Genomic DNA, 57,671 nt, shown 5'->3' on the forward strand with positions numbered 1-57,671 from the left:
GCGCTGCTGACCAGCGATGACGCCTTAACTGATGATGTACTGAGCGCCGAATTTATTGTGCGCAATGAGCATGGTTTACATGCCCGCCCGGGCACCATGCTGGTGAATACGATTAAACAATTTAACAGTGAAATTACCGTGACAAATCTTGATGGAACCGGCAAGCCGGCGAATGGACGCAGTCTGATGAAAGTTGTGGCGTTAGGCGTGAAGAAAGGACATCACCTGCGCTTTACTGCACAGGGTGAAGATGCTGAACAGGCGCTGAAGGCGATTGGCGAAGCCATCGCGGCAGGTCTTGGGGAGGGCGTGTAATGAGCAGACGTGTTGCTACTATCACCCTTAACCCGGCCTACGACCTGGTGGGTTTCTGCCCAGAAATTGAACGCGGTGAAGTGAACCTGGTTAAAACCACCGGTCTGCATGCGGCAGGGAAAGGGATCAACGTCGCTAAGGTTTTGAAGGATTTAGGTATCGATGTCACTGTGGGCGGCTTCCTGGGTAAAGACAACCAGGATGGTTTTCAGCAGTTGTTCAGCGAGCTGGGCATTGCCAACCGTTTTCAGGTCGTGCAGGGCCGTACCCGTATTAACGTCAAGCTGACCGAAAAAGACGGTGAAGTATCTGACTTCAATTTCTCTGGTTTTGAAGTCACCCCGGCTGACTGGGAACGCTTTGTAAATGATTCGCTGAGCTGGCTGGGCCAGTTCGACATGGTGTGCGTCAGCGGCAGTTTGCCAACCGGCGTGAGCCCGGAAGCCTTCACCGACTGGATGACGCGCCTGCGTAGTCAGTGTCCTTGCATTATCTTTGATAGTAGTCGTGAAGCGTTGGTAGCAGGTCTGAAAGCGGCACCATGGCTGGTGAAGCCAAACCGTCGTGAGCTGGAAATCTGGGCCGGTCGTAAGCTGCCGGAAATGAAAGATGTGATTGAAGCGGCGCATGCGCTGCGTGAACAGGGGATCGCTCATGTGGTGATTTCACTCGGCGCGGAAGGTGCGCTGTGGGTTAACGCCTCAGGTGAGTGGATTGCTAAACCGCCGTCAGTTGAGGTGGTCAGCACCGTCGGCGCGGGTGATTCAATGGTTGGCGGTCTGATTTACGGTCTGCTGATGCGTGAGTCCAGCGAACATACCCTGCGTCTGGCGACGGCTGTTGCCGCCCTGGCGGTAAGCCAAAGTAATGTAGGCATTACCGATCGTCCTCAGTTGGCCGCAATGATGGCGCGTGTCGACTTAAAACCGTTTAACTGACAGCAGGAGAGGCATAATGAAAACGCTGCTGATTATTGACGCTAATCTCGGCCAGGCTCGCGCTTACATGGCGAAAACCCTGCTTGGAGCGGCGGCACAGAAAGCACATCTGGAAATTATTGATAATCCGAATGATGCCGAACTGGCAATTGTTCTTGGCGATACGCTTCCTGCCGACAGTTCGCTGAACGGCAAAAAAGTCTGGCTGGGCGACATTGGTCGTGCGGTTGCGCATCCTGAACTCTTCCTCAGTGAAGCTAAAGGCCATGCAAAACCCTACAGCGCCCCGGTTGCAACAGCACCTGTGGCCAGCAGTGGTCCAAAACGCGTGGTGGCGGTGACGGCGTGTCCGACCGGTGTTGCTCATACGTTTATGGCCGCTGAAGCGATTGAAACTGAAGCGAAAAAACGTGGCTGGTGGGTGAAGGTTGAAACCCGAGGTTCTGTTGGCGCAGGTAACGCCATTACGCCGGAAGAAGTGGCTCAAGCTGATCTGGTGATTGTGGCCGCTGACATTGAAGTTGATCTGGCGAAGTTTGCCGGCAAACCGATGTACCGCACCTCTACCGGTCTTGCGTTGAAGAAAACCAAGCAGGAGCTGGACAAAGCGCTGGAAGAAGCAACACCGTACCAGCCAAGCGGTAAAGCGCAGACTTCAGCAACCGAAAATAAGAAAGAGAGCGCGGGGGCGTATCGTCACCTGCTGACGGGCGTCTCTTACATGCTGCCGATGGTGGTTGCTGGCGGTCTGTGTATTGCACTCTCGTTCGCTTTTGGTATCGAAGCGTTTAAAGAGCAGGGGACGCTGGCGGCGGCGCTGATGCAGATTGGCGGTGGTTCAGCCTTCGCGCTGATGGTGCCGGTACTGGCAGGTTATATCGCGTTTTCCATCGCTGACCGTCCGGGTCTGACGCCGGGTCTTATCGGCGGTATGCTGGCGGTAAGCACCGGTTCCGGCTTTATTGGCGGGATTATTGCTGGTTTCCTTGCCGGTTATGTGGCGAAGCTTATCAGCACGAAGCTGAAACTCCCGCAGAGTATGGAAGCGCTGAAACCGATCCTGATCATTCCGCTGTTCTCAAGCCTGGTGGTTGGTCTGGCCATGATTTACCTGATCGGCAAACCGGTGGCGGGTATTCTGGAAGGTTTGACTCACTGGCTGCAAACCATGGGTACGGCCAATGCGGTGCTGCTTGGCGCGATTCTTGGCGGCATGATGTGTACCGACATGGGTGGTCCGGTTAACAAGGCGGCGTATGCTTTCGGTGTGGGTCTGCTGAGTACGCAAACTTATGCGCCGATGGCGGCCATCATGGCTGCGGGTATGGTACCTCCGCTGGCTCTGGGTCTGGCAACTCTGGTTGCGCGTCGTAAGTTCGACAAAGCGCAGCAGGAAGGCGGTAAAGCTGCTCTGGTACTGGGCCTGTGCTTTATCACCGAAGGGGCAATCCCGTTCGCTGCCCGTGACCCAATGCGCGTTCTGCCTTGCTGTATCGTTGGTGGTGCGATTACCGGGGCTATCTCGATGGCGGTGGGTGCGAAGCTGATGGCGCCACACGGCGGGCTGTTTGTCCTGTTAATCCCAGGCGCAATCACGCCGGTGTTAGGATACCTGCTGGCAATTATTGCCGGTACGCTGGTAGCCGGTCTCTCCTACGCGGTGCTGAAGCGCCCGGAAGCTGAGGTTGTGGCAAAGGCGGCCTGATTTAACGTCAATACCAGGGGCAGAGAATTCTCTGCCCCTTTTTTTATGCATTTACCTATACCGTTGCAGCATCGCCACAATAATCCATCCAGCCTTAATAAAACGGGTCAGGCAATCATTGGCGCAATGATAAAACCAAAGGCAACGCCAGCAATGATCCCACCCAGTCCTGGCAGCATAAATGGATGGTTTAAGACATACTTGCCCACGCGCGTTGTCCCTGTGGTGTCGAACTCCATTGCCGCCAGAGAAGTCGGGTATGTTGGTAGAACAAACACCCCGGTTACCGCCACATAGGAGGCCAGAATTGCCCATGTAGGCACGCCGAGCGCAACGGCCAAAGGGATGATCAGCGGCGTGGTGGCGCCTTGCGAGTAGAGAAGCGCGCAGGTACCAAACAGCACCAGTGCCAACAGCATGGGATAAGCCCGTAGAATATCGCCTGCGATATCCTTAATCTCCGCTAAGTGGGCATCAATGAAGGTCGTTCCCAGTGTAACAATCCCGAGAATGACCGCCAGTGAACTCATACCTGATCGAAACGTGGATGTCAGGACAATAGCATCGGTTGAAGTTTTGCATAACACCACCATCAGGCAAGCGGCAGCCAACATACAGATAATGATGATATCCCGGGTATTCATTGGGTTGCCTGCATCGAATCCAGGGCGTAGCTGCGGGCAGGCGGCAAGAATAACGATGACGACCGTTGCCAGCATAAACAGGGCGACTGAGAGTTTGGCACCCGGCGTAGTGCTGTTTTGCCCTTCATATTTACGCACTAATCCTTTTTGCAGGCGTTCCAGATAGACTTCATCATCCTGTAGCTCGCATCCCTGACGTGAGGCGATAAAAGCGGCGACCATCGCGGCGACAAACGAAGCTGGCAGACATACCGCCATGACCTGAATAAAAGTGATACCGTTGCCTTCCATAATGGTCAGCATAGCCGCCATTGCGGCACTGATCGGCGAACCGGATATCGCCACCTGAGAGGCGACTACGGATCCGGCGAGCGTACGAGAAGGGCGGATACCGGACTCTTTGGCGACTTCGGCAATCACTGGCAGGGTAGAAAATACAATGAACCCTGTTCCGGCCATAATGGTCATCGACCAGGTGATAATCGGTGCAATAATATTGATATATTTAGGGTTACGCCGCATGAAATTACCGGCAACGCGAACCAGATAATCCATACCTCCTGCGGCCTGTAGCGCCGATGCTGCCACTACAACTGTCATAATAATGAGGATAACGTCAACGGGTGGCGAGCCAATTTGCAGATCAAATCCCAACGTTAAAATAGCCAGCCCCAGACCACCGCATAAACCGATACCTATTCCGCCGAGGCGGATACCAAAAAATATTGCACCCAACACGACGATAATTTCTAACCAAACCATAATGGCCTCCGCCAGAGAATAATTTGTTATTAAAATAAGTGGTTGTTTAATGCTTTATTAATCTGGTGACGGCTGTTATTGCGCCAGAAGATGATGTTTGCCAACTCGTTTTTCGTACCATTTAATACCGGCGCGAACTAATGATCCGGTTGAGTCAATATATTTATCTGGAGACTTTCTGACTGCTTCGGCAAGAATGACGGGGACTTCAGTACATCCCAGTACAATGATTTGTGCGCCGCGTGAGAAGAGCACTTCAGCCTGTTCATTCATCAGCGTTTGTGCCCGCTTAAGGTCGCCGGCTTTTAAGCAATAAATACTTTCCATGACCTTTTCCTGACCGGATGAATCAGGACTGATGCAGGTTAAACCAAGAGATTCTATGCCTTTTTGGTAGAGTCCCATGTAAAGGGTGGCGTTAGTAGCAAGTAAACCGATACGTGATTTTCCGCAGTTTTTGACCTCATTCATGGTTGTTTCAACGATACTGAGTAACTCTGTATGACAGCACTCTTTTAATTCATTAAACCAAAAGTGGGCGGTATTACAGGGGATCACAATACACTCCGCACCAGCATCTTCCAGTTTGTGCATATAATCACGCATTGCCGGAAGTGGGGAATGACCATGATGCATTAACGCATCAGTTCGGTCTGGAATATCAGGGATGGATGAAATAATTAATGGGATATGTTCCTGATCGCGTTGTGCTGCGGTAAAGGTGACGAATTTATTAAAAAGATCGACGGTTGCAGCAGGCCCCATACCACCAAGTACGCCAATTAAACCTTTCACGATATATACCTCTAATTTACCGATATTTAATATTCAGAGCTGGTGTCTATCTGGTGCTTATGTTTAACAGCAGAGTGTCGTGAGGAGAAATGCAATAATGTTTGGTTCAATGCAAAAAACGCATGAGTGTGATGTCTTTTACCACCTCAGCAGGCCGGTAATCAGCCAGAGGCCCGACATTACGCGGTGGATGAGCGGTCGTGGTCGATGGGTAAAGAAACATGTTAATGTCAAAAACGAAGGTATTATGCAAAAAACGAATCACCAGATGCTGATGTTGAATATCATCACCGGGAATATTCAGGCATGATGCTTAAGACTAATCGACATATTTAAACATCCGCGTGATAGGCATGAAAAATATCGAGACAAAATGGTTATATGATTTTCTGACGCTGGAAGCGTGTCGTCATTTTTCTCAGGCCGCAGAGGAGCGCAACCTATCCCAACCGGCATTTAGTCGGCGGATCAAGGCGCTCGAATCCGCTGTTGGGGTGCTGCTGTTTGACCGTACGACAAGTCCACTGCAGCTGACGGAGGAGGGTAAGTTATTCCATTCGCAGACCCGTAGCCTGCTACAACAGCTGGAATGCAATTTAGATGAGCTAAGTGGTCACAACCTGCTTGGCGTTCCCAATATCAAAATAGCGGCGGCACATTCTCTGTCGCTGACGATGTTGCCCAGATTAGTACATTCAATGTCGGCATGGGGCGAGGAGTTTGTTTACCACGTCGAAGCGATTGACGTAGTCCAGGCGGTGAATACATTGCGCGAGGGGAAAAGTGATTTTATTATCTCCTTTCGCGATGAAGACTTAATGCAGTCACCTTTCTGCGGCTTGAAGGTTTTTGAGTCTGAGCTGTATCCCGTCTGTGCTGCGGATGCACAGGGTAAGGCGTTGTTTGATATCTATCAGCCGCAGGTGCCGATTCTGAACTATACCAGCACTTCCTACATGGGAAGATTGGTTAACCGTCACCTGGCGGAGGTGGGCAGTATTTCAGCGCGTACGCTGTTTATGTCTTCGATGAGTGAGCTATTGAAGAATATGGCATTGGATGGTCATGGTATCGCCTGGCTGCCAGCGTGGACGATCGTGAACGAACTACGGGATAAGCGCCTGGTTTGTCTGGACACGCCGGAGTTGATGGTGCCAATTCAGGCCTATATTTACCGAATGGATACCCGTTTGAATAAAACGGCTGAGCATTTCTGGCGGATTTTGTACAACCATATGCCAGAGGATCTGGTTACGCTCACTTGATACGCGCCAGCTTGTCTGGCGCGCGGGGATCGTTACGCCACTGCTTTTTCTGTTTGCTGGGCTTTCAGCCAGGCGATCTCTTCGGCCCATATATCCGGATTAATGGTTTCCAGTACCAGCGGAATACCATCAAAACGATTATCCTGCATAATCCAACGGAAGGCATCATGGCCAATATTGCCTTCACCAAGGCTGTGATGACGGTCAACGCGACTACCAAACGCGCTCTTGGCGTCGTTCAGGTGCATACCGCGTAGATACTTGAAACCGACAATGCGTTCAAATTCCGCAAACGTCTTTTCGCACTCTTCTGCGGAACGCAAATCGTAACCCGCCGCGAAAGCGTGGCAGGTATCAATACAAACGCCAACACGGGACTTATCTTCGACGCCGTCGATAATGGCGGCCAGGTGCTCAAACTTGAATCCCAGATTACTACCTTGTCCGGCGGTATTTTCGATAACTGCCGTAACGCCCTGGGTCTGAGCGAGGACGATGTTGATGGATTCGGCAATGCGCGCCAGGCATTCATCTTCCGGGATCTGCATCAAATGGCTGCCGGGGTGAAAGTTCAGCAGGGATAAGCCCAGCAGTTCACAGCGCTGCATTTCATCAAGAAACGCATCACGTGATTTTTCCAGCGCATCGCTGACCGGGTGACCGAGGTTAATCAGATAACTGTCGTGAGGCAGTATTTGTGCGGAGGTGTAGTGGTACTTCTCGCAGGCAGATTTGAAATCATCAATGATTTCGGTGGTTAGCGGCGCAGCACGCCACTGGCGCTGATTCTTGGTGAACAGGGCGAATGCGGTCGCTTCGATTTCTGCGGCTCGAATAGCGGCGTTAGCCAGACCGCCAGCGGCGCTTACGTGCGCTCCGATATATTTCATAAATTTAACCCGCCATACTCAAATACAAAAAGGGAGAGTATAGCGGGTTAATGGAGGTGAGTCGTGATCGTTTATGCCATCAGGGCGTGGACAGCGACGTTAATCGCACCACCACCGACAATCAGCCAGACAAACAGCAGCAGGGCCATCAGTAACGGTTTGGCACCGGCTTTTTTCAGTGCGCTAACGTGAGTGGTTAACCCCAGTGCAGCCATTGCCATTGCCAGCAAAATGGTATCCAGCGTTACCAGCGTGTTCACAACCGACTGCGGCAGCAGGTGGAACGAGTTAAAAATCGCGACCACAATGAACAGGATGGCAAACCATGGAATAGTGATTTTGCTTTTCTCACCGCCCGTAGCCGGAGACAACTGTTTAACGCGTGCGGCCAGGAGGATGAGGAACGGTGCCAGCATCATGACACGCAGCATTTTGGCAATAACCGCGGCGTTTTCTGCATCCGGGTTAATGGCGTGCCCGGCAGCCACTACCTGTGCTACTTCATGCATGGTGGAACCAATGTAAATGCCGTAGGTTTCTGGGCTAAACCAGTGTGCCAGCAGCGGATACATTGCCGGATACAGGAAGATAGCGATGGTACCGAAGATCACCACGGTGGCGACAGCGACGGTTACCTTACTGGCTTCCGCTTTCACTACCGGCTCGGTTGCCAGCACGGCGGCGGCCCCACAAATGCTGCTCCCCGCACCAATCAGCCAACTGGTGTGGCGGTCCAGACCAAACACTTTCTGCCCCAGGAAGCAGGCAATCATAAAGGTACTGCTCAGCGTTAACACATCAATCACGATACCGCTGACGCCGACGTCAGCAATTTGCGCGAAGGTGAGGCGGAAGCCGTAGAGGATGATCCCCAAACGTAATAAATGTTGTTTAGCAAACAGCACGCCGCCGTCACAGCTTTTCCAGATGTGCGGATAGACGGTGTTGCCGAGGACCATCCCCAACAAGATTGCTAAGGTGAGGGCGCTGAACCCGGCACCTGCGACGGCGGGAATAGATCCACCCCATAAGGCGACCCCAGTGATAACTGCACTCAGGGCAAGCCCCGGAATAAAATGCCACGCTGTACGACGATGAGTCTGCAAGGTGAGTTCTGTCATATCCTTCTCCTTTATCTGGGTAAAAGAGTACGGCGAAGTGGTTTAAAAATAAAATTGATTATATATTTATAATTAATCTCTATAAGTGGTAAGTAACGGATATCCGGTGGAAAACGACTATGCATATCACCTTGCGGCAACTTGAAGTGTTTGCTGAGGTACTAAAAAGCGGTTCAACGACCCAGGCGTCTGTCATGCTGGCATTGTCGCAATCGGCGGTGAGTGCGGCACTTACCGATCTGGAAGGGCAACTCGGCGTGCAACTGTTTGACCGCGTCGGCAAACGGCTAGTGGTCAACGAGCACGGGCGTTTGCTCTACCCACGAGCGTTGGCGTTACTTGAGCAAACGACCGAAATCGAGCAGCTTTTTCGCGAAGATAATGGTGCCATTCGGGTCTATGCCAGTAGCACCATTGGTAACTATATCTTGCCTGCTATGATCGCCCGCTATCGGCAGGATTTTCCTGATTTGCCGCTCGAGCTGAGCGTGGGTAACAGTCAGGATGTGATCAATGCTGTGCTTGATTTTCGGGTAGACATTGGGCTGATCGAAGGGCCGTGTCACAGTACTGAAATTATCTCTGAACCGTGGCTGGAAGACGAGCTGGTGGTGTTTGCCGCACCGTCGTCACCGCTCACAAAGGGGCCTGTTACGCTGGAACAGCTGGCGGCTTCGCCGTGGATCCTGCGTGAGCGAGGATCCGGTACGCGTGAACTGGTGGATTACCTGCTGTTGTCTCATCTGCCGAGATTTCAGATGGCAATGGAGTTGGGTAACTCAGAGGCCATTAAGCATGCGGTACGCCATGGTCTCGGGATCAGCTGCTTGTCGCGTCGGGTCATTGCGGAGCAGCTGCAGGCGGGAACGCTGAGCGAAGTTCCCGTGCCGCTGCCGCGTTTAGTCCGTACTCTCTGGCGAGTGCATCACAGGCAAAAACACATCTCCAATGCCATTACGCGTTTTTTACATTACAGCGATCAGGTCGAGCTGGGAGAATAGGGCGCTTACTGTCGTAAGGTCATCTCTGTAGAACGGCGGTTATATCTTAACCGCTGTGCGCCGCATATTTTCTGCTTTACTTATAATCCGCGGCCAGTCATGAAGGTCTCTTATAACAGCGTATTTGTGCCGGAAGAATGCCATTTCGTCTGCTACAATCGCGCCTCATTTTTTGGATGGATAGCATTTTCACATGGTTTCCGAAACTAAAACCACAGAAGCGCCCACGCTACGTCGTGAACTGAAGGCGCGTCACCTGACGATGATTGCCATTGGAGGCTCCATCGGTACAGGTCTTTTCGTTGCATCTGGTGCAACTATTTCTGCAGCGGGTCCAGGCGGCGCGTTGTTCTCTTATATTCTGATCGGTCTGATGGTGTACTTCCTGATGACCAGCCTCGGTGAACTGGCTGCCTATATGCCGGTTTCCGGCTCGTTTTCCACCTACGGTCAGAACTACGTAGAAGAGGGCTTTGGCTTCGCGCTGGGCTGGAACTACTGGTACAACTGGGCGGTAACGATTGCCGTTGACCTGGTGGCCGCACAGCTGGTGATGAGCTGGTGGTTCCCGGACACGCCGGGCTGGATCTGGAGTGCGCTGTTCCTCGGCGTTATCTTCCTGCTGAACTACATTTCCGTTCGCGGATTTGGTGAAGCGGAATATTGGTTCTCACTGATCAAAGTTACCACCGTCATTATCTTCATCGTGGTTGGTGTGATGATGATTTTCGGTATCTTCAAAGGCGCTCAGCCGGTGGGCTGGAGCAACTGGACGACCGGTGATGCACCGTTTGCCGGTGGTTTTGCTGCGATGATTGGCGTGGCGATGATAGTCGGCTTCTCCTTCCAGGGGACAGAGCTTATCGGTATCGCGGCTGGCGAATCTGAAGATCCTGAAAAGAACATTCCACGAGCGGTACGTCAGGTATTCTGGCGAATCCTGCTGTTCTATGTGTTCGCGATTTTGATTATCAGCCTGATCATTCCGTACACCGATCCAAGCCTGCTGCGTAACGATGTAAAAGACATCAGCGTTAGCCCGTTCACGCTGGTATTCCAGCATGCGGGTCTGCTGTCTGCGGCAGCGGTGATGAACGCAGTTATCCTGACGGCGGTGCTGTCGGCAGGTAACTCCGGGATGTACGCCTCCACGCGTATGCTTTATACCCTGGCATGTGACGGTAAAGCGCCGCGTATTTTCGGCAAACTGTCTCGTGGCGGCGTACCGCGTAACGCGCTGTATGCGACCACCGTGGTGGCGGGGCTGTGCTTCCTGACTTCAATGTTTGGCAACCAGACCGTGTATCTGTGGCTGCTGAATACTTCCGGGATGACGGGCTTTATCGCCTGGCTGGGGATTGCTATTAGCCACTATCGCTTCCGTCGCGGTTATGTGCTGCAGGGTCACGATGTGAAGGACCTGCCGTACCGTTCTGGCTTCTTCCCGCTGGGGCCGATCTTCGCCTTTGTGCTGTGCCTGATTATCACCCTGGGTCAGAACTACGAAGCGTTCCTGAAAGACAGCATTGACTGGGGCGGCGTGATGGCTACCTATATCGGTATCCCGCTGTTCCTGATTATCTGGTTTGGCTATAAGCTGACCAAAGGAACCCGTTTTGTTCGCTACAGCGAAATGAAATTCCCGGGTCGCGTGAAGAAGTAACAGTATAAAAAAGCATAACAAAAACCCCGGCATGATGAGTACCGGGGTTTTTTATTGCGTCAGACTTAGAAGCTGTAAGTCATGCCAACCGTGTAACGACGTCCATCAAGGACGGTGTCGTAGGTATCGTAATCGATTTGTTTATCCAGCACGTTATACACGCCAGCGGTCATCAACAGATCCTTGGTAGCATAGTAACGTAAACCAACGTCGACCTGAGTATAGGACGGGGTGCCCTGTGCCATAGAGGTTCGGCTCAGGTATTCAGACGTTTTCCCGCGCAGATTCAGACGGCTCCAGAAACCGAGATCCTGCGTAGCCTGCCAGTCCAGCGTCGTGTTAAACATATGCTTCGGCATTTTGTTCAACGGCTGGCCAGAGAACTGACCGCTTTTCTGCTCAGATTCCGTGTAGGTGTAGTTCGCGGTCCAGTTGACGTCGGAGGTTATTTTCCAGCCGAAGGTGGATTCTACGCCGCGCATATTGGCTTTATCGACGTTAACGCGATCGCTGACGAAGTCATAATGGGTGCCGCCGATGGTGCAGGCCGGATCGGAACTGCTGTTACAACGGCGAACTTCGGTGATTTTGTTTTTAAAGTCGGTATTGAACAACGTAACGCCTGCGTTGAGGTCGTTGCCGTTATCCCACAGTAAACCGATCTCTTCGCTGAGGCTTTTCTCTGGCTTCAGATCCGGGTTGCCGACAATGATTCCGTTCAGACGGCCACCGCCGGTAACCTGTCCCCAACTGGCAGAAGACTGGCGCAGATCCGGTGCACGATAGCCCGCGGAAACGCCACCTTTTAAGGTCCACTGATCGCTCAGATGCCATACGCCATAGCCGCGTGGCGTCCAGTTGTCACCGTAGTTTTCATCCTTATCCATACGCAGACCGCCGGTCAGCGTGAAGGTATCGGTAACGGCCCATTCATCTTCAGCAAACAGCGCCCAGCTCCAGCGGGTCAGTTTGTTCAGTCCATCAGCCGCTTGCAGCTGGTTGCCGTTATCGCGTAGTTTTTCATAACGGTATTGCCCGCCCAACGTCAGGGTGTGCGCCCCAAGGAATACCTGGTTCTGGTTATTGAAAATCGTGTTGTAGGACTTCATCTGGCGACCGGGGTTGTCGGTCTCTTCCTGCTGGACATAGCTGGTGGAGTTGAAGTCGTCGTAATAACCGCTGTGGGTTATTGAGTACGTGGTGTGCACATACTTGTTTTCGCTTTTACTGTTGGGCTTACAGCTTCCGTTACGGCAGTTTTCCTCTGCCATGGATTTGCCTGGCGTACTGTCGCGATCCTGCAATTCACGTGCGTAATCGAAATCGATGTCGTTTTTATCATCTGGCGTAAAGTTCAGGGTTAATCCCCCGCTACGCATACGCTGTTCATTGTAGCCATTTACGATTTCATCTTCTGCGCGGTGGGAGAATAATCCGGTCACCTTCGCGCCAAGTAATCCGTCAATCAGTGGTCCAGACGCATAGGCGTTGGTCTGGTAAATATCGCCGGAGTCTCTGTCTTCCTGGAAAGTGGCATCGCCGTGCAAAGAGCCGGTCCAGGCTTTAGTATTCGACACTTTTTTGGTGATGACGTTAATGACGCCGCCCATCGCATCGGAGCCGTAGAGGGATGACATCGGGCCGCGGATTACCTCGATACGCTCGATGGATTCCAGCGGCGGCAGCCAACCTTGCTCAATACCTGAGTTGTCGCTGTTAGGACGTGTACCGCGGGTGCTGATGCGTTTACCGTTGACCAGGAAGAGTGTGTATTGCGAAGCCATACCGCGAATACTGATATCGCTACTGCTCCCCCCGCCAGTGACGACGACGCCAGGGACATCTTTTAGCGCATCGGTGACATCTCGATAGGCTTTGTCCTCAATCTGCTGCTTGGTAATAACAGATATTGAAGCCGGGGCATCCTGAATTTTCTGCTCGAAACCGGTAGCGGTAACGACCACGGTGTCTTGTTCAGCGGCATGGCCGAGTGATGGGAGGCAGGCGACGCATACTGCGGCAGCTACAGCCTTAACGTGAGGTATAGTCATTTGTATCATTCCATTTAAATGAATCAAACTGCGCGTCATGTGAAAGGCCATGACAATTGTATGTATTTGTCTTTTAAGGACTCTTTTCAGTAAAGAAGCGGGGGGATTGTACAAAAGTATGAATATTTGTAAACACAAATGATAATAGAAATCATTTGTGTTTGATGTGATTTGGAGTGAAATGCTTTTTTAATCAATAAGATAGTTGGGGAAGAAAAAAGGAGAAAAAGTGAAGGAATGATGGAGAAATGAAGAGGGCTTCCGCCCTCAACTCAGGAATTACTTCAGCAAATACTGGGCGTGGAAGCGCAGGTGATCCTCAATAAACGACGCAATAAAGTAATAGCTGTGGTCGTAACCAGGCTGGATGCGTAGCGTCATTGGCCATGCGGTCTGACGGGCAGTTTCGGCCAGTACCGCGGGCTGCAGCTGATCGGCAAGAAACTGATCGCTGTCTCCCTGATCGATTAACGTCGGAATCGCGTCTGCGGGTTTGCTGGCCAGCATTAACGCGCAGCTATCCCACTCTGCCCACTGTGTTTTATCTTCGCCCAGATAAGCGCTAAAAGCCTTCTCACCCCACGGAACGCGACAAGGGTTTACGATCGGCGCAAAGGCGGAAACGCTGGTGTATCTCCCGGGATTTTTCAGCGCCATAATCAATGCGCCGTGGCCGCCCATGGAGTGTCCGCTGATGGCGCAGCGATCGCTGACGTTAAACTGCGACTGAATCAGTGCCGGAAGCTCATCACGCAGATAGTCATACATACTAAAATGCGTTGCCCACGGCTGCTGGGTGGCATTGAGGTAAAATCCGGCCCCTTGACCTAAATCGTAGCCGTCATCGTTGGCAACCTGCTCGCCGCGCGGGCTGGTGTCCGGCATCACTAGAACAATACCCAGCTCAGCTGCAATGCGCTGCGCGCCTGCTTTGGTGGTGAAGTTTTCATCATTACAGGTCAGGCCCGACAGCCAGTACAGCACCGGAGGTGCGGCGTTATCACGGGGTGGTGGAAGAAAAATACTGAAGGTCATGGCGCAATTTAACGTGGCGGAGTCGTGACGCCAGCGTTGCTGCCAGCCTTCAAAACAGCGGTGCTCTTCAAGCATTTCCATGCGTGGCTCCTTGTTGTGTTGAACCTGAATGTGTTTGCGAACTCATCATAATACAGATTATTCATAGCACTGTGAGTAACTTTCACTTCCGCATTGAGCAAACATACTTCATCATCTATATAACTTTACATTAACACTCGACGTCACCGGGCTGAACGACAAGTGAAATCAGCAACGCTGAAAGGCTGTGCCAATTTCAATAATTATCACGGTGAATACTGGATTATGTGCGCCGCCTCACGCACAATGTTCTGGCTGTGACACAGCCTAAAAACTTTGCCCCATGCAGGGCAGAGGCGCCCCACCTGCAGGAGAAGAAGAAATGTCATCACTCAGTAAAGAAGCGGCACTGGTTCATGAAGCGCTGGTTGCGCGTGGTCTCGAAACCCCGCTGCGCCCGCCCGTGCAAGAGATGGATAACGAAACACGCAAACGTCTTATCTCTGGCCATATGACCGAGATTATGCAATTGCTCAATCTCGATTTGAGCGATGACAGTCTGATGGAAACTCCGCATCGCATTGCGAAAATGTATGTCGATGAGATTTTCTCCGGCCTCGATTACGCCAACTTCCCGAAAATCACCGTCATTGAAAACAAAATGAAGGTGGACGAGATGGTCACGGTTCGTGATATCACGCTGACCAGCACCTGCGAACACCACTTTGTCACTATCGATGGCAAAGCGACGGTGGCGTATATTCCGAAAGATTCGGTCATTGGTCTGTCGAAGATTAACCGCATTGTGCAGTTCTTTGCACAGCGTCCGCAGGTACAGGAACGTCTGACTCAGCAAATTCTCACCGCGCTGCAAACGCTGCTCGGGACGAATAATGTGGCGGTATCGATTGATGCGGTGCATTACTGTGTGAAAGCGCGCGGCATTCGCGATGCGACCAGTGCGACCACCACCACTTCTCTTGGCGGATTGTTTAAGTCCAGCCAGAACACGCGTCAGGAATTCCTGCGCGCAGTACGTCATCACAACTGATTAGGGCAGGAACCATGGAGCGTAATGTCACGCTGGATTTTATTCGTGGCGTTGCCATTCTTGGTATCCTGCTTCTCAATATTAGCGCCTTTGGCTTGCCGAAGGCGGCATATCTCAATCCCGCGTGGTATGGCGACATTACCTTATCTGACGCCTGGACCTGGGCGCTGCTCGATCTCTTCGCGCAGGTAAAATTCCTCACGCTGTTTGCTCTGCTGTTTGGTGCTGGTCTGCAAATGCTGCTCCCGCGTGGTAAACGCTGGATCCAGTCGCGGCTTACGTTGCTGGTGCTGTTGGGATTCATTCACGGTTTACTCTTCTGGGATGGCGATATCCTGCTGGCATATGGCTTGATCGGCCTGATTTGCTGGCGGCTGATCCGGGATGCGCCGTCGGTGAAAAGCTTGTTTAACACCGGCGTGGTGCTTTATTTGGCGGGCGTTGGTGTATTGCTGCTGTTGGGTGTGATCTCCGGGAGCGAAACCAGCCGGGCCTGGACGCCGGATGCTTCAGCGCTGCTGTATGAAAAATACTGGAAAGTGAACGGCGGAATGGAAGCAATCAGCAATCGCGTGGATATGATGTCCAATAGCTTGCTGGCGTTAGGCGCGCAATATGGCTGGCAACTGGCGGGGATGATGCTACTCGGCGCAGCATTGATGCGTAGCGGCTGGCTAAAAGGGCAGTACAGTTTGCAGCATTATCGACGCACTGGCGTTCTGCTGGTTATTATCGGCATGGCGATTAACCTGCCTGCTATCATCGCTCAGTGGCAACTGGACTGGTCCTACCGCTGGTGTGCCTTCCTGTTACAAGCCCCGCGAGAGTTGGGTGCGCCTTTGCAAACCATTGGTTATGCCGCGCTGATGTTTGGTTTCTGGCCGCAGCTTAGTCGCTTCAAATGGGTCATTGCTATCGCCTGTGTGGGGCGCATGGCATTAACCAACTATCTGTTACAAACCTTAATCTGCACCACGTTGTTTTATCAGGCTGGTTTATTTATGAAATTTGACCGGCTGGAGCTGCTGTTTTTCGTCATCCCTGTCTGGGCGATTAACTTACTTTTCTCTGTCATATGGCTGCGTTTTTACCGCCAGGGCCCGGTGGAATGGCTGTGGCGTCAATTAACCCTGCGTGCTGCGGGGACATCATTACCGCGAACATCCAGATAACGATCTGGATCACATTCATTAACAAAATGGATGTAAGCGCTTTCATTCCTGTGACATCACTCACGCAGTCCGTTTCATTGTGCTGACAAAATACCCAGCCTGGGGTGTCTGTGGGCAGCCGCAATCTAAAACAGGGCAGTGAATATGGTAACCATTCGTGATGTGGCACGGCAGTCTGGCGTTTCTGTAGCGACCGTTTCCCGCGTACTGAACAACAGTGCGCTGGTGAGTCCCGATACGCGTGAAGCGGTAATGAAGGCAGTCACTCAGCTTGGCTATCGACCTAATGCCAACGCACAAGCACTGGCGACGCAGGTAAGCGACACGATTGGTGTTGTCGTCATGGATGTATCAGATGCGTTTTTTGGCGCGCTGGTAAAAGCCGTGGATATGGTTGCCCAGCAGCATCAGAAGTATGTCCTGATTGGCAACAGCTACCATGAGGCGGAAAAAGAACGTCATGCCATTGAGGTGTTGATTCGCCAACGCTGTAACGCGCTGATTGTACATTCTAAAGCACTGAGCGATCGGGAGCTGGCCGAGTTTATGGATCAAATTCCCGGCATGGTTCTGATCAACCGCCTTGTTCCTGGCTACGCACACCGTTGCGTCTGCCTGGATAACATCAGCGGTGCCAAAATGGCTACCCGAATGCTGCTAAATAATGGTCATCAACGCATCGGTTATCTGGCATCAAGCCACCGTATTGAAGATGACGCCATGCGCAAAGAAGGGTGGTTAACTGCCCTGCAAGAGCAGGGGATTGTTGCGGCAGAAAGCTGGGTCGGCACCGGTTCGCCCGATATGCAGGGCGGAGAGTCCGCGATGGTGGAACTGCTGGGGCGTAACTTACAACTGACGGCGGTCTTTGCTTACAACGACAATATGGCAGCCGGCGCGCTGACTGCGCTAAAAGATAACGGCATCGCTATTCCATTACACCTTTCTATCATTGGCTTCGATGATATTCCCATCGCGCGTTACACCGATCCGCAGCTAACCACTGTGCGCTATCCCATTGCCTCAATGGCAAAAATGGCGACGGAGCTTGCGCTACAGGGTGCGGCTGGCACGTTGGATCCGCAGGCGTCGCATTGTTTTATGCCAACGCTGGTGCGTCGTCACTCAGTAGCGCTGCGGCAGAATGCGGCACCGATCACTAACTCATAACGTTGCGCGATGTAACCGCTTTCAATATGTGAGTAAATTCACAGTATATTAACAATGCGATAGCTATGATGACACTGTTTGTTGCGCTGTAACTACTATGTAACGGTGAATAATCACTTTCATCGAGGTATAGGTGCCTTAAACAAAAATTAAAGCCTGTTTTTGGAGCGTTGCCAGACACGGAAGAAATATTTTTTAAAAGTGAGCTTCGGCGTTCAGTAACACTTCAGTAACGTTCTGCCTGCCGAGCATTTATCTCAAGTACTACCCTGCATAATAAAACCGGAGATACCATGAATAAGAAGGTGTTGACCCTGTCTGCTGTAATGGCAAGCATGTTATTCGGCGCGGCTGCGCACGCTGCTGATACCCGCATTGGTGTGACTATCTATAAGTATGACGATAACTTTATGTCTGTAGTACGTAAGGCTATTGAAAAAGATGCCAAAGCGGCACCAGATGTACAGCTGCTGATGAACGACTCGCAGAACGACCAGTCCAAACAAAACGATCAGATCGACGTGCTGCTGGCAAAAGGCGTTAAAGCACTGGCGATTAACCTGGTTGACCCGGCAGCTGCTGGCACGGTCATTGAAAAAGCACGCGGACAGAACGTACCGATCGTATTCTTCAACAAAGAACCTTCTCGTAAAGCGCTGGACAGCTATGACAAAGCGTATTACGTCGGTACCGACTCTAAAGAGTCCGGCATTATTCAGGGTGATTTGATTGCCAAACACTGGGCAGCTAACCCGAACTGGGACCTGAACAAAGACGGCAAAATTCAGTTTGTTCTGCTGAAAGGCGAACCGGGACACCCGGATGCTGAAGCACGTACCACTTACGTGATTAAAGAGCTGAACGACAAAGGCATTAAAACTGAGCAGCTGCAGTTAGATACTGCAATGTGGGATACCGCTCAGGCGAAAGATAAGATGGATGCGTGGATGTCTGGTCCAAACGCGAACAAAATTGAAGTGGTTATCGCTAACAACGATGCGATGGCAATGGGTGCAGTTGAAGCGCTGAAAGCGCACAACAAAACCAGCGTACCAGTATTTGGTGTGGATGCGCTGCCTGAAGCGCTGGCTCTGGTGAAATCTGGCGCCATGGCCGGTACCGTCCTGAACGATGCCAACAACCAGGCGAAAGCCACCTTTGATCTGGCGAAAAACCTGGCTGACGGCAAAGGTGCGGCAGATGGCACTAACTGGAAAATTGAGAACAAGATTGTTCGCGTTCCGTACGTAGGTGTCGATAAAGATAATCTGGCAGAGTTCACCAACAAATAAATACTCCGTATGTGGGCGCAATTTCATTGCGCCCTTAATAACGCACTCTGCAAGGCCAACAAGGTATAATTATGGTCAGCACACATACTCAGTCGTCAGGCGAATACTTGTTGGAAATGACCGGCATCAACAAGTCCTTCCCCGGCGTTAAGGCGCTTGATAATGTCAATTTAAAAGTCCGCCCGCATTCTATTCACGCCCTAATGGGAGAGAATGGCGCGGGGAAATCAACATTATTGAAATGTCTTTTCGGCATCTATCAAAAAGATTCCGGCAGTATTTTATTTCAGGGTAAAGAAATCGATTTTCATTCTGCGAAAGAAGCGCTCGAAAATGGTATTTCGATGGTACACCAGGAATTAAACCTGGTATTACAACGTTCTGTAATGGACAACATGTGGCTGGGACGCTATCCCACCAAGGGCATGTTTGTCGATCAGGAAAAAATGTACCGTGATACCAAAGCGATATTTGATGAACTGGATATTGATATCGATCCGCGTGCGCGTGTCGGCACATTATCTGTTTCACAAATGCAGATGATTGAAATTGCGAAAGCATTCTCCTATGACGCCAAAATCGTCATCATGGATGAGCCAACTTCATCGTTAACTGAAAAAGAAGTTAACCATCTGTTCACCATCATCCGTAAGCTGAAAGAGCGTGGATGCGGTATTGTCTATATCTCTCACAAAATGGAAGAAATCTTCCAGCTGTGCGATGAAATTACCGTTCTGCGCGATGGCCAGTGGATTGCGACCCAGCCGCTGGAAGGGCTGGATATGGATAAGATCATCGCCATGATGGTCGGACGTTCACTGAACCAACGTTTTCCGGATAAAGAAAACAAACCTGGTGAAGTCATTCTGCAAGTGCGTAACCTGACCTCGCTGCGCCAGCCGTCGATTCGTGATATCTCGTTTGATTTGCACAAAGGGGAGATTCTTGGGATTGCAGGTCTGGTAGGCGCAAAACGCACGGATATCGTTGAAACGCTTTTTGGTATTCGTGAGAAATCATCAGGTACGATTACGCTACACGGCAAAAAAATTAATAATCACAGTGCAAATGAAGCCATCAACCATGGTTTTGCACTGGTCACGGAAGAGCGCCGTTCCACCGGTATTTATGCGTATCTGGACATTGGTTTTAACTCGTTAATTTCCAATATCCAAAACTATAAAAACAAAGTTGGTCTGTTGGATAATTCCCGCATGAAGAGTGATACCCAGTGGGTAATTGACTCCATGAGGGTAAAAACACCGGGTCATCGTACGCAAATCGGTTCACTTTCTGGCGGTAATCAGCAAAAGGTGGTTATTGGTCGTTGGTTATTAACGCAGCCAGAAATTCTGATGCTGGATGAACCGACGCGTGGAATCGATGTTGGCGCGAAATTTGAAATTTATCAGTTGATTGCCGAACTCGCGAAAAAGGATAAGGGGATTATTATTATTTCCTCTGAAATGCCGGAGCTGCTGGGTATTACCGATCGTATTCTGGTGATGAGCAATGGTCTCGTTGCTGGAATTGTTGACACTAAAACAACAACGCAAAACGAAATCCTCCGTCTTGCGTCTTTGCACCTTTAAGATTAGGGGCTCCTCATGAGTGCGTTAAATAAGAAAAGTTTTCTTACTTACCTGAAAGAAGGCGGAATTTACGTTGTTCTTTTGGTTTTGCTGGCGATTATTATTTTCCAGGATCCCACTTTCTTAAGCTTACTGAACCTGAGTAATATTCTCACGCAATCCTCGGTGCGTATTATTATCGCATTGGGTGTGGCTGGACTGATTGTTACCCAAGGGACCGACCTGTCGGCGGGGCGTCAGGTTGGCCTGGCGGCAGTGGTGGCGGCAACTCTGTTGCAGTCGATGGAGAATGCCAACAAGGTGTTCCCGGAAATGGCGACGATGCCGATCATTGTAGTGGTGCTGATTGTCTGCGTGATTGGCGCCATTATCGGTCTGGTGAACGGTATTATCATTGCTTATCTGAACGTAACGCCGTTTATTACCACACTGGGTACGATGATTATCGTTTACGGGATCAACTCCCTGTACTACGACTTCGTCGGTGCATCGCCAATTTCTGGCTTTGACAGCGGATTCTCAACCTTTGCGCAGGGCTTTATTGCACTGGGCAGTTTCCGACTCTCCTACATCACTTTCTATGCGCTGATTGCGGTGGCCTTTGTGTGGGTGCTGTGGAACAAGACTCGCTTCGGTAAAAACATTTTCGCCATCGGCGGAAACCCGGAAGCTGCGAAAGTGTCCGGTGTAAACGTTGCGCTGAACCTGCTGATTATCTATGCGTTGTCTGGCGTGTTCTATGCCTTCGGTGGTTTGCTGGAAGCCGGACGTATCGGCTCAGCGACCAACAACCTCGGCTTTATGTATGAGCTGGATGCGATTGCGGCGTGCGTGGTTGGCGGCGTGTCGTTCAGCGGCGGGGTAGGTACCGTGTTTGGCGTAGTGACCGGTGTGATTATCTTCACCGTCATCAACTACGGTTTGACCTACATCGGCGTGAACCCATACTGGCAGTATATTATCAAGGGCGGCATTATTATCTTCGCGGTCGCGCTGGACTCACTGAAGTACGCGCGTAAGAAGTAATCTGGGAAGAGAAAAATAAAACCGGTGCAGAGGCGTTCTGCATCGGTTTTTTTATTTGATAAAGAGTAACCAGATACCAGTGAACAATGCACCAATGGCCATACCGAAATAAACGATGATATAGCTCCAGTAAGTGCTGGGTTCTTTAGCGCGAGAAATGATCATTGGCGTCTGCGAACCTTTCACTGTTTTCTCGACGATACCGGAACGTAGTCCCTTCAGGCCTTCTCTGCACGTCCAGAGAACAATCATCAGTACGCCAATAACGATAAAGATCGTTTTTCCTTCCATGCTTATTTTCCTTGTTTCTTTTGTAATTCGAGTAATTGTTCAGGCGTGACCGCCGGATACCCCTGCGCATCGTCCGGTACCTGATGCATGGTAGGGATGGGCACCAGTGGACCTAAAAAACGGGGCTCACGTTTGAAAATGTAGAGATCGGCGAGTGCGCCAAAACGCGCGCCAAATTCACGAACCCGCACGGTGAGCATATCTTTTGGCGAAGGTACGGCGTAGCACTGGGCCTGGATACCCATATGCAGCGCAATAAACAAGGCGCGCTCACAGTGGAATCGTTGAGTAATAATGATGAAATCGTTGGTGTCGAACACCTTGCGGGTACGCACGATGGAGTCAAGCGTCCGAAACCCGGCGTAATCAAGCACGATGTCAGCGGGATCGACGCCTGCGGCAATCAGATCCTTACGCATCGTCATGGGTTCGTTATAGCTTTGCTGGGCATTGTCGCCGCTTAACAGCAGATAGTTTACCTTCCCGCTGTTATAGGCGTTCAATGCGCCCTGAATACGGTAGCGGTAATACTGATTGATGACGCCGGTGCGGTAATACTTCGCCGTGCCCAGAACCACACCGACCTGGCGGTAGGGCAAATCCTGCAGTTCGTCGTAAATGTAGGGAGCCGTCTTCCAGCTCATCCACCGATCGAGTCCAAGCACAGTCAAAAGCAGCAAGCCTAGCAGGACTAACAGGCTGTAAAACACGCGCTTTAACATGCAGAAAACTCGTTATTTGGATGGAATTTCAATCAGGCTACTGTACCGGAAGACGTAGCGCAAGAAACAGCAGTCTGATTGAGGGGATTTTAGGCATTCTGCATAGTGCCGGATAGCGGTGTAAACACCTTATCCGGCCTACGAACCGGCGTTATTGAGTCGATTAACCCAGGAGAACGCGCTCAATATTATTGCAGCCCAGTGCTTTCAGCGTGGCGGAGGTCGCATCCCACTGAATCAACGGCGCGTCGGCTTTTTCAGCCAGCACGGCGCGTTGGATATCTGGATAATCATAACCGTTCAGATTCAACAGGTTTAACGCGCCTTGCAGCGGTGGCAGGGTCGGGTTAAAGGCGGCATTTTCAGCATAGCTGCCGCTAAAAATACGGCCATCTTTACACTCCAGCGCCACGCCGCTTGGGGATTTGCTGTACGGCATATGACATCTGTTGGCAGCAGTGATTGCCGCTTGGGTCAACGCATCGCCCTGCAGCGCGAAGCCGTGATCCTGATCGTCCATCAGCAGCGTTTTAATCTCCAGATCTTTCGGGCCGAAGGCATCTGGCAGGTAATCACGCAGCATGTGTGGCGCACGTCCCGGCAGATGAATCCGTAAATCCAGTCCGCTGTTCAGTTCGTTCATAAACTGGCGACAGTGGCCGCACGGCGTGTAGTTGACGGTGATGGCGGCGAGCCCTTTTTCACCGCGCAGCCAGGCGTGGCTGATAGCGCTTTGCTCGGCATGAACAGTTTGCTGCATGGTCGCGCCCAGGAACTCCATGTTCCCACCGAAGTACCAGTTGCCGCTGATGCCGCGAGAAATTGCCCCAACGTTGAAGTTGGACAGCGGAGTACGTGCGCAGGCCGCAGCCAGCGGCAGCAGAGCGAATGCCAGCGCGTCTTCGTCCAGTCCCGATTCGCGTTTCAGCAAAGAGACCTGCTCAGCAGTCAGCATGGCGGGGAAATGCACATCCGCCAGAACAGGGGCCAGGGCTGATTGCAAGTTATCCGCGAGTTGGGCAAAAGCAGTTTGAAAACGTGGATGCATGGCGATGCCTCATAACAATGTAATGGAATCGTAGTTTACGGGCCTGTTATGGCTTTATATGTGATCCAAATCTCATTGTGTATGCAACTTATGAAACTTAAATGAAAAATGTGCAACGCATCGCAAATAAATAGCTAAAAAATGAAGATTAACCCACCACTGCCAGAATAATCGGGAACAGGAACGGGGCTACCAGCGAGGTAATAATGCCGCAGATGACCAGCGCCAGTGAGCTAAACGCACCTTCCTGATAGTCCAGTTCCGCACAGCGTGCGGTGCCCAGGGCGTGCGACGCGGTGCCCATTGCCAGCCCACGAGCGGCCTTAGTGCGGATACGCATGGCATTGAGTAACGTATGACCAAATACCGCCCCGAGAATGCCGACAAAAATGACGCATACGGCGCTGATCGCCGGAATGCCGCCAATACTGCCTCCCACGGCCATAGCGATAGGCGTGGTGACCGATTTTGGCATGATAGACGCGGCAATTTGCGGCGATGCGCCCATCAACAAGGCGATTGTTGTACCTGTTACCATCGCCACAACGCTCCCGGCAAAACAGATAGCAATGATTGATTTCCAGCGGGCACGAATCTGGTGCAACTGTTCGTATAACGGATAGGCCAGCGCGACCACGGCAGGTTGCAGCAAATCGTTCAGCACTTCGCTGCCTTTGAAATAGTGATCGTAGGGAATACCTGTCAGCAGCAGAATGGGAATAATTACCACCATGGCGACCAGCAGAGGGTTCAGCAAAGGCATTTTAAAGCGAGCTGCCAGCTTACGTGCGCCAAAAAATACCGCCAGCGTAAGAGGTAATGACCACCAGATATACGACATCATTTTTTTGCTTTAGCCTCTTTTTGCCCAACGATTTTGCGCTCACCGTGCACAATGTGCGAGCTCCAGCTCACCACCAGGAAAACGACCAGCGTACTGATGGTACAAGACACCACCACCGGACCAAATTGCGCGCGCAGCAGGTCAAAGTACTGCATGATCCCCACGCCAATCGGGACAAACAACAGGGCCATATAGCGAATCAGCACGTAGCAGCCGGGGTTAACCCATTTTGCCGGTAACACCTGCAAAGCCAGTAAGACAAACAGAATCAGCATGCCGATAATGCTGCCCGGAATGGTGATAGGGAGTAGCGATGCAAGAAAAATACCTGCATAGAGGCAGGCATAAATCAGGACGAATGCGCGCAAATATTGCCAGATAACGTTCAGTGCTTTGCTCATAGTTGAAACCCTTGACGAGACTGATTCATCATACAATTAAACTTAAAAACGTGCTACCGATCACATCATGAATTCTAAGCATAGAGGAAATAGATATCTGGAACATCGGGCGATGGCCCTAACTCTCCGCGCTAAACTTGTGCCAGGTAGTACAGAAAACGATTCAGGGCGGTAGTAGGCGTTTCGTTGTTGCGCCAGAATACGCCGACGCTGCCTTTTTGTTCAATCTTCGGCAGATTCAGGATAGCCAGTTGTCCCTGGGCGGCATACCGTTGTGCCAGCCGTAGAGAAAGAATAGAGATCATGTCGCTACTTTGCAGCAGGTTGGTACTGACGTTGATTGATGCCGATTCAATGATGTTTTCCGGCAACATTACGCCGTTATCAACCAGCGCGTTATCAATGCTTATCCGGATAGGGGTTCCTGTCGGCCAGACAATCCAGCGCCAGTTAGCCAGATCGTGCCAGGTGAGCAGGGGATATTTTGCCAAGGGATGATCGGGGCGGGCGACGAAACAGACCGGCTCGGTATACAGCACCTGATAATTGAGCGGCAACTGAAGCGCCCGACCGCCGACCCGACCGACGACGACATCCACCGAACCCGCGAGCAGATCGTGCAGCAGCGGGGTCATCACTTTCTCTTCAATATTTAGATGCAGGGTTGGCAGTTCTGTGAGCAAACCCAGTATTGCCTGTGAAACACAGTCGGTCGCTACCGGCGAGCAGCCAATCTTCAGACTCCCTACAAGGCCGCCTTGCTTAAAACGGGCGATTTCATACTGCGAACGCTCCATATCATTGATCAGGCGTTGGGCATGTTGCAGTAGCAACTTGCCGCCTTCGGAAGGACGCAAGCCTTTACTGTGACGTTCAAAGAGCGTGATGCCAATCTCATCTTCGAGCTGTGATAACCATTTCGACAACGCGGGCTGGGTGATATTCATCATCCGGGCGACGTGCGTCAGATTTCCCTGTTCGCCCAGCGCGATAAGCGTTTGCAGGTGTTGCAACTTCAGTTTCTGCGCCCAGTTTGCCATTTGCTATAACCTCCAGGTTATGCCTCTGCATGAAAAGCCATTGTACATTTCATCTCCAAACATACAAAGTCGCAACATACCTAAAACAAAACAGACATCTACTCTACCTGCACTGAGGCATTCACTATGACTCAACAACGTGATCTACAAGCACTGATCGATTCCGCCCCCGTCGGTAAGACCCAGTGGCGCGTTATCATCTGCTGTTTTCTGGTTGTCATGCTCGACGGATTTGATACCGCGGCGATTGGTTTTATCGCACCCGATATTCGCACTCACTGGCAGCTTACTGCCGGCGATCTGGCACCGCTGTTTGGTGCAGGTCTGCTGGGGCTGACCGCTGGCGCGCTGCTCTGTGGCCCGCTGTCCGACCGTTTTGGCCGCAAACGAGTGATAGAACTCTGCGTGGCGCTGTTCGGTGCGCTTAGTCTAATTTCGGCTTTTTCACCCGATCTGCAAACGCTGGTTATTTTGCGCTTTCTTACCGGCTTAGGGCTGGGCGGCGCGATGCCGAATACCATTACTATGACCTCGGAATACCTGCCCGCGCGTCGGCGTGGCGCACTGGTCACCATGATGTTCTGTGGCTTTACTCTGGGATCGGCAATGGGCGGTATCGTCAGCGCACAGCTGGTGCCGGTGATTGGTTGGCACGGCATTCTGGTGCTGGGAGGCGTTCTACCGCTAATGTTATTTGTTGCTCTGCTGTTTGCGCTACCGGAATCCCCGCGCTGGCAGGTTCGTCGTCAACTGCCGCAAAACGTGATTGCCAGAACCGTCAGTGCCATCACCCGGGAACGTTATGACAATACCCATTTTTATCTCAACGAGGGTGCCGCAATTGCTAAAGGCAGCATTCGCCAGCTGTTCGTTGGGCGACAGCTGCCTATTACTCTGATGCTATGGGTAGTGTTCTTTATGAGCCTGCTGATTATTTATCTGCTCTCCAGCTGGATGCCAACGCTGCTTAACCATCGTGGAATTGATCTGCAGCATGCCTCCTTGGTAACTGCCGCCTTCCAGATTGGAGGAACGCTGGGGGCACTGGCGCTGGGCGTGCTGATGGACAAATACAATCCTTTCCGCGTGCTGGCCGTGAGTTATGCGCTGGGCGCAGTGTGCATCGTCATGATTGGCCTGAGCGAAAACGGTCTGTGGCTGATGGCACTGGCTATTTTTGGCACCGGCATCGGCATCAGCGGTTCTCAGGTTGGTCTTAATGCGTTAACCGCCACGCTTTATCCGACACAAAGCCGGGCGACGGGCGTCAGCTGGTCTAATGCAGTGGGGCGCTGCGGCGCGATTGTCGGCTCGCTTTCCGGCGGGGTGATGATGGCGATGAATTTCTCATTCGATAACCTGTTTTTCATTATTGCCGTCCCGGCGGCCATCAGCGCGGTAATGCTTACGCTGCTGACGGTTGTTATCCGCCAGTCGGCCTCTGCCTCAAATACTCTGCCACGCGCAGGTGTTGTGAATGAATAAGGAGAATCCCTATGTCTGAACTGAATCAGGACGTTAAGAACAGCCGTCAGCAGTTTTACCAGCATATTTCCGGGCAGAATCTGACCCCGCTGTGGGAGTCGCTGCACCGCCTGGTGCCGCCAACACCGAACGCACATTGCGCGCCTGCGTACTGGAACTATCAGGAGATCCGCCCGCTGCTGCTGGAAAGTGGCGATCTGATTGGCGCGAAAGAGGCGATTCGCCGCGTGCTGGTGCTGGAGAACCCAATGCTGCGTGGACAGTCTTCAATCACCCCAACGCTGTACGCGGGATTGCAGTTAATTATGCCGGGCGAGGTTGCGCCGAGTCATCGTCATAATCAGTCTGCACTGCGCTTTATTGTCGAAGGGAAAGGCGCATTTACCGCCGTGGATGGTGAGCGCACCCAAATGCATGAAGGCGATTTTATTCTGACGCCGCAGTGGCGCTGGCACGATCACGGCAACCCGGGCAGTGAACCGGTGGTGTGGCTGGACGGTCTGGACCTGCCGTTGGTGAACCTGCTGGGCTGTGGCTTTGCGGAAGACTACCCGGAAGATCAGCAGCCGGTCACGCGCAAGGAAGGGGATTACTTACCGCGCTACGCGGCCAATATGCTGCCGCTGCGTCATCAGAAAGGTAACTCATCGCCGATTTTTAACTATCGCTACGATCGCAGCCGTGAAGCACTGCATGACCTGACGCGCATGGGCGACGCCGATGAGTGGGACGGTTACAAGATGCGTTACGTCAACCCGGTAACCGGCGGTTATCCCATGCCTTCGATGGGAACCTTCCTGCAACTGTTGCCGCAGGGCTTTTCCTCACGAATGGCGCGTACCACCGACAGCACTATCTACCACGTGGTGGAAGGATGTGGGCAGGTCACCATTGGTAACGAGACCTTCAACTTTTCGCCAAAAGATATCTTTGTGGTGCCAACCTGGCACGGCGTGTCGTTCCAGACCCACGAAGATACCGTCTTATTCAGTTTTTCGGACAGACCGGTTCAGGAAGCACTGGGGTTGTTCCGCGAAGCACGCTATTAATTTGGGAGAGAGAAAATGACGCAATACGTATTTGAACCACAAGCGCCTGTTACCGTTCCGGTTGTTGGCTGTGATGAACAATTTCCTGTGCGCCGTGTTTACTGCGTGGGCCGTAACTATGCCGCCCATGCCCGTGAAATGGGCTTTGATCCGGATCGCGAACCGCCGTTCTTTTTCTGTAAACCTGCCGATGCGGTAGTCCCGGTGGCGGCTGGTCAGATCCTCGAACTGCCGTACCCATCGCAAACCGATAACTATCACTATGAGATAGAGCTGGTGGTGGCGATTGGCAAAAAAGGCAGTGATATTCCGCTGGAAAAAGCGCACGAATATATCTGGGGCTATGCCACCGGTCTGGATATGACTCGTCGTGATCGGCAGATGGAGATGCGGCAGATGGGGCGTCCGTGGGAAATTGGCAAAGCGTTTGATCTCTCCGCGCCCATCGCGCCGCTGCATAAAGCCAGCGAAAGTGTGGATGTTAACAATGCGCCAATCTGGTTGCAGGTCAACGGCGACGATCATCAGCGTAGCGATATTCGCCACCTCATCTGGTCTGTGAATGAAACCATCAGCTATCTGTCTGGTTTCTTTGAACTGCAGCCGGGCGATCTGATCTATACCGGCACCCCAGAAGGCGTGGGGGCGGTAGTGAAAGGGGATGTGATCACCGGAAACGTAGACGGTTTAACCCCCATCGCCGTGAAGATTGTCTGAGGTGGATGATGAAGCTGTACAGTTTCTTTAATAGCTCGGCGTCATATCGGGTGCGCATTGCGCTGGCGCTGAAGGGGCTGGATTACCAGACGGTGGGTGTCAACATTCGCATCGGTCAGCAGAACGAACTGGCCTACCGACGGATGAACCCGGTGGGACTGGTGCCGACTCTGGTGACCGATGACGGAGAATCACTTGGGCAGTCGCTGGCAATAATTGACTGGCTGGATGGTCACTTTCCGCAAACACCACTGCTGCCTGCCGACTTCCCGGTGCGCAGTAAGGTGCTGGAAATTGTCTATGCCATCGCCTGTGATATCCACCCGGTGAATAACATGCGGGTACTGCGCTACCTGAGCGAAGAGTTAAAGGTCAGTGAAGAAGATAAAAAACGTTGGTATGCACACTGGATCCAGCAAGGGTTAAGTGCGGTGGAACAGATGCTGCGCCAGAGTCATTCGGGGAAGTTCTGCGTGGGTGATGCGCCGACGCTGGCGGATTGCTGTCTGATCCCACAGTGGGCGAATGCGTTACGTATGGGGTGCGATCTGAGCGGATATCCGCGCTGTAAGGCGGTATATGATGCCTGTACTCAGCTTCCGGCGTTTATCGCCGCCGCGCCCGAGAATCAACAAGATAAAATTCCAGCCTGATAAGGAGAACGACAATGGCTAAAGTGACACGCGCAATTATCGTGGGTGGCGGGATTGGCGGCGCGGCGACCGCGCTATCGCTGGCTCGTCAGGGCATTAAAGTGATGTTGCTGGAGAAAGCGCACGAGATTGGTGAAATTGGCGCGGGTATTCAGCTCGGGCCGAATGCATTCTCTGCTCTGGACAGCCTTGGCGTGGGGGAAGTCGCCCGTCAGCGCGCCGTTTTCACCGACCACATTACGATGATGGATGCGGTAAACGCAAAAGAGGTGATCCGCATTGAAACCGGCCAGGCGTTCCGCGATCACTTTGGCGGTCCTTATGCGGTTATCCATCGGGTGGATATTCATGCTTCTGTGTGGGAAGCGGCGCTGGTGCATCCTAACGTTGAGTATCGCACTTCAACTAACGTGGTCGATATTCGCCAGACCGAGAATAACGTGACGGTATTTGACGAGCATGGCAACAGCTGGACTGCGGATATTTTGGTGGGCTGTGACGGTGTAAAATCGGTCGTTCGTCAGTCTCTGATTGGCGATGCACCACGGGTTACCGGACACGTGGTCTATCGCGCCGTGATTGATTGCGATGATATGCCGGAAGATTTACGCATTAACGCACCGGTGCTGTGGGCCGGACCACACTGTCACCTGGTGCACTATCCGCTGCGCGGTGGTAAGCAATATAACCTGGTGGTGACCTTCCACAGTCGTCAGCAGGAAGAGTGGGGCGTGAAGGATGGCAGCAAAGAGGAAGTGCTCTCCTATTTTGCGGGTATTCATCCGCGCCCGCGTCAGATGCTGGATAAACCGACGTCATGGCGGCGCTGGTCCACCGCTGACCGCGAGCCGGTAGAAAAATGGGGAACCGACCGCATCACGCTGGTGGGGGATGCCGCGCACCCGGTGGCGCAATATATGGCGCAGGGTGCCTGTATGGCGTTGGAAGACGCGGTAACGCTCGGTAAAGCGCTACAGCACTGTGATGGCGATGCGGCTGATGCCTTTGCGCTGTATGAGTCGGTGCGTATTCCGCGTACCGCACGCATCGTCTGGTCAACGCGTGAAATGGGCCGTGTCTACCACGCCGCAGGCGTCGAGCGTCAGGTACGTAATCTGCTGTGGAAAGACAAATCGCAGGTGGAGTTTTATCGCGGTATGGAATGGCTGTACGGTTGGAAAGAAGATAACTGCCTGTTGCCGCGCTGAGCCTCTTTAATCTCCCGAACGGAGGCGCTACCATAGCGCCTCTTTTTTTGCGGGTGACGATATGCGTGTTTTACTGGCGCCGATGGAAGGCGTGCTCGACTCACTGGTGCGCGAGCTGCTGACTGAAGTGAATGATTACGATCTGTGCATCACCGAGTTTGTGCGCGTGGTGGATCAGCTCCTGCCGGCAAAAGTATTTCATCGACTCTGCCCGGAACTGCATAACAACAGCCGGACGCCATCCGGCACGTTGGTTCGCATTCAGCTGTTAGGACAGTATCCGCAGTGGCTGGCGGAGAATGCCGCGCGCGCGGTAGAACTGGGCTCATACGGTGTCGATCTAAACTGTGGCTGTCCATCGAAGCTGGTGAACGGTAGCGGCGGTGGCGCAACGTTATTGAAAGATCCTGAGCTTATCTACCGGGGCGCAAAAGCTATGCGCGAGGCGGTCCCGGCTCATCTTCCGGTGACAGTGAAAGTTCGTCTGGGCTGGGACAACAGCGACCGGCAGTTTGAAATTGCCGATGCCGTCCAGCAGGCTGGCGCCAGCGAACTGGCCGTGCATGGCCGAACCAAGGAGCAGGGCTATAAAGCCGAACATATCAACTGGCAGGCGATCGGTGAGATCCGCCAGCGGCTTTCCATTCCGGTTATCGCGAATGGCGAAATCTGGGACTGGCAGAGCGCCCAGGATTGTATGGCCATCAGCGGATGTGATGCGGTGATGATCGGACGTGGCGCATTAAATATTCCGAACCTGAGCCGCGTGGTGAAATACAACGAGCCGCGTATGCCGTGGCCTGAAGTCGTGACGCTGTTGCAAAAATATACCCGACTTGAAAAGCAGGGGGACACAGGGCTGTATCATGTAGCGCGGATTAAGCAGTGGTTAGGGTATTTGCGCAAAGAATATTCAGAGGCAACAGAACTGTTTCAGGAAATTCGTGCGTTAAATAATTCGCCGGATATCGCACGTGCGATTCAGGCTATCGAGATTACTGCCTGAACTCAGCTCCAGTAGGCCGGATATGGCGTTTACGCCGCCATCCGGCATCAGAGAGAATAATAGCCTGAGATTTCTGCTATCAGGCCTGGGCGAAATGACGACATCAGAAAATCATCTTAAACACGCCTGTTACCACCAATAGCCCAATCAGAAAAATAATCAGAATTACCCACAGCAGAATTTTCATTAACTTTCCTTTTTTTGGTAAGTTCAGATTGAGTATAGGAAAGTATCAATCATTCTGCCTGGAGGCGTTGTTATGCTGGTTTACGTGCGCTGAGCAGAAACACCATCGGCCGCTCTTTTTCTTCATCTAAAGCCGGGTTTTCAGCAATCTGTTGCGCGGACGGTCCCCATTCATCGACACAGACGATCTCGAATCCGGCGGCAATCAGCGCATTAATCCAGGTCGCCAGCTTACGGTGCTGTTTTTTGACGCCTTTAGCAAACCAGTTACTGATGCGCTCACCTTCCTGCTGATAATGATTAACCGGCCAGGACAGCTGCCCGGATTTATCTTTTATCCAACCCTGATTAAGCGGTGCGGTATAAATTGGATGCTCGGCAGAGAAAACTAACATACCGCCTGGTGTTAATGACTGGTAAATGGTTACGAATAATCGTTCTATATCGTGCAAATAGTGCAGGGCAAGCGAGCTATAAACCAGGTCAAAAGAATTTGGGGACAGGGTTAGCGTTTCGAGATCTTCACGCTGATAAACGATGCCATTACCCTGCGTCATACTGTGTGCCTGGGTTAACATTTTTTGTGAAATATCCAGTCCCATTACGCTGGCTGCCTGATTATCGCGCGCGTAGCGGCAAAACCAACCATATCCACAGCCCAAATCAAGAATATTTTTGCCTTGAAGAGAGGGGAGCATCGCTTGTATTGTCGGCCATTCTGGCGCGCCGTCGAGTCCCTTTACTGAACGATCCAGCGTGGCATATCCGGCAAAGAACTCAGGATTGTCATAGATATTCTGTGACATAACATCTCCATCCATTAATTATTAAAATTATTTAATCTATATTATTCACTAGGTGTATATTTTGCTGATTATATATTTTTATTGCCAAAGATGTATTGCCACGCGTAACTAAAAAAGCAACAGCGACAAGTCGTAATCTCTGCACATCTTTTCTTACCTGTATATCTCCATGAATCGTAATTCTGTGTTTGTCACGACGGCATTGTTGCCGCTTTTTGTTCTGATGTCTGGCTGCGCGCCGATGCATGATGACCGCCAGTCTCTGTCACAGCAGACGCCTGCCGCAAATGTCGATACCACATTGCCTGCCGCGTTAAAAAATGGCTGGCCGGACAGCCAGTGGTGGAAGGCATATCACGACCCCCAGCTTAATGCGTTGATTGACAGCACGTTGCGAAATTCTCCTGATATGCAGGTCGCGGAACAGCGCATTCAACTGGCGGAGGCGCAGGCTAAGGCCGTGGAAGCACAAGATGGCCCGGAGATTGACTTCTCCGCAGACGTTGAGCGTCAGAGAATGTCAGCCGAAGGGCTGATGGGGCCGTTTGCCATTACCGATCCGGCCGCCGGGACGACAGGGCCGTGGTACACCAACGGTACTTTTGGTTTAACCGCCGGCTGGAATCTGGATCTGTGGGGTAAGAATCGGGCCGAAGTGACTGCGCGTATAGGGGCCGTTAAGGCACGTGAGGCTGAGCGCGAGCAAACCCGGCAACTGCTGGCGAGCGGTGTCTCCCGTCTTTACTGGGAATGGCAGACGCAGGCCGCGCTGAAAACCGTGCTGACGCAAATCGAAAGCGAGCAGCAAAATGTGATTACCGTCGATCGTCAACTGTATCAAAACGGCCTCACTTCTTCGGTGGAAGGCGTCGAAACCGATATCGATTCCAGCAAAACAGAGCAGCAGCTGAATGATGTCAGCGGTAAAATGAAGGTGATTGAGGCGCGCCTAAGCGCGCTGAGCAACTCGCAGTCCGTTGCCCTGAAGCTCCATTCGACCAAACTGCCCGTGGTTGAAAGTCAGCTCCCGCCCCAACTAGGTTATTCGCTGCTGGCCCGTCGACCAGATTTGCAGGCAGCACACTGGTACATTGAGTCATCGCTGAGCAGCATTGATGCGGCGAAAGCGGCGTTTTATCCCGATGTGAATCTGATGGCATTTTTACAACAGGATGCGTTACATCTGAGTGACCTGTTCCGCCATTCCGCGCAGCAAATGGGCGTAACCGCCGGGCTGACGCTGCCTATCTTTGACAGTGGCAGGCTGAATGCGAATCTCGATATTACGAAAGCGCAAAGTAACCTGACGGTGGCGAATTACAACAAAGCTGTGGTGGATGCGGTGAATGACGTGGCACGTGCGGCATCGCAGGTAGAAACACTGGCGCAGAAAAATCAGCATCAGCAGCAGATTGAACATGACGCTCAGCGCGTAGTGGGGCTGGCACAGGCGCGCTTTAATGCGGGTATTATTGCGGGCTCCAGGGTTAGCGAGGCAAAGATCCCGGCATTACGTGAGCAGTGCAACGGTCTACTTTTGCAAGGCCAATGGCTGGATGCTTCAATTCAGTTGACCAGCGCGCTGGGCGGCGGTTATCACGCATCCTGATTGTTCGGCCCGACGGTGTTCCGCTGTCGGGCCATCTTCATTGCGCTTTACGCGTGCTTCGGCGTTTCATCCACCAGCGGACGCCCGCGACTATCCCGATAACCAGCACCAGCCAGATGCCATGCTTGATATGCTGGTCGAGGCTGTGCAGCCACGGCGCGATCACTTCACCACCGACGTAGCCGAGGGTGGTAAATAGCAATGCCCAGACAAACGCGCCAAGAATATTCAGCGGTAAAAATATCTTCGGCGGCAGGTGACTGGCGCCAATCAGTAAGGGACCAATAACGCGAAAGCCGTACATAAAGCGCGTACCGACCACAAACAGGTAAGGACGCCGTTGGATCATTTTCTGCGCATAATGAATTTTCGCCTGATGGCGCGAGAAACGACGCAGAATTTTGCCGCCAAAACGACGTCCGAGTAAATAGAGCAACTGATCGCCAATCATCCCACCTAGTGCGACCGAGAGTACCACCAGCGGGAATTTCAGGACTCCCTGATGCGCCACGACGCCGCCTAACAGGGTAATGGTTTCACCTTCCGCCAGGCTGCCGATGATTAACGCAGCATAGCCGTACTGCGCAACATAATGCGTTATATCCATACGTTGTATGACCTCCACGGTAATAGCATACACCCTATGAATACTTGATGCCGTAAAAGACGCATAGTAGCGCTTAACGTCGTTCCGTTCCCTAATGCCTGATGGCGCTTCGCTTATCAGGCCTACGGCTTACACACTTTTTACCCGGCGCTTCGGTATTTTTCATGTGTGCATAAAATAATCAAAAGCTGAATTATACTTGAAGTGTTGAGGTCCGGAGCTGACAAGAAGGGGGCGGTATGAACCATGTCTGGGGGCTGTTTTCCCATCCCGATCGTGAAATGCACGTGATCAACAGCGAAAACGAAAGTGTTTCGCATCACTATACCCACCATGTACTGCTGATGGCGGCAATCCCGGTTGTTTGCGCGTTTATCGGTACCACGCAAATCGGCTGGAATTTTGGCGATGGCAATATCCTGAAGTTATCTCTGTTGACCGGATTTGCGATGGCAATTCTGTTTTACGGGGTGATGCTGGCAGGCGTCGCCGTCATGGGCCGGGTTATCTGGTGGATGGCACGTAATTACCCGCAGCGTCCCTCGCTGGCGCATTGTATGGTGTTTGCCGGATATGTCGCGACACCGCTGTTTTTAAGCGGATTGGTCGCACTTTATCCGCTGGTCTGGCTGTGCGCATTGGTGGGGACCATTGCGTTGTTTTACACCGGTTATTTACTCTATCTCGGCATTCCGACGTTCCTGAATATCTCTAAAGAGGAAGGCCTGAGCTTTTCCAGTTCGACGCTGGCGATCGGTGTGCTGGTACTGGAAGTTCTGCTGGCGATTACGGTAATCCTGTGGGGTTACGGCTATCGGTTATTCTGACGGATAAACCTGTCTGCGCTGCGTTGTTGACGTAAAAGTCAGCAACGCAGCATTTCGAGACGATTCTCCTGTGGCGGCAAACCTGCCGGATCGCTATGATGCCTGAGCTAGCTTGAGATAATACTTAGTCTCTGGCGGTGTGCGTTGTGACGTGCGTGAACCATTATCAGAAATCTCATCATGCTGAAATTCCGAGTTTCATTATTAAGCCTTGCCCTGGTGCTGGCCGTTCCTTTTGCACCCCAAGCCGTGGCTAAAACGGCAACTACCGCAGCAGCTTCTCAGCCTGAGATAGCGTCCGGTAGCGCGATGATTGTTGATCTGAATACCAACAAAGTTATCTATTCGAACCACCCGGACCTTGTGCGTCCGATTGCGTCGATTACCAAATTAATGACCGCGATGGTAGTGCTTGATGCACGACTGCCGTTGGATGAGAAGCTGAAAGTTGATATCAGCCAGACGCCGGAAATGAAAGGCATCTACTCTCGTGTGCGACTGAACAGTGAAATTAGCCGTAAAGACATGCTGCTGCTGGCGCTGATGTCATCAGAAAACCGTGCGGCGGCGAGCCTGGCGCATCATTACCCTGGCGGTTATAACGCGTTTATTAAGGCCATGAATGCCAAAGCGAAAGCGCTCGGCATGACTCAGACACGCTTTGTGGAACCAACCGGCTTATCGATTCATAACGTCTCGACCGCTCGTGATTTAACCAAGCTGCTGATCGCCAGCAAGCAGTATCCGCTGATTGGCCAGTTAAGCACCACGCGTGAAGATATGGCGACCTTTGCCAACCCGGCTTATACGCTGCCATTCCGTAACACCAACCATCTGGTATACCGCGATAACTGGAATATTCAGTTAACCAAAACCGGGTTTACCAATGCGGCAGGCCACTGTCTGGTGATGCGCACCATGATCAATAACAAACCGGTGGCGCTGGTGGTGATGGATGCGTTCGGTAAATATACCCACTTTGCCGATGCCAGCCGTTTACGTACCTGGATCGAAACGGGCAAGGTGATGCCGGTTCCGGCAGCGGCGCTGAGCTATAAAAAGCAAAAAGCGGCGCAGATGGCAGCGGCGGGTTCAGCGACGAGCGAGCAAACTGCACAGAACGATTAAATAAGACACCTCATCCGGCATACACATAGCTAATGTAGCGGTAGGCCGGGCAAGCGAAGCGCCCCCGGCAACATGCCCGGTGGCGCTTATCTTTTTCTGGTTTACGACTCTTTCCAGAACTTTTGCTTACTCGTTTTACCAATCCCCGGATTCATACTGTTGGTGGGGTCATTCTCGCGGTAAAAACGGGTTAATGTTTCCGGTGCTTTATACAGATGTCCGACGTTATGCTCTGCTGGATACTGTGCTCCGCGCTCGTGCAGAAGCTCCAGCATCTGCTCTTTCAGGGCATGCGCATCCACGCCTTTTTTCACGATGTAATCCTGATGGAAGACGTAGCACATAAAGTGGCCGTAATAGAGTTTGTGCACCAGTTGGCTGTCGATCTCTGCAGGCAGATGCTCGTACCATTCGGTGTCGTTACGGCGCAGCGCGATATCCAGCGCCAGAATATCTTCCACTTCATCGGCATGTACGGCCTGATAACGAATCGCCGCGCCAGCCGCCGCAAAGCGATGCAAAAACGCCTTGCTGCCTTCTTCCGGCGTACAGGCAAAGAAGTCGCCTTCAGCGGTTTTGAAAAACTCGCTTAGCCAGTTTTGCGCTTCAGCCACGCCACCACCGGCCATTTTTAACAGCAGGTGATGTTCGTACTTATCGCGCCAGCTTTTCATGCGCGCGGGTAAGTGGCTGGGGAACAAATGGCCAAATTTCTGCATTGCCCGATCGGTGAAATGTGGACGGAAAATTTTCACTTTTTCCAGCATCGCATCGGTGCGACCTTTCAGGGTGAAGAAGAACGGCATTTTGTCGGTGCCGAGCTTGTCGATCATTAGAAACGTATCTTTGCCGTATTGCTCAGCGATGTCATAAATATCGCGGTGCATATATTCACCGGCGACCGGCAGATGCTCAAATTTTGCCAGAATATGACGGCGGATCTCCGTCAGCACCTCTGGCTGGTTGGTACCGATGTAAAAGACCTGCTGGTTTTTTTCGGCTTCGAAGGTGTCCAGACGCACCGCAAAAACCGCGAGCTTGCCTGCACAACCGGATGATTCAAACAACCGATCCGGGTCGGCGTTATAGCGAGCGGGCGTGTCCGCCTCAATATCTCTGACGCGGGTAACGTAGTCGTGATCGTGTGCATGACGTCCATCGTGGCGCACATCGTCATCTTTAATACGCTCGTCATCAAGTTTGCTCAGGATCTGTTCCGGGGTTTGGCCCAGTTCGATACCCAGATGGTTAACCAGCTGTAATTTTCCCTGCTCGTCAATACGCGCAAACAGCGACATCTCCGTATATGCCGGACCGCGCTGAACCAGCGAGCCGCCGGAGTTGTTACAAATACCGCCAATCACTGAAGCGCCGATACAGGAAGATCCGATCACCGAATGCGGCTCACGGCCAAACGGTTTGAGCGCTTTTTCCAGTGAATAAAGCGTGGTGCCGGGATAGGCCAGCACCTGTTCGCCTTTGCCGATGACGTGCAGCTTATCAAGGCGCAGGGTGCTGATAATGACAATCTCGCGGTCGTAATCATTACCGCTCGGCGTAGAGCCTTCGGTCAGCCCAGTGTTGGCGGCCTGCATCAGGATAATTTTATCTGCGGCGACACAAGCGTTCAGGACGCGCCACAGTTCTAAAAGCGAGCCAGGGAACACCACGGCGAGTGCATCGCCCTGACCGGAGCGGAATCCCTTGCGATAGCGGGCGGTTTTAGCAGGGTCTGTGAGCAGGTGTGAATGACCTACCAGACGGGTCAGTTCATTCAGAAAAGCTTTATTATCTGTTGTAATGGAAGACATTCTCCACTCCTTGTGGTGGGACTCAATATCAGGAACAAGCATAGCGCTTTGTATGACAATACGCTTTCTCATTCACATTGTCTCTGGGTTGTCTTCCACTGAGTCGCGTTGGTTTCGAAAATTAGGAGAATAACCTTAGCTTTCTTTATCGCTCCCGTTTAGTCTTACGGCAAACTGCGGTTTTTGTTATATTTTCGCTGCCTCGTCGGGAAAAAATAAAGAGAGAATCAACATGAAATGGCTATGTTCTGTAGGTGTCGCGGTGAGTCTGGCGTTGCAACCAGCGCTGGCGGACACGCTGTTTGGTAACCATCCTCTGACGCCAGAAGCGCGGGATGCATTCGTTACCGATTTACTTAAACAGATGACCGTGGATGAGAAAATTGGGCAACTACGCTTGATAAGCGTCGGGCCTGATAACCCGAAAGAAGCCATCCGCGAGATGATCAAAGACGGGCAGGTTGGGGCAATTTTTAACACCGTCACGCGCCAGGATATCCGCAAAATGCAGGATCAGGTGATGGAGCTCAGCCGCCTGAAAATTCCTCTCTTTTTTGCCTACGACGTATTGCACGGCCAGCGTACCGTGTTCCCGATAAGTCTCGGCCTGGCGTCCTCTTTTAATCTCGATGCGGTCAGAACCGTTGGCCGTATTTCCGCGTATGAAGCTGCCGATGATGGTCTGAATATGACCTGGGCGCCAATGGTCGATGTCTCTCGCGATCCGCGCTGGGGCCGTGCTTCAGAAGGTTTTGGTGAAGACACGTATTTAACGGCTACGATGGGTAAAACCATGGTGGAAGCGATGCAGGGGAAAAGCCCGGCGGATCGCTATTCGGTGATGACCAGCGTCAAGCACTTCGCCGCCTATGGCGCGGTTGAAGGTGGCAAGGAATATAACACCGTCGATATGAGCCCACAGCGTCTGTTCAACGACTATATGCCGCCGTATAAAGCCGGGCTGGATGCCGGTAGCGGTGCGGTGATGGTGGGTCTTAATTCGCTAAACGGTACGCCTGCAACCTCAGACGCCTGGCTGTTAAAAGACGTGCTGCGTGATGAGTGGGGCTTTAAGGGGATTACCGTTTCCGATCACGGCGCGATTAAGGAACTGATTAAGCACGGTACCGCCTCCGATCCTGAAGATGCGGTGCGTGTGGCGATCAAGTCCGGCATCAACATGAGTATGAGCGATGAGTATTACAGCAAGTATCTGCCGGGCTTGATTAAATCCGGCAAAGTGACGATGGCGGAGCTGGACGACGCCGCGCGCCACGTGCTGAACGTGAAATATGATATGGGGCTGTTTAACGATCCGTACAGCCATCTGGGGGCCAAAGAATCTGACCCACAGGACACCAACGCAGAAAGCCGTTTGCATCGCAAAGAGGCGCGTGAAGTGGCGCGCGAAAGCCTGGTGCTGCTGAAAAACCGTCTGGAAACGTTGCCGCTGAAAAAATCGGCCACAGTGGCGGTTGTCGGTCCGCTGGCCGACAGCAAGCGTGATGTGATGGGCAGTTGGTCCGCCGCCGGTGTTGCCGATCAGTCGGTAACGGTACTGACGGGGATTAAAAATGCCGTCGGCGATCAGGGCAAAGTGCTGTACGCCAAAGGGGCGAATATCACCAACGACAAAGGCATTGTCGATTTCCTCAACCTGTATGAAGAAGCGGTAAAGGTTGACCCGCGTTCGCCGCAGGCGATGATCGATGAAGCCGTTAACGCCGCGAAGCAATCTGATGTGGTTGTCGCGGTAGTCGGTGAAGCGCAGGGCATGGCGCATGAAGCCTCCAGCCGCACCGATATCACCATTCCACAAAGTCAGCGTGACCTGATTGCCGCGCTGAAAGCCACGGGTAAACCGTTGGTTCTGGTGTTGATGAACGGTCGTCCGTTGGCGCTGGTGAAGGAAGATCAACAAGCCGATGCGATCCTCGAAACCTGGTTTGCCGGGACGGAAGGCGGTAACGCCATCGCCGATGTGCTGTTTGGTGATTACAATCCGTCAGGCAAGCTGCCGATGTCTTTCCCGCGCTCTGTTGGACAGATCCCGGTCTATTACAGCCATCTCAATACCGGTCGTCCGTATAACGCCGATAAGCCGAACAAGTACACGTCGCGCTACTTTGATGAAGCCAATGGTCCGTTGTATCCCTTTGGTTATGGCCTGAGCTACACCACGTTTACGGTTTCTGATGTGAAGCTCTCTTCTCCGACGATGAGGCGTGACGGAACCGTGACGGCCAGCGTGCAGGTGACCAACACCGGCAAGCGCGAAGGTGCAACGGTGATTCAGATGTATTTACAGGATGTGACCGCCTCCATGAGTCGTCCGGTAAAACAGCTGAAAGGTTTTGAAAAAGTGAATCTTAAGCCAGGTGAAACCCAGACCGTCAGCTTCCCGATTGATATTGAAGCGCTCAAATTCTGGAACCAGCAGATGAAATACGATGCAGAACCTGGCAAATTTAACGTTTTCATCGGCGTGGATTCCGCCAGAGTGAAGCAGGGCGAATTTGAACTGCTGTAATAGATGAATAAAGTCATGCAGCATGCCTGATGGCCCTACGCTTATCAGGCTGACAAAGTCGTATCATCCGGCAAATTCATATTGGGTTTGCCGGATTTTTTTTATTTTATTATCGCCTTACCGCTAATAACTCTCAGCGTTACCACCCAATTGCCAGGTTAAGGCTTGATTTTTCGACTATGCTTTTTCCTCAAGTCTCTGAAAAGGGCCGCAAAAGGATGAGGAGTACAGCATGATAATCTCAAAAGTATCGGTGGGTTCGCTGGTGCTGTTAGCCGCGATAAGCCTACCCTTACAGGCCGCGTCACCCGTCACAGTTGGTTCAAAAATAGATACCGAAGGGGCGCTGCTCGGCAACATTATTTTGCAGGTGCTCGAAAGCCATGGCGTGAAAACCGTCAATAAAGTACAGCTGGGTACCACTCCAGTAGTGCGTGGGGCAATCACCTCCGGTGAGCTGGATATTTATCCGGAATATACCGGTAATGGCGCATTCTTTTTTAAAGATGAAAATGATCCCGCGTGGAAAAATGCGCAGGCCGGTTTCGAGAAAGTGAAAAAGCTGGATGCAGAGCAAAATAAGCTGGTCTGGCTAACACCTGCACCCGCCAATAATACCTGGACCATTGCGGTACGCCAGGATGTCGCGCAAAAGAACAAGCTTGAGTCCCTTGCTGATTTAGGCCGCTACCTGAAAGACGGGGGAACATTCAAACTTGCTGCCTCTGCTGAATTTATCGAACGGGCTGACGCGTTGCCTGCGTTTGAAAAAGCCTATGATTTCAAACTGAATCAAAATCAGCTGTTGTCGCTAGCTGGGGGAGATACCGCGGTGACGATTAAAGCAGCGGCGCAGCAGACTTCTGGAGTCAATGCGGCGATGGCTTATGGCACCGATGGCCCGGTTGCGGCGCTTGGTCTGCAAACTTTAAGCGATCCCAAAGGTGTCCAGCCCATTTATGCGCCAGCACCCGTTGTGCGTGAATCGGTGCTGAAAGACTACCCGCAAATGGGAGAATGGCTACAACCGGTTTTTGCCAGCCTGGATGAAAAAACGTTGCAGCAGCTGAATGCCAGTATTGCCGTGGAGGGGCTGGATGCGAAAAAAGTTGCAGCAGACTACCTGAAGCAAAAAGGATGGGTGAAGTAACGGAGTTTGCAGCAGGTGGGTGTTTTGTCAAAGATTTCAGTTAATCGGGTGCTGTTGTTACTGGTACTTCTTACCTTCGCGGCGGCAGCGCTGCCTTTCATTAGCTATGCGCCTAATCGCCTGGTCTCCGGTGAGGGGCGCCAACTCTGGGATATCCGGCCCGACATGGCGTGGGGATTGGCAGTAGCCTGTTCGCTGCTGTTTCTTCTGTGCTTTGTACCGGGAAAGCCCGGCAATATATTGACGCTTGTTATTAGCCAGTTGCTGGTTATTGCAGCGCTGGTAACCGCAGGAACAACGGCAACGTATCTGGCCCAGACGGGAAGTCCACTGGCCAGAACCAGCCTGGGCAGCGGGTTCTGGTTGGGGCTAGGACTAATGTTGCTGGCCGCCAGTGACGCTATTCGTCGCATAACCGAGCTGGCATCATGGCGTTGGCTGTTGCACGCGCAAATGTTTATTTTTCCGCTGGTGCTTTTGTTCTCCGGCACGTTTAACGATCTATCCCTGCTTAAAGAATATGCCAACCGTCAGGATGTCTTCAACGACGCCCTGGCGCAGCATCTGACCATTCTGTTCGCTACCGTGGTGCCCGCGCTGCTTATTGGTGTGCCGTTGGGCATCTGGTGTGCTTTCTCTGTCTCCCGTCAGGGGCCGGTTTTTGCGGTACTGAATATCATCCAAACCATTCCCTCAGTCGCGCTGTTTGGCCTGTTAATTGCGCCCCTTGCCGGGTTGGTGAAGCACTTTCCTTTGTTGGGTTCGCTCGGCGTCGCCGGAACCGGCCTGACGCCTGCGCTTATTGCGTTAGTGCTGTATGCGCTGTTACCGCTGGTACGTGGCGTTGTGGCTGGGTTGAATCAGGTGCCGCAGGATGTACTGGAAAGCGCCCGAGCGATGGGGATGAACACTTTCCAGCGGTTTGTCTCGGTGCAGTTCCCGCTGGCATTGCCAGTCTTCTTGCGCAGTTTACGGGTAGTGATGGTGCAAACGGTGGGAATGGCGGTGATTGCTGCGCTGATTGGCGCAGGGGGATTTGGCGCGCTGGTCTTTCAGGGATTGCTCAGTAGCGCCGTCGATTTAGTGTTGCTGGGCGTGATCCCGGTTGTGGTACTGGCAGTATTGATTGATGCGCTGTTTGATTTAGGGCTCGCGCTGTTGAAGGTAACAAACAATGATTGAATTTCGCCATGTCAGTAAAACCTATGGCCAGCAAAAAGCCGTTGACGACCTTAATCTGCGGTTGGGGGAGGGCAGCTTTTCGGTGTTAATTGGCACGTCAGGTTCCGGGAAATCCACCACGCTGAAAATGATCAATCGGCTGGTTGAACATGACAGCGGACAGATTCGCTTTGCCGGGGAAGAGATCCGCAGCCTGCCGGTGCTGGAGTTAAGGCGGCGCATGGGATACGCGATTCAGTCGATTGGCTTGTTTCCCCACTGGACCGTCGCGCAGAACATCGCCACGGTGCCGCAGCTACAAAAGTGGTCGCGTTCACGTATTGATGACCGAACAGACGAACTGATGGCGCTGCTGGGTCTTGAGGAAAGTTTGCGCCATCGTTACCCGCATCAGCTGTCTGGCGGGCAACAGCAGCGGGTCGGAGTGGCGCGTGCCCTGGCGGCAGATCCGCAGGTACTGCTGATGGATGAGCCTTTTGGCGCGCTGGATCCGGTCACCCGCGGTGCGCTGCAGCAGGAGATGACGCGCATTCATCGTCTGCTCGGGCGTACCATTGTGCTGGTGACGCATGATATCGACGAGGCGCTAAGGCTGGCGGAGCATCTGGTTCTGATGGATGCAGGAAAGGTAGTGCAGCAAGGCACGCCGCTGTCGATGCTGACAGCACCGGCGAACGAATTCGTGCAAACATTCTTTGGCCGTAGTGAACTGGGCGTACGTCTGTTGTCGCTTCGTACGGTAGGGGATTTTATCCGTCGCGGTGAACATACAGCCGGTGAACCGTTGATAGATGAAATGACGCTGCGTGATGCGTTGTCGGTGTTCGTAGCGCGCGGTTGCGACGTCTTGCCGGTCGTGACCCCGCAGGGGTTGTCCTGCGGGACGCTTCATTTTCGTGATTTGCTTTCGGAGATGCCGATCCGTGAAACGTCTTGCTGATCCGTTGTTATGGCTTATTGTCCTGTTTCTGGTCCTGTTAGTTGGGTTGCCTCATAGTCAGGCCTTGTTCAGTGCGCTATTTCCGGCGCTACCGCGTCCCGTGTATCAGCAGGAAAGTTTTGCGGCGCTGGCACTGAGCCATTTTGGCCTGGTGGGGATTTCAAGCCTGATTGCCGTACTCATTGGCACCGGAGCCGGTATAGCGGTAACCCGGCCCTGGGGCGCGGAATTCCGGCCGATGGTGGAAACCATCGCCGCCGTGGGGCAGACCTTTCCGCCAGTTGCGGTGTTGGCGATAGCTGTACCGGTGATGGGATTTGGTCCTGAACCGGCAATTATCGCGTTGATCCTGTATGGCGTATTACCGATCTTGCAGGCAACGCTGGCGGGACTCGGCGGAATTTCACCCAGCGTGATGGATATTGCCAGCGGAATGGGCATGAGTCAGGGGCAGCGGCTGCGTAAAGTCGAGTTGCCGCTGGCGGCCCCGGTGATTCTGGCCGGGATTCGCACGTCGGTGATTATTAATATCGGCACCGCAACCATCGCCTCAACCGTTGGGGCGAACACGCTGGGTACGCCGATTATTATCGGGCTGAGTGGGTTCAATACCGCCTATGTGATTCAGGGAGCGCTGCTGGTCGCGCTGGCGGCGGTAATTGTTGACCGCGGGTTTGAGAAATTAGCGAGGCATCTTACCCGGCACGTAAAATAAAAGTATAGCCTGCCAGCATGACACCGCCGATACCGCCGATGGCCATCAGCAGGAAGAGGGTAATGACACCGATTTTAGCTGCGCTCATTATGCACTCCTTATGTGAATTCAAGGATTGTACACGTTTGTTAATAGAATATTAAGAGCCTGGATCATTAGGCGTTATTGGCGCAGACAGTTTGAACCCGGCCAGCGCGGAAGAACCGGAGCGTACACGTAGTACGTGAGGATTCTGAGCACTGCCCAGGTTCGAAATGGCAAGCAAAATAGCCCTAATGGGCCAGGCTCTAAATACCGAGTGGATAAATATCGTGACCCAACGCGCGCCATTCGTTCAGCTGTTGCTGCTGAGCGGGCGTTTGGTTCTCGCCGCACCAGACAAGCAAGGTGCGACCTTCAAACAGCTCCGGTCGCAGTTGGTTCAGCGAATGGGCAAGGACGTCAATGCGCCATCCCTGCTGGCTGGCGACCCAACCTTCCAGCCATAAACGGGTCGTATCCTGAATGTTCCAGCCAACCACCAGAGCATCTTTCCCCTGTTTCTTACGTGCTGAGGCCAGACAAATCGCGATGTAGTTGATCAGTACGCCGTCGAGGATCCCCAGTAACGCCTGTAGGATCGGCTGTTGGCATTGCAGACGTCGGCGTAACGGAATGAACAAATGGGTATTGAGCGTTTGTGCGGGATAATCCTGGCCACGCTCTTTGATCCACAGTCTGAGGCTATGCAAATTATTACTTTGCAAATAGCTCAACAGCGTCTCTTGTTGTTCGCGCCAGCCGTTATGGACATCAATGTTCTCATTGCTGAGCAGCATTTTTACCTTACTGACCTGAACGCCGTTGTTTATCCAGCGTTTTATCTCGCGGATCCGGTCGATATCCGCGTCGTTAAACAGACGATGCCCGCCGTCTGTCCGCTGCGGTTTAAGTAATCCGTAACGCCTCTGCCACGCGCGTAAAGTGACAGGGTTGATATCACAAAGCAAAGCCACTTCACCTATTGTGTAAAGCGCCATCGTCGTCTCACTCTTGCTCGCGAGGTCCCAGTTTTACTTTAGACGCTCTTTTGCGAACCAGGTAGTTTTGTCTGTTTTTTGATCTATGAATGGGTGATTTTGTAACCATGCTCGCGCTTTCGAGTGATCGTTCTCACAAATTCGTCTTTTTTTGCAACACTTCAAAGAAAGTTACACGCAGCCCATGTATGTTACGCGCTTTTAAGTGATGTGTGGTTGGCGGGTATGTACGAGTTTAATCTGGTGTTGCTGCTGCTTCAGCAGATGTGTGTGTTCCTCGTTATCGCGTGGCTCATGAGCAAAACGCGTTTGTTTATCCCGCTGATGCAGGTGACTATCCGACTCCCGCATAAACTGCTTTGCTATGTTACTTTTTCCATTTTCTGCATTTTAGGCACCTATTTCGGGCTGCATATCGATGACTCTATTGCTAACACTCGCGCTATTGGCGCGGTGATGGGCGGGCTGCTTGGCGGCCCGGTGGTTGGCGGTTTAGTTGGTCTTACCGGCGGTTTGCATCGTTATTCGATGGGTGGGATGACTGCGCTTAGCTGCATGATCTCGACCATTGTGGAAGGGTTGCTCGGCGGGCTGGTGCACAGCGTGCTCACCCGTCGTGGTCGTACCGATAAAGTCTTTAGTCCGCTGACTGCGGGGGCGATTACCTTTGTCGCCGAACTGGTGCAGATGCTAATTATCTTGTTAATTGCCCGTCCGTTTGACGATGCGTTTCGGTTGGTCAGTAATATTGCCGCGCCTATGATGGTGACCAATACCGTGGGCGCCGCCTTATTTATGCGTATTTTGCTCGATAAACGGGCGATGTTTGAAAAGTATACCTCCGCTTTTTCCGCCACAGCACTCAAAGTTGCCGCCTCAACGGAAGGTATTTTACGCCAGGGGTTCAACGAGGTTAACAGCATGAAGGTTGCTCAGGTGCTGTATGAAGAGCTGGATATCGGTGCGGTGGCGATTACCGATCGTGAGAAACTGCTGGCATTTACCGGTATTGGTGACGATCACCATCTACCCGGAAAACCTATTTCATCGTCATATACCCAACGCGCGATTGAAACCGGAGAGGTGGTGTATGCCGATGGGAATGAAGTTCCTTACCGTTGCTCTTTGCACCCGCAATGCAAATTAGGCTCGACGCTGGTGATCCCTCTGCGAGGTGAAAACCAGCGGGTAATGGGGACCATCAAACTGTATGAAGCCAAAAACCGCCTCTTTAGTTCGATCAACCGTACGCTGGGGGAAGGGATCGCCCAACTGCTTTCGGCACAGATTCTGGCCGGGCAGTATGAGCGGCAAAAAGCGATGCTCACGCAGTCGGAAATAAAACTCCTGCACGCCCAGGTCAATCCCCATTTTCTGTTTAATGCACTCAACACCATCAAAGCTGTAATCCGCCGCGATAGCGAGCAGGCCAGCCAACTGGTGCAGTATCTGTCGACGTTCTTTCGTAAAAATTTAAAACGCCCGTCGGAAATTGTGACGCTGGCCGATGAAATTGAACACGTTAATGCTTATCTGCAAATTGAGAAGGCACGATTCCAGTCGCGTCTTCAGGTGACCTTGACGGTGCCAGAAGAACTTTCGCATCAGCAATTACCCGCCTTTACTCTGCAACCCATCGTGGAGAATGCCATTAAACACGGTACTTCTCAGTTACTGGATACCGGTGAAGTATCGATCACCGCCCGTCGCGAAGGGCAATATCTGATGCTGGATATTGAAGACAATGCCGGGCTGTATCAGCCAACCTCAGAAGCCAGTGGACTGGGTATGAATCTGGTCGATAAACGACTGCGTGAGCGGTTTGGCGATGATTTTGGCATCAGCGTAGCGTGTGAACCTGACCGCTTTACTCGAATCACTTTACGACTTCCTCTGGAGGAACTGGCATGATCAAAGTGCTGATTGTCGATGACGAACCGTTAGCCCGGGAGAATCTGCGGATCCTGTTGCAAGAGCAAAGCGACATCGAGATTGTCGGTGAATGTTCGAATGCGGTGGAAGCCATTGGCGCGGTGCATAAATTGCGTCCGGATGTTCTGTTCCTTGATATTCAGATGCCGCGAATCAGCGGCCTGGAAATGGTTGGCATGCTTGATCCCGAGCATCGTCCGTACATTGTTTTTCTGACCGCCTTTGATGAGTATGCGGTGAAAGCCTTCGAAGAACATGCGTTTGATTATCTGCTCAAGCCGATTGAAGAAGCACGGCTGGAAAAAACGCTGATCCGTTTGCGTCAGGAGCGTACCAAGCAGGATGTATCACTGCTGCCAGAAAATCAGCAAGCGCTGAAGTTTATTCCGTGCAGCGGTCATAGTCGGATTTATTTGCTGCAAATGGATGATGTGGCGTTTATCAGCAGTCGCATGAGTGGTGTGTATGTGACGAGCAGCGATGGTAAAGAAGGCTTCACTGAGTTGACGCTCAGGACGCTGGAGAGCCGTACTCCTCTGCTGCGTTGTCATCGGCAATATCTGGTAAATATGGCGCAATTGCAGGAGATCCGTCTGGAAGACAACGGTCAGGCGGAACTGATTTTGCGTAACGGACTGACCGTTCCGGTGAGTCGTCGTTATCTTAAAAGTCTAAAAGAGGCGATTGGACTGTAAAACTGATACACTGCGCGCCATTGCATCACCGACAGTTGAAGGCTCTATGCTAAGTAACGATATTCTTCGTAGCCTGCGCTACACCCTAAAAGCGAACAATAACGACATGGTGCGTATTCTTGCGCTTGCTGACATGGAATCCACCTCCGCAGGTTTCGATACCTGGATGACAAAAGAAGATGAGGCTGGGTTTGTTCGTTGCCCGGATATCATTCTCTCCGGTTTTTTAAACGGCCTGATTTATCATCTGCGTGGTAAAGATGATTCTGCACCGGAACTGGCGCTGGAGCGTCGTGTTAATAACAATACGGTGCTGAAAAAGCTGCGTATCGCCTTTTCGCTGAAAACCGACGATATTCTGGCTATTATGACCGAGCAGAAATTCCGTGTGTCGATGCCGGAAATTACCGCCATGATGCGTGCACCTGATCATAAGAACTATCGCGAATGCGGCGATCAGTTCCTGCGTTATTTTCTGCGTGGTTTGACATCACGGGTACATAACGCGAAGCCATAAAGAGAAAATGGGCGACGCCGATTAACATCGGGTCGCCAATGGTTTTACTTCACTTCTTTAAAACCCGCTGATTCCATTACCGTTTGCATTTGCTTCATGCTGATGTTTTTATCGGCGTTTTCAGATAGCTTCATCCCTGAAATGGCCTGCAACGCTTTTATATCAACTTTTTCCATATCGATAGTGACATTTTCTTGCGCGTAGGTATCTGAATAGGTGAGTTTTTCTTCTATGCCAGTAATGTTCTGATATTTGGCGCTTAATGCGTCGAATACTTTTGCCGCTTCCTCTTTATTGCTGGCACCGACTGACGCATAGCTAATTTTACTTTCGGAGATTTGCTTCAGGACCTTATCACCTTTATAGGTGTAAGAGACGGTGATATCAGAACCATTAATGTTGGCATTGAATGTTTTTGTCTCTTCTTTATCACCACATCCCGCCAGGGAAAAAACCACAATCGATGCCACGGCGAGAGAAAATAATTTTTGTAACGCTTTCATGTAAAACTCCATTTCATGAATATCGGATGTTAAATAATAACGTCCACGAATCTGGTGAGCCCGGACTACCTTGATACCAGAGCAGTATAGAATAAATCTAATATTAACAACGAAGCAGTCCGAAAATGGAGCAGGGGTTAAGATTAGAGGAAGCACTTGCGTAGCAAAAAAAAGCGCTGCGGTTGCAGCGCTTGAGATGTTTGATTTACTTCACCTGTTGGCCTGGTTTTGCACCTTCGTCAGGGCTTAACAGGAAGATATCTTTCCCGCCAGGACCTGCGGCCATCACCATCCCTTCGGAAATGCCGAAGCGCATCTTACGTGGTGCCAGGTTGGCAACCATAATGGTCTGGCGGCCAATCAGGACCTGCGGATCTGGATACGCAGAACGAATACCAGAGAAGACGTTACGTTTCTCACCACCGAGATCCAGCGTCAGACGCAGCAGTTTGTCGGAACCTTCCACGAACTCGGCGTTTTCAATCAGCGCTACACGCAGGTCAACTTTGGCGAAATCGTCAAAGGTGATGGTTTCCTGAATCGGGTCATCAGCCAGCGGGCCTGTAACCGGTGCAGCAGCTGCTTTCACTTCTTCTTTCGACGCCTCAACCAGCGCTTCAACTTGTTTCATGTCGATGCGATTGTAGAGCGCTTTAAAGGTGTTGACCTTGTGGCCGAGCAGTGGCTGCTCAATGGCATCCCAGCTCAGTTCGCTGTTCAGGAAAGCTTCAACACGTTCAGCAAGCGTTGGCAGAACCGGTTTCAGGTAGGTCATCAGCACGCGGAACAGGTTGATACCCATGGAGCAGATCGCCTGCAGGTCGGCATCGCGGCCTTCCTGTTTAGCTACGACCCACGGTGCCTGTTCGTCAACGTAGCGGTTTGCCACGTCGGCCAGCGCCATGATTTCACGGATAGCTTTACCAAATTCACGGCTTTCCCATGCTTCGCCAATCACTACTGCGGCGTCGGTGAAGGTTTTATACAGCGCCGGGTCGGCCAGTTCATTCGCCAGAACGCCGTCAAAACGCTTAGCAATAAAGCCGGCGTTACGGGATGCCAGGTTGACTACTTTGTTGACGATATCGGCGTTAACGCGCTGGACAAAGTCTTCCAGGTTCAGGTCGATGTCATCAATACGTGAAGAAAGCTTCGCGGTGTAGTAGTAGCGCAAGCTGTCGGCATCAAAGTGCTTCAGCCAGGTGCTGGCCTTAATGAAGGTGCCGCGAGATTTGGACATCTTCGCGCCGTTCACCGTCACATAACCGTGTACAAACAGGTTGGTCGGCTTACGGAAGTTGCTGCCTTCCAGCATGGCAGGCCAGAACAGGCTGTGGAAGTAAACGATATCCTTACCGATGAAGTGATACAGCTCGGCGTCAGAATCTTTCTTCCAGTACTCGTCAAAACTGGTGGTGTCACCGCGCTTATCGCACAGGTTTTTGAATGAACCCATATAGCCAATTGGCGCGTCCAGCCACACGTAGAAGTACTTGCCAGGCGCATTCGGGATTTCAAAACCGAAGTACGGGGAATCGCGAGAGATATCCCACTGTTGCAGGCCGGATTCGAACCATTCCTGCATTTTGTTGGCGACCTGCTCCTGTAACGCGCCGCTGCGCGTCCACGCCTGCAGCATTTCGCTGAATGACGGCAGATCAAAGAAGAAGTGTTCGGAGTCACGCATCACCGGCGTTGCGCCAGACACGACGGATTTCGGCTCGATAAGTTCGGTTGGGCTGTAGGTTGCGCCGCAGACTTCACAGTTATCGCCGTACTGATCCGGAGACTTACATTTCGGGCAGGTGCCTTTAACAAAACGGTCCGGCAGGAACATGCCTTTTTCCGGATCGTAAAGCTGGGAGATTGTACGGTTCTTAATAAAACCGTTCTCCTTCAGGCGAGTATAAATCAGCTCAGACAACTCACGGTTCTCTTCGCTGTGCGTCGAGTGGTAGTTGTCATAGCTGATGTCAAAACCTGCAAAATCAGTCTGATGCTCCTGACTCATTTCACCGATCATCTGCTCTGGCGTGATCCCAAGCTGCTGTGCTTTCAGCATGATTGGCGTACCGTGTGCGTCGTCCGCGCAGATGAAGTTAACCTGGTGGCCGCGCATTCGCTGGTAACGGACCCAGACATCAGCCTGGATGTGCTCCAGCATATGGCCGAGGTGGATTGAGCCGTTGGCGTACGGCAGCGCGCACGTTACCAGAATTTTCTTCGCGACTTGAGTCATAGTGGGCAATTACTTCTTTTGTAGTGAAAAGGGCTTTGATAGTACCAAAATGGTAATTACTGCGCCAAGCGATAAGGGCATTTATCCGTAAATGAATAATTGTTGCGGTTGGAGTAAACTACCTGGTGACTATTGTATATTCAGAACAACAAAAAGGAGTCGGGATGAACGCACAATCCCAGGCCAAATCACCAGAGACCCTGCGCGCCATGGTTGCCGGGACGCTGGCGAATTTTCAGCATTCAACCCTGAAGCATAATCTGACGACGCTTAAAGCGTTGCACCACGTCGCCTGGATGGATGACACGTTGCACGTTGAGCTGGTCATGCCGTTTGTCTGGCATAGCGCGTTTGAGGACTTAAAAGAGCAATGTAGCGCCGATCTGCTGCGTATTACCGGTGCGAAAGCGATCGACTGGAAACTGTCGCATAACATCGCGACGCTGAAACGCGTGAAAAACCAGCCGGGTATTAATGGTGTGAAAAACATCATCGCCGTCAGTTCAGGTAAAGGTGGCGTGGGTAAATCCTCTACCGCCGTGAACCTGGCGCTGGCGCTGGCTGCAGAAGGGGCGAAGGTAGGGATTCTGGACGCCGATATTTATGGTCCGTCTATCCCGACAATGCTTGGCGCGGAAAACCAGCGTCCAACCTCGCCAGATGGTACCCACATGGCACCGATCATGTCTCATGGTCTGGCAACGAACTCCATTGGTTATCTGGTCACTGACGATAACGCGATGGTATGGCGCGGCCCGATGGCCAGCAAAGCGCTGCTGCAGATGTTGCAGGAAACCTTATGGCCGGATCTTGATTATCTGGTACTGGATATGCCGCCGGGCACCGGTGACATCCAGCTGACGCTGGCGCAGAACATTCCGGTAACGGGCGCAGTTGTTGTCACTACGCCGCAGGACATCGCGCTGATCGATGCGAAAAAGGGCATCGTGATGTTCGAAAAAGTCGAAGTGCCGGTACTGGGTATTGTTGAGAATATGAGTATGCATATTTGCAGCAACTGCGGTCACCATGAACCGATCTTTGGTACCGGTGGGGCACAGAAGTTGGCTGAGCAGTATCACACTCAACTGCTGGGACAGATGCCACTGCATATTTCTCTGCGTGAGGACCTCGATCGTGGTACGCCGACGGTGATTAGCCGTCCTGATAGTGAATTTACTGCTATTTACCGCGACCTGGCAGGACGAGTGGCTGCACAGCTCTACTGGCAAGGAGAAGTTATTCCGGGCGAGATTGCCTTCCGCGCGGTGTAATTTATAGCGTTACAGATATTCACCGCATCAATGTATTATTGATGCGGTGAATATATTAAATTTAAAAATCTTACGATATTGTTCATTCTGCGTTTATAATTCATGTCTTTTTCCGAATAAATCACCTCGACGCATCATTATAATTGATCAAATCTATCTCATTAATCTACAATTTCAATTGGTTCAAACAGGGTGTTATGCCCATAATCTGCTGAACAGGTCCTCTGTATGCTATTTGATGCTAACCACAGGAATAACGATTAAAATGAAAAAAAGTTTACTGATGGGAATTATAGCTCTGACTTATGGAATGAGCGCCCCTACCTTCGCTTCCGATACTGCGACCTTAACAATCAGTGGGCGAGTCGTTCAACCAACCTGTAGTGCTGACGTCGTGAATAACAACGTTCAACAGAAATGCGGTCAATCTCTTCATCTTTCAAATGTTAGTCATGTGGATCCTGTTCCAGCGAAGGGCGTCGTGACCGAGATCGTTTCTGTACCAGGGGATTCTATGCGACAGGTAGTGTTAAACCGTTACGATTAGACTAAGAATCTCAGTGTTGATATTAAGCACTCATCATTTATATGAATGATGAGTGCTTTTTTATTTCTCTAATAAATAAAAAACGACAATTAATAACGCTAATTTATTAAATATATAAATAGTGTTTATCTTCACTTATTTGTTGCGATTATATTGCAATTGGTAACTTGTTTTAAATCAACAAAACAACACGTTTACATTGCGGTAACGTTTTTGGTGTGCGAATTTAAATCCAAGAGTTAACCCTCTTAACAAATAGAAATTATTTTATTAAGGAAGATATTATGAAACGTTCAATTATTTCTGCTGCTGTGCTGTCTGCTGTATTTATGAGTGCTGGGGCTTTTGCTGCTGATACCGAAACTGGACAGTTAACTATTGAAGGGAAAATAATAAACAGCCCGTGCAGTTTCAAGGACAATGATAATAATAGTACTATTACCCTAGATGATGTTGATATTTCTCGCTTTGCTGGATTAAATGTAGGTGATGCTCTTATTGAGGAGTATAGCGATCAAGCAACCCCAATGAAGATAATTTGTCCTAAAGGTACTACTCTTAAAACGGTGAGTATCAATCGCGGGGAATTCACTGCTGCTGGGGTTCTTAGAAAAGAAACAGGTAGTTCTGATGGTGTCGGATTTAAATTGAAATTAGGTAATAATCCATTAACAAAAGATCAGGCAAATAATATTGGTGAATATCTTTCTTCGCAAGAAACACCTGAAGGGGTGGAATATACTCTGGATTTCAGAGCGCAATATGCACGATCTGATGCTACGCCAGTCAAAGCAGGAACATTATCATCAGTGTTGGTTATTGGTGTTTCTGCTGAGTAAATTTCTATGCCGGTGTCTTCACCGGCAATTCATGTTAAAAGGACGAACGCGAAATGAAATGGATTCTGACAGCTTTTTTAATCGCATCTGCGCAACCCGTCCATGCTGGTATAGTGATTTATGGCACTCGTGTTATCTATCCGGCAGAAAAGAAAGAAGTATTGGTTCAATTGATGAATCAGGGGGGACGGTCTTCACTGGTACAGTCATGGATTGATGACGGAGACAGCTCGCTACCACCGGAAAAAATTCACGTACCCTTTATGCTTACTCCTCCGGTGGCTAAGATAGCAGCGGACTCTGGTCAGCAGTTGAAAATTAAAAAAATGCCGAATATGTTGCCAGATAACAAAGAAAGTTTATTTTTTCTCAATGTACTTGATATTCCACCAAACAATCCAGACAGTACTGGCAAAAATGTATTGAAATTTGCAATGCAGAACCGAATTAAATTATTCTATCGGCCTAAAGGAATAGCACCAGTTAATAAAAGTACATTTCAAAAACTGTCTATGAAACGTAGTGGTAGTATTTACTCCATTAAGAATGATGCAGCTAATTGGATTACGGTAACAGAAGTTAAAGCTAACAATGTCAAGGTCAACAACGAAAGTATTATGCTTGCACCGCTATCCAGTGCAGATGTGGCATTAAAAAATACTAATGCCAATAATTATAAAATAACCATTATTGACGATCACGGTAATTATATTAGCGATAACGTCAGCCTAAAATAACAGGAGCTGGTTATGTTAAGGATGACTCCGATTGCTTCGGCATTACTACTGTTGCTGGTTGGCATTGACGCCCACTCTGCAGAAGAGACGTTTGACACCCACTTTATGATGGGTGGCATGAAAGGCGAGAAAGTTTCTGATTTTCGCCTCGATGATAACCAACCCCTGCCAGGCCAATATGATATTGACATCTACGTCAATAAACAGTGGCGTGGTAAGTATGAAATTACGGTTAAGGATAATCCGGATGACACCTGTTTATCCCGCGATGCATTAACGCGTCTGGGGATAAATATACAGGCGTTGGACAAGCAGAATGAATGCCCAACCTTGAAGCAGGCGGTACAAGGGGGTAGCTACGCGTGGAATATCGGTACGTTTCGCCTGGATCTCAGCGTTCCGCAGGCGTTTGTCGATGAGCTTGAGCAAGGGTATGTTCCTCCTGAAAACTGGGATCACGGCATCAATGCCTTCTATACCTCGTACTATGCCAGCCAGTATTACAGCGACTATAAGGATTCTGGTAACAGCAAAAGTACCTATGCGCGTTTTACCAGTGGGTTAAACCTGCTGGGCTGGCAGCTGCATTCTGATGCCAGCTATAACAAAACTGATGACAGCAGCGGGGAGTGGAAAAGCAACACCCTGTACCTGGAGCGCGGCATCCCGCAAATTTTGGGCACGCTGCGTGCCGGGGATATGTATACCTCATCAGATATTTTTGATGCGGTGCGCTTTCGCGGCGTACGGCTGTATCGCGATATGCAGATGCTGCCGAACTCCAAACAAAACTTCACGCCATTAGTGCAGGGGATCGCGCAGAGTAACGCGCTGGTCACTATCGAACAGAACGGCTTTGTGGTTTACCAGAAAGAGGTTCCGCCAGGCCCGTTCTCTATTGCGGATTTGCAGTTGGCAGGCGGCGGTGCGGATCTTGACGTCAGTGTCAAAGAGGCTGACGGATCGGTAACAACCTATCTGGTGCCCTATGCTGCGGTGCCCAATATGTTGCAGCCGGGTGTCTCAAAGTATGACTTTGCGGCAGGGCGTAGCCATATCGAAGGGGCCAGTAACCAGACCGACTTTGCACAGATGAGCTATCAGTACGGGCTGAATAATCTGTTAACGCTGTATGGCGGCACCATGCTGGCAGATAACTACAATGCGTTTACGTTGGGTACTGGCTGGAATACGCGTATCGGTGCGATTTCCGTCGATGCGACACAATCGCACAGCAAACAGGATAATGGCGATGTGTTTGACGGGCAAAGTTACCAGATTGCTTATAACAAGTATTTGACACAAACTGCCACCCGTTTTGGCCTGGCGGCGTATCGCTACTCTTCCAAGGACTATCGCACGTTTAACGATCACGTCTGGGCAAATAACAAAAATAACTACCGTCGTGATGAAAACGATGTGTATGACATTGCAGATTATTATCAGAATGATTTTGGTCGTAAGAACAGTTTTTCGGCCAACGTCAGCCAGTCTCTGCCGCAAGGTTGGGGTTCATTCTCGCTCAGTACGCTGTGGCGAGACTACTGGGGGCGTAGCGGTAGCAGCAAAGATTATCAGCTGAGTTATTCCAATAGCTGGCAACGGATTAGCTATACCTTTTCAGCTAGTCAGACTTACGATGAAGATCATCACGAAGATAAACGTTTTAACATCTTTATCTCCATTCCGTTTGACTGGGGAGATGACATTAGCACTCCGCGCCGACATCTGTATGTTTCTAACTCGACCACCTTTGATAATGATGGTTTTACGTCTAACAATACCGGGATTTCCGGCACCGTAGGCAGTCACGATCAGTTTAATTACGGCGTGAATCTCAGCCATCAACAACAGGACAGCGAGACAACAGCGGGCGGCAATCTGACGTGGAATGCGCCAGTTGCT

General features: G+C 51.5%; 54 protein-coding genes (2 of these 54 running past the window's edge). 34 read left to right on the forward strand and 20 right to left on the reverse strand.

The window, feature by feature from the left end; genetic code table 11:
• The 3 genes in view from fruB to fruA are tightly spaced (at most 16 nt apart) and all read left to right on the forward strand, a layout consistent with a single transcriptional unit that may run on beyond the window.
• On the forward strand, window positions 1-315 hold the 3' portion of the coding sequence (gene fruB / locus OGX90_RS08665) for a fused PTS fructose transporter subunit IIA/HPr protein (RefSeq protein ID WP_286623541.1). The gene continues 816 nt to the left of window position 1, outside the view; 315 of the gene's 1,131 nt are visible here — the last part of the coding sequence; its start codon lies off the left edge, out of view; the stop codon is at window positions 313-315.
• Window positions 315-1,253: a 1-phosphofructokinase gene (fruK, locus tag OGX90_RS08670; protein WP_003834544.1), complete on the forward strand. Its 939-nt coding sequence runs from the start codon at window positions 315-317 to the stop codon at window positions 1,251-1,253. The genes fruB and fruK overlap by 1 nt, the downstream gene beginning before the upstream one ends.
• Window positions 1,254-1,269: 16 nt before the next feature.
• A complete protein-coding gene (fruA, locus tag OGX90_RS08675) occupies window positions 1,270-2,958 on the forward strand; it encodes a PTS fructose transporter subunit IIBC (RefSeq protein ID WP_286623543.1) in 1,689 nt (562 codons plus the stop codon).
• A 107-nt stretch (window positions 2,959-3,065) separates the two neighbouring features.
• Here the strand turns inward: fruA and OGX90_RS08680 are convergent, their stop codons facing one another.
• Complete coding sequence (locus OGX90_RS08680; RefSeq protein WP_008785273.1) at window positions 3,066-4,364, reverse strand: anaerobic C4-dicarboxylate transporter; 1,299 nt, start codon at window positions 4,362-4,364, stop codon at window positions 3,066-3,068.
• A 75-nt stretch (window positions 4,365-4,439) separates the two neighbouring features.
• A complete protein-coding gene (gene cuyB, locus OGX90_RS08685) occupies window positions 4,440-5,159 on the reverse strand; it encodes a cysteate racemase (protein ID WP_048234902.1) in 720 nt (239 codons plus the stop codon).
• Between the two features lie 353 nt (window positions 5,160-5,512).
• On the opposite strand from cuyB, the gene hypT reads away from it, so the two are divergent.
• Entirely contained in the window at window positions 5,513-6,424 is a 912-nt protein-coding gene (gene hypT / locus OGX90_RS08690) for a hypochlorite stress DNA-binding transcriptional regulator HypT (RefSeq protein WP_020996669.1), read from the forward strand.
• Between the two features lie 32 nt (window positions 6,425-6,456).
• Here the strand turns inward: hypT and nfo are convergent, their stop codons facing one another.
• Together nfo and OGX90_RS08700 are read right to left on the reverse strand one after the other, a co-directional pair.
• Window positions 6,457-7,314, reverse strand: a complete 858-nt coding sequence (gene nfo / locus OGX90_RS08695; protein WP_032944004.1) for a deoxyribonuclease IV — start codon at window positions 7,312-7,314, stop codon at window positions 6,457-6,459.
• A 71-nt stretch (window positions 7,315-7,385) separates the two neighbouring features.
• A complete protein-coding gene (locus OGX90_RS08700) occupies window positions 7,386-8,435 on the reverse strand; it encodes a YeiH family protein (protein WP_286623545.1) in 1,050 nt (349 codons plus the stop codon).
• Between the two features lie 119 nt (window positions 8,436-8,554).
• Here OGX90_RS08700 and yieE point away from each other — a divergent pair, with 119 nt between their 5' ends.
• Window positions 8,555-9,436: a DNA-binding transcriptional regulator YeiE gene (yieE, locus tag OGX90_RS08705; RefSeq protein WP_003834519.1), complete on the forward strand. Its 882-nt coding sequence runs from the start codon at window positions 8,555-8,557 to the stop codon at window positions 9,434-9,436.
• A 193-nt stretch (window positions 9,437-9,629) separates the two neighbouring features.
• A complete protein-coding gene (lysP, locus tag OGX90_RS08710) occupies window positions 9,630-11,099 on the forward strand; it encodes a lysine-specific permease (RefSeq protein ID WP_003834517.1) in 1,470 nt (489 codons plus the stop codon).
• A 65-nt stretch (window positions 11,100-11,164) separates the two neighbouring features.
• On the opposite strand, the gene OGX90_RS08715 is transcribed toward lysP, so the two are convergent.
• Together OGX90_RS08715 and fghA are read right to left on the reverse strand one after the other, a co-directional pair.
• Window positions 11,165-13,150: a ligand-gated channel protein gene (locus OGX90_RS08715; protein WP_003834514.1), complete on the reverse strand. Its 1,986-nt coding sequence runs from the start codon at window positions 13,148-13,150 to the stop codon at window positions 11,165-11,167.
• A 279-nt stretch (window positions 13,151-13,429) separates the two neighbouring features.
• Window positions 13,430-14,266, reverse strand: a complete 837-nt coding sequence (fghA, locus tag OGX90_RS08720; RefSeq protein WP_286623548.1) for an S-formylglutathione hydrolase — start codon at window positions 14,264-14,266, stop codon at window positions 13,430-13,432.
• 322 nt (window positions 14,267-14,588) lie between these two features.
• Here fghA and folE point away from each other — a divergent pair, with 322 nt between their 5' ends.
• From folE to mglC, 6 genes are all read left to right on the forward strand, one after another.
• Window positions 14,589-15,257: a GTP cyclohydrolase I FolE gene (gene folE, locus OGX90_RS08725; protein ID WP_003027410.1), complete on the forward strand. Its 669-nt coding sequence runs from the start codon at window positions 14,589-14,591 to the stop codon at window positions 15,255-15,257.
• A gap of 14 nt (window positions 15,258-15,271) precedes the next feature.
• Window positions 15,272-16,429, forward strand: coding sequence for a DUF418 domain-containing protein YeiB (yeiB, locus tag OGX90_RS08730; RefSeq protein WP_286623549.1), 1,158 nt, complete (start codon window positions 15,272-15,274; stop codon window positions 16,427-16,429).
• A 144-nt stretch (window positions 16,430-16,573) separates the two neighbouring features.
• Window positions 16,574-17,599 (forward strand): HTH-type transcriptional regulator GalS, encoded by a 1,026-nt coding sequence (galS, locus tag OGX90_RS08735; RefSeq protein WP_020996668.1) that lies wholly within the window; start codon window positions 16,574-16,576, stop codon window positions 17,597-17,599.
• Between the two features lie 293 nt (window positions 17,600-17,892).
• On the forward strand, window positions 17,893-18,891 hold the full coding sequence (mglB, locus tag OGX90_RS08740) for a galactose/glucose ABC transporter substrate-binding protein MglB (RefSeq protein WP_003027399.1): 999 nt from the start codon (window positions 17,893-17,895) through the stop codon (window positions 18,889-18,891).
• 71 nt (window positions 18,892-18,962) lie between these two features.
• Window positions 18,963-20,483 (forward strand): galactose/methyl galactoside ABC transporter ATP-binding protein MglA, encoded by a 1,521-nt coding sequence (mglA, locus tag OGX90_RS08745; RefSeq protein WP_003027396.1) that lies wholly within the window; start codon window positions 18,963-18,965, stop codon window positions 20,481-20,483.
• Between the two features lie 15 nt (window positions 20,484-20,498).
• Window positions 20,499-21,509: a galactose/methyl galactoside ABC transporter permease MglC gene (gene mglC, locus OGX90_RS08750; RefSeq protein ID WP_003027393.1), complete on the forward strand. Its 1,011-nt coding sequence runs from the start codon at window positions 20,499-20,501 to the stop codon at window positions 21,507-21,509.
• A 51-nt stretch (window positions 21,510-21,560) separates the two neighbouring features.
• On the opposite strand, the gene OGX90_RS08755 is transcribed toward mglC, so the two are convergent.
• The 6 genes from OGX90_RS08755 to OGX90_RS08780 all read right to left on the reverse strand — a co-directional run bounded on the left by OGX90_RS08755 (window position 21,561) and on the right by OGX90_RS08780 (window position 25,855).
• Window positions 21,561-21,800 carry a DUF2542 family protein gene (locus OGX90_RS08755; RefSeq protein ID WP_003834502.1) on the reverse strand — a complete coding sequence of 80 codons (240 nt, stop codon included), beginning with the start codon at window positions 21,798-21,800 and terminating at the stop codon, window positions 21,561-21,563.
• Window positions 21,801-21,802: 2 nt separating this feature from the next.
• Entirely contained in the window at window positions 21,803-22,522 is a 720-nt protein-coding gene (gene sanA, locus OGX90_RS08760; protein ID WP_003027383.1) for an outer membrane permeability protein SanA, read from the reverse strand.
• Between the two features lie 163 nt (window positions 22,523-22,685).
• Entirely contained in the window at window positions 22,686-23,570 is an 885-nt protein-coding gene (gene cdd, locus OGX90_RS08765) for a cytidine deaminase (RefSeq protein WP_032943994.1), read from the reverse strand.
• A gap of 148 nt (window positions 23,571-23,718) precedes the next feature.
• Window positions 23,719-24,414 (reverse strand): CidB/LrgB family autolysis modulator, encoded by a 696-nt coding sequence (locus tag OGX90_RS08770; protein WP_003027380.1) that lies wholly within the window; start codon window positions 24,412-24,414, stop codon window positions 23,719-23,721.
• Window positions 24,411-24,815 (reverse strand): CidA/LrgA family protein, encoded by a 405-nt coding sequence (locus OGX90_RS08775; protein ID WP_003834497.1) that lies wholly within the window; start codon window positions 24,813-24,815, stop codon window positions 24,411-24,413. Before OGX90_RS08775 ends, OGX90_RS08770 begins: the two co-directional genes overlap by 4 nt.
• Before the next feature lie 131 nt (window positions 24,816-24,946).
• Complete coding sequence (locus tag OGX90_RS08780; protein WP_008785262.1) at window positions 24,947-25,855, reverse strand: LysR substrate-binding domain-containing protein; 909 nt, start codon at window positions 25,853-25,855, stop codon at window positions 24,947-24,949.
• Window positions 25,856-25,981: 126 nt separating this feature from the next.
• Between OGX90_RS08780 and mhbT the strand changes: the two genes are divergently transcribed.
• The 6 genes from mhbT (at window position 25,982) to dusC (ending at window position 31,973) form a co-directional block, all read left to right on the forward strand.
• On the forward strand, window positions 25,982-27,340 hold the full coding sequence (gene mhbT / locus OGX90_RS08785) for a 3-hydroxybenzoate transporter MhbT (RefSeq protein WP_286623551.1): 1,359 nt from the start codon (window positions 25,982-25,984) through the stop codon (window positions 27,338-27,340).
• 11 nt (window positions 27,341-27,351) lie between these two features.
• A complete protein-coding gene (gene gtdA, locus OGX90_RS08790) occupies window positions 27,352-28,389 on the forward strand; it encodes a gentisate 1,2-dioxygenase (protein WP_008785260.1) in 1,038 nt (345 codons plus the stop codon).
• Between the two features lie 15 nt (window positions 28,390-28,404).
• Window positions 28,405-29,106, forward strand: coding sequence for a fumarylacetoacetate hydrolase family protein (locus OGX90_RS08795; RefSeq protein WP_032943989.1), 702 nt, complete (start codon window positions 28,405-28,407; stop codon window positions 29,104-29,106).
• An 8-nt stretch (window positions 29,107-29,114) separates the two neighbouring features.
• Entirely contained in the window at window positions 29,115-29,759 is a 645-nt protein-coding gene (gene maiA, locus OGX90_RS08800; RefSeq protein WP_003834489.1) for a maleylacetoacetate isomerase, read from the forward strand.
• A gap of 14 nt (window positions 29,760-29,773) precedes the next feature.
• Window positions 29,774-30,967, forward strand: coding sequence for a 3-hydroxybenzoate 6-monooxygenase (locus tag OGX90_RS08805; RefSeq protein WP_286623552.1), 1,194 nt, complete (start codon window positions 29,774-29,776; stop codon window positions 30,965-30,967).
• 61 nt (window positions 30,968-31,028) lie between these two features.
• The gene (gene dusC / locus OGX90_RS08810) at window positions 31,029-31,973 is read left to right on the forward strand and encodes a tRNA dihydrouridine(16) synthase DusC (RefSeq protein ID WP_048215919.1); all 945 of its coding nucleotides are present in this window, start codon (window positions 31,029-31,031) and stop codon (window positions 31,971-31,973) included.
• 103 nt (window positions 31,974-32,076) lie between these two features.
• Here the strand turns inward: dusC and yohP are convergent, their stop codons facing one another.
• Window positions 32,077-32,160: a small membrane protein YohP gene (gene yohP, locus OGX90_RS23895; RefSeq protein WP_015572324.1), complete on the reverse strand. Its 84-nt coding sequence runs from the start codon at window positions 32,158-32,160 to the stop codon at window positions 32,077-32,079.
• A gap of 70 nt (window positions 32,161-32,230) precedes the next feature.
• Window positions 32,231-32,965: a class I SAM-dependent methyltransferase gene (locus tag OGX90_RS08815; protein WP_286623554.1), complete on the reverse strand. Its 735-nt coding sequence runs from the start codon at window positions 32,963-32,965 to the stop codon at window positions 32,231-32,233.
• 169 nt (window positions 32,966-33,134) lie between these two features.
• Between OGX90_RS08815 and mdtQ the strand changes: the two genes are divergently transcribed.
• Window positions 33,135-34,574: a multidrug resistance outer membrane protein MdtQ gene (mdtQ, locus tag OGX90_RS08820; RefSeq protein WP_111465331.1), complete on the forward strand. Its 1,440-nt coding sequence runs from the start codon at window positions 33,135-33,137 to the stop codon at window positions 34,572-34,574.
• 37 nt (window positions 34,575-34,611) lie between these two features.
• On the opposite strand, the gene OGX90_RS08825 is transcribed toward mdtQ, so the two are convergent.
• Complete coding sequence (locus OGX90_RS08825) at window positions 34,612-35,181, reverse strand: DedA family protein (protein WP_003834476.1); 570 nt, start codon at window positions 35,179-35,181, stop codon at window positions 34,612-34,614.
• Between the two features lie 239 nt (window positions 35,182-35,420).
• Here OGX90_RS08825 and OGX90_RS08830 point away from each other — a divergent pair, with 239 nt between their 5' ends.
• Window positions 35,421-36,008 carry a Yip1 family protein gene (locus OGX90_RS08830; RefSeq protein WP_003834475.1) on the forward strand — a complete coding sequence of 196 codons (588 nt, stop codon included), beginning with the start codon at window positions 35,421-35,423 and terminating at the stop codon, window positions 36,006-36,008.
• Between the two features lie 180 nt (window positions 36,009-36,188).
• Complete coding sequence (pbpG, locus tag OGX90_RS08835) at window positions 36,189-37,136, forward strand: D-alanyl-D-alanine endopeptidase (RefSeq protein ID WP_286623558.1); 948 nt, start codon at window positions 36,189-36,191, stop codon at window positions 37,134-37,136.
• A gap of 101 nt (window positions 37,137-37,237) precedes the next feature.
• Here the strand turns inward: pbpG and dld are convergent, their stop codons facing one another.
• Window positions 37,238-38,947: a D-lactate dehydrogenase gene (dld, locus tag OGX90_RS08840; protein WP_020996666.1), complete on the reverse strand. Its 1,710-nt coding sequence runs from the start codon at window positions 38,945-38,947 to the stop codon at window positions 37,238-37,240.
• 232 nt (window positions 38,948-39,179) lie between these two features.
• Between dld and bglX the strand changes: the two genes are divergently transcribed.
• The 5 genes from bglX (at window position 39,180) to OGX90_RS08865 (ending at window position 45,464) form a co-directional block, all read left to right on the forward strand.
• Complete coding sequence (gene bglX / locus OGX90_RS08845) at window positions 39,180-41,477, forward strand: beta-glucosidase BglX (protein ID WP_286623560.1); 2,298 nt, start codon at window positions 39,180-39,182, stop codon at window positions 41,475-41,477.
• A 232-nt stretch (window positions 41,478-41,709) separates the two neighbouring features.
• A complete protein-coding gene (gene osmF, locus OGX90_RS08850; RefSeq protein WP_008785251.1) occupies window positions 41,710-42,627 on the forward strand; it encodes a glycine betaine ABC transporter substrate-binding protein OsmF in 918 nt (305 codons plus the stop codon).
• Between the two features lie 15 nt (window positions 42,628-42,642).
• Window positions 42,643-43,809 (forward strand): ABC transporter permease, encoded by a 1,167-nt coding sequence (locus OGX90_RS08855; protein WP_270562348.1) that lies wholly within the window; start codon window positions 42,643-42,645, stop codon window positions 43,807-43,809.
• The gene (locus OGX90_RS08860; RefSeq protein ID WP_208744008.1) at window positions 43,802-44,749 is read left to right on the forward strand and encodes an ABC transporter ATP-binding protein; all 948 of its coding nucleotides are present in this window, start codon (window positions 43,802-43,804) and stop codon (window positions 44,747-44,749) included. Before OGX90_RS08855 ends, OGX90_RS08860 begins: the two co-directional genes overlap by 8 nt.
• Complete coding sequence (locus OGX90_RS08865; protein ID WP_048234924.1) at window positions 44,733-45,464, forward strand: ABC transporter permease; 732 nt, start codon at window positions 44,733-44,735, stop codon at window positions 45,462-45,464. Before OGX90_RS08860 ends, OGX90_RS08865 begins: the two co-directional genes overlap by 17 nt.
• Here the strand turns inward: OGX90_RS08865 and OGX90_RS08870 are convergent.
• Both OGX90_RS08870 and mlrA read right to left on the reverse strand, forming a co-directional pair.
• On the reverse strand, window positions 45,445-45,552 hold the full coding sequence (locus OGX90_RS08870) for a protein YohO (RefSeq protein ID WP_003027354.1): 108 nt from the start codon (window positions 45,550-45,552) through the stop codon (window positions 45,445-45,447). The two genes, OGX90_RS08865 and OGX90_RS08870, sit on opposite strands and share 20 nt — an antisense overlap.
• Window positions 45,553-45,751: 199 nt before the next feature.
• A complete protein-coding gene (mlrA, locus tag OGX90_RS08875; RefSeq protein ID WP_008785248.1) occupies window positions 45,752-46,483 on the reverse strand; it encodes an HTH-type transcriptional regulator MlrA in 732 nt (243 codons plus the stop codon).
• A gap of 225 nt (window positions 46,484-46,708) precedes the next feature.
• Here mlrA and OGX90_RS08880 point away from each other — a divergent pair, with 225 nt between their 5' ends.
• The 3 genes from OGX90_RS08880 to OGX90_RS08890 are packed head-to-tail and all read left to right on the forward strand — an operon-like array spanning window position 46,709 to window position 49,627.
• Entirely contained in the window at window positions 46,709-48,394 is a 1,686-nt protein-coding gene (locus OGX90_RS08880) for a sensor histidine kinase (RefSeq protein WP_003834458.1), read from the forward strand.
• Window positions 48,391-49,110: a two-component system response regulator BtsR gene (gene btsR / locus OGX90_RS08885; protein WP_003840155.1), complete on the forward strand. Its 720-nt coding sequence runs from the start codon at window positions 48,391-48,393 to the stop codon at window positions 49,108-49,110. Before OGX90_RS08880 ends, btsR begins: the two co-directional genes overlap by 4 nt.
• A 46-nt stretch (window positions 49,111-49,156) precedes the next feature.
• On the forward strand, window positions 49,157-49,627 hold the full coding sequence (locus OGX90_RS08890; RefSeq protein WP_003834454.1) for a YehS family protein: 471 nt from the start codon (window positions 49,157-49,159) through the stop codon (window positions 49,625-49,627).
• Between the two features lie 44 nt (window positions 49,628-49,671).
• Here the strand turns inward: OGX90_RS08890 and OGX90_RS08895 are convergent, their stop codons facing one another.
• Window positions 49,672-50,130, reverse strand: coding sequence for a YehR family lipoprotein (locus tag OGX90_RS08895; protein WP_032943976.1), 459 nt, complete (start codon window positions 50,128-50,130; stop codon window positions 49,672-49,674).
• A 205-nt stretch (window positions 50,131-50,335) separates the two neighbouring features.
• Complete coding sequence (gene metG, locus OGX90_RS08900; protein WP_032943974.1) at window positions 50,336-52,369, reverse strand: methionine--tRNA ligase; 2,034 nt, start codon at window positions 52,367-52,369, stop codon at window positions 50,336-50,338.
• A 164-nt stretch (window positions 52,370-52,533) separates the two neighbouring features.
• Here metG and apbC point away from each other — a divergent pair, with 164 nt between their 5' ends.
• The 5 genes from apbC to OGX90_RS08925 form a co-directional block, all read left to right on the forward strand.
• Window positions 52,534-53,643, forward strand: a complete 1,110-nt coding sequence (apbC, locus tag OGX90_RS08905; RefSeq protein ID WP_003027343.1) for an iron-sulfur cluster carrier protein ApbC — start codon at window positions 52,534-52,536, stop codon at window positions 53,641-53,643.
• A gap of 265 nt (window positions 53,644-53,908) precedes the next feature.
• A complete protein-coding gene (locus tag OGX90_RS08910) occupies window positions 53,909-54,190 on the forward strand; it encodes a DUF2574 family protein (RefSeq protein ID WP_234692147.1) in 282 nt (93 codons plus the stop codon).
• A gap of 284 nt (window positions 54,191-54,474) precedes the next feature.
• Window positions 54,475-55,029, forward strand: coding sequence for a fimbrial protein (locus tag OGX90_RS08915; protein ID WP_071444693.1), 555 nt, complete (start codon window positions 54,475-54,477; stop codon window positions 55,027-55,029).
• Between the two features lie 53 nt (window positions 55,030-55,082).
• Window positions 55,083-55,766 carry a fimbria/pilus periplasmic chaperone gene (locus OGX90_RS08920; protein WP_071444694.1) on the forward strand — a complete coding sequence of 228 codons (684 nt, stop codon included), beginning with the start codon at window positions 55,083-55,085 and terminating at the stop codon, window positions 55,764-55,766.
• Between the two features lie 12 nt (window positions 55,767-55,778).
• A protein-coding gene (locus OGX90_RS08925; protein WP_167820118.1) for a fimbrial biogenesis outer membrane usher protein crosses the window boundary here: on the forward strand, window positions 55,779-57,671 show its 5' portion. Its footprint extends 588 nt past the window's final position; the window shows 1,893 of its 2,481 coding nt (coding positions 1-1,893); it begins with the start codon at window positions 55,779-55,781; the stop codon falls past the right edge of the window.

Source organism: Citrobacter sp. Cpo012 (genome assembly GCF_030333015.1).
In the GTDB taxonomy this organism is placed as follows: domain Bacteria; phylum Pseudomonadota; class Gammaproteobacteria; order Enterobacterales; family Enterobacteriaceae; genus Citrobacter; species Citrobacter portucalensis.

What these genes read in the sequence shown, in the direction of transcription:
- fruK (WP_003834544.1), top strand. Translation starts at nt 315, where the DNA reads ATGAGCAGACGTGTTGCTACTATCACCCTTAACCCGGCCTACGACCTG.
- fruA (WP_286623543.1), top strand. Translation starts at nt 1,270, where the DNA reads ATGAAAACGCTGCTGATTATTGACGCTAATCTCGGCCAGGCTCGCGCT.
- OGX90_RS08680 (WP_008785273.1), bottom strand. Translation starts at nt 4,364, where the DNA reads ATGGTTTGGTTAGAAATTATCGTCGTGTTGGGTGCAATATTTTTTGGT.
- hypT (WP_020996669.1), top strand. Translation starts at nt 5,513, where the DNA reads ATGAAAAATATCGAGACAAAATGGTTATATGATTTTCTGACGCTGGAA.
- nfo (WP_032944004.1), bottom strand. Translation starts at nt 7,314, where the DNA reads ATGAAATATATCGGAGCGCACGTAAGCGCCGCTGGCGGTCTGGCTAAC.
- OGX90_RS08700 (WP_286623545.1), bottom strand. Translation starts at nt 8,435, where the DNA reads ATGACAGAACTCACCTTGCAGACTCATCGTCGTACAGCGTGGCATTTT.
- yieE (WP_003834519.1), top strand. Translation starts at nt 8,555, where the DNA reads ATGCATATCACCTTGCGGCAACTTGAAGTGTTTGCTGAGGTACTAAAA.
- lysP (WP_003834517.1), top strand. Translation starts at nt 9,630, where the DNA reads ATGGTTTCCGAAACTAAAACCACAGAAGCGCCCACGCTACGTCGTGAA.
- OGX90_RS08715 (WP_003834514.1), bottom strand. Translation starts at nt 13,150, where the DNA reads ATGACTATACCTCACGTTAAGGCTGTAGCTGCCGCAGTATGCGTCGCC.
- fghA (WP_286623548.1), bottom strand. Translation starts at nt 14,266, where the DNA reads ATGGAAATGCTTGAAGAGCACCGCTGTTTTGAAGGCTGGCAGCAACGC.
- folE (WP_003027410.1), top strand. Translation starts at nt 14,589, where the DNA reads ATGTCATCACTCAGTAAAGAAGCGGCACTGGTTCATGAAGCGCTGGTT.
- yeiB (WP_286623549.1), top strand. Translation starts at nt 15,272, where the DNA reads ATGGAGCGTAATGTCACGCTGGATTTTATTCGTGGCGTTGCCATTCTT.
- galS (WP_020996668.1), top strand. Translation starts at nt 16,574, where the DNA reads ATGGTAACCATTCGTGATGTGGCACGGCAGTCTGGCGTTTCTGTAGCG.
- mglB (WP_003027399.1), top strand. Translation starts at nt 17,893, where the DNA reads ATGAATAAGAAGGTGTTGACCCTGTCTGCTGTAATGGCAAGCATGTTA.
- mglA (WP_003027396.1), top strand. Translation starts at nt 18,963, where the DNA reads ATGGTCAGCACACATACTCAGTCGTCAGGCGAATACTTGTTGGAAATG.
- mglC (WP_003027393.1), top strand. Translation starts at nt 20,499, where the DNA reads ATGAGTGCGTTAAATAAGAAAAGTTTTCTTACTTACCTGAAAGAAGGC.
- OGX90_RS08755 (WP_003834502.1), bottom strand. Translation starts at nt 21,800, where the DNA reads ATGGAAGGAAAAACGATCTTTATCGTTATTGGCGTACTGATGATTGTT.
- sanA (WP_003027383.1), bottom strand. Translation starts at nt 22,522, where the DNA reads ATGTTAAAGCGCGTGTTTTACAGCCTGTTAGTCCTGCTAGGCTTGCTG.
- cdd (WP_032943994.1), bottom strand. Translation starts at nt 23,570, where the DNA reads ATGCATCCACGTTTTCAAACTGCTTTTGCCCAACTCGCGGATAACTTG.
- OGX90_RS08770 (WP_003027380.1), bottom strand. Translation starts at nt 24,414, where the DNA reads ATGATGTCGTATATCTGGTGGTCATTACCTCTTACGCTGGCGGTATTT.
- OGX90_RS08775 (WP_003834497.1), bottom strand. Translation starts at nt 24,815, where the DNA reads ATGAGCAAAGCACTGAACGTTATCTGGCAATATTTGCGCGCATTCGTC.
- OGX90_RS08780 (WP_008785262.1), bottom strand. Translation starts at nt 25,855, where the DNA reads ATGGCAAACTGGGCGCAGAAACTGAAGTTGCAACACCTGCAAACGCTT.
- mhbT (WP_286623551.1), top strand. Translation starts at nt 25,982, where the DNA reads ATGACTCAACAACGTGATCTACAAGCACTGATCGATTCCGCCCCCGTC.
- gtdA (WP_008785260.1), top strand. Translation starts at nt 27,352, where the DNA reads ATGTCTGAACTGAATCAGGACGTTAAGAACAGCCGTCAGCAGTTTTAC.
- OGX90_RS08795 (WP_032943989.1), top strand. Translation starts at nt 28,405, where the DNA reads ATGACGCAATACGTATTTGAACCACAAGCGCCTGTTACCGTTCCGGTT.
- maiA (WP_003834489.1), top strand. Translation starts at nt 29,115, where the DNA reads ATGAAGCTGTACAGTTTCTTTAATAGCTCGGCGTCATATCGGGTGCGC.
- OGX90_RS08805 (WP_286623552.1), top strand. Translation starts at nt 29,774, where the DNA reads ATGGCTAAAGTGACACGCGCAATTATCGTGGGTGGCGGGATTGGCGGC.
- dusC (WP_048215919.1), top strand. Translation starts at nt 31,029, where the DNA reads ATGCGTGTTTTACTGGCGCCGATGGAAGGCGTGCTCGACTCACTGGTG.
- yohP (WP_015572324.1), bottom strand. Translation starts at nt 32,160, where the DNA reads ATGAAAATTCTGCTGTGGGTAATTCTGATTATTTTTCTGATTGGGCTA.
- OGX90_RS08815 (WP_286623554.1), bottom strand. Translation starts at nt 32,965, where the DNA reads ATGTCACAGAATATCTATGACAATCCTGAGTTCTTTGCCGGATATGCC.
- mdtQ (WP_111465331.1), top strand. Translation starts at nt 33,135, where the DNA reads ATGAATCGTAATTCTGTGTTTGTCACGACGGCATTGTTGCCGCTTTTT.
- OGX90_RS08825 (WP_003834476.1), bottom strand. Translation starts at nt 35,181, where the DNA reads ATGGATATAACGCATTATGTTGCGCAGTACGGCTATGCTGCGTTAATC.
- OGX90_RS08830 (WP_003834475.1), top strand. Translation starts at nt 35,421, where the DNA reads ATGAACCATGTCTGGGGGCTGTTTTCCCATCCCGATCGTGAAATGCAC.
- pbpG (WP_286623558.1), top strand. Translation starts at nt 36,189, where the DNA reads ATGCTGAAATTCCGAGTTTCATTATTAAGCCTTGCCCTGGTGCTGGCC.
- dld (WP_020996666.1), bottom strand. Translation starts at nt 38,947, where the DNA reads ATGTCTTCCATTACAACAGATAATAAAGCTTTTCTGAATGAACTGACC.
- bglX (WP_286623560.1), top strand. Translation starts at nt 39,180, where the DNA reads ATGAAATGGCTATGTTCTGTAGGTGTCGCGGTGAGTCTGGCGTTGCAA.
- osmF (WP_008785251.1), top strand. Translation starts at nt 41,710, where the DNA reads ATGATAATCTCAAAAGTATCGGTGGGTTCGCTGGTGCTGTTAGCCGCG.
- OGX90_RS08860 (WP_208744008.1), top strand. Translation starts at nt 43,802, where the DNA reads ATGATTGAATTTCGCCATGTCAGTAAAACCTATGGCCAGCAAAAAGCC.
- OGX90_RS08870 (WP_003027354.1), bottom strand. Translation starts at nt 45,552, where the DNA reads ATGAGCGCAGCTAAAATCGGTGTCATTACCCTCTTCCTGCTGATGGCC.
- mlrA (WP_008785248.1), bottom strand. Translation starts at nt 46,483, where the DNA reads ATGGCGCTTTACACAATAGGTGAAGTGGCTTTGCTTTGTGATATCAAC.
- OGX90_RS08880 (WP_003834458.1), top strand. Translation starts at nt 46,709, where the DNA reads ATGTACGAGTTTAATCTGGTGTTGCTGCTGCTTCAGCAGATGTGTGTG.
- btsR (WP_003840155.1), top strand. Translation starts at nt 48,391, where the DNA reads ATGATCAAAGTGCTGATTGTCGATGACGAACCGTTAGCCCGGGAGAAT.
- OGX90_RS08890 (WP_003834454.1), top strand. Translation starts at nt 49,157, where the DNA reads ATGCTAAGTAACGATATTCTTCGTAGCCTGCGCTACACCCTAAAAGCG.
- OGX90_RS08895 (WP_032943976.1), bottom strand. Translation starts at nt 50,130, where the DNA reads ATGAAAGCGTTACAAAAATTATTTTCTCTCGCCGTGGCATCGATTGTG.
- metG (WP_032943974.1), bottom strand. Translation starts at nt 52,369, where the DNA reads ATGACTCAAGTCGCGAAGAAAATTCTGGTAACGTGCGCGCTGCCGTAC.
- apbC (WP_003027343.1), top strand. Translation starts at nt 52,534, where the DNA reads ATGAACGCACAATCCCAGGCCAAATCACCAGAGACCCTGCGCGCCATG.
- OGX90_RS08910 (WP_234692147.1), top strand. Translation starts at nt 53,909, where the DNA reads ATGAAAAAAAGTTTACTGATGGGAATTATAGCTCTGACTTATGGAATG.
- OGX90_RS08915 (WP_071444693.1), top strand. Translation starts at nt 54,475, where the DNA reads ATGAAACGTTCAATTATTTCTGCTGCTGTGCTGTCTGCTGTATTTATG.
- OGX90_RS08920 (WP_071444694.1), top strand. Translation starts at nt 55,083, where the DNA reads ATGAAATGGATTCTGACAGCTTTTTTAATCGCATCTGCGCAACCCGTC.